This is a genomic window from Labilibaculum sp. K2S (assembly GCF_030372765.1).
Lineage (GTDB): Bacteria > Bacteroidota > Bacteroidia > Bacteroidales > Marinifilaceae > Labilibaculum.
In genome coordinates this window covers 57,672-102,251 of the sequence record NZ_JAUCMW010000016.1, presented here as the reverse complement: position 1 = coordinate 102,251, position 44,580 = coordinate 57,672, and the positions used below count along the sequence as shown (strand labels likewise).

Below are 44,580 nucleotides of genomic sequence, written 5' to 3'. Positions count from 1 at the left end.
ATCGCGCCTGCTTTGGGAGCAGGAGGTCGCAGGTTCGAATCCTGCCACCCCGACAATATTTTAGAAAAGTTTTAAAGCTTTTCTTTATCAAATAGAATACCGGAATTAAGTTTCGGGGTGTAGCGTAGCCCGGTTATCGCGCCTGCTTTGGGAGCAGGAGGTCGCAGGTTCGAATCCTGCCACCCCGACAAAAGAGAGAAATCATTTGGTTTCTCTTTTTTTGTGCAATATATTTTCAAATCGCATATTGAAAATATATTGACTTTCTTACATTTGCACCAAACTTACACAACAACAACAACAAAACGTTATAATGGAATCAATAAAAGAACTTTATCGCATTGGGTATGGGCCTTCGAGTAGTCATACAATGGGACCTCGGAAAGCTGCAGAACAGTTTTTGCTGCGCCATCCTAAAGCAGATAAATATGAGGTAACTCTGTTTGGAAGCTTGGCCGCGACGGGTAAAGGACATTTGACGGGTGTTGCAATAGAAAAGGTATTTGAGGAGAAAGATTTAAATTTGATTTGGAAGCCTGAAGAGTTTTTAAAAAGGCATCCCAATGCATTACGTTTCAAAGCTTTTTTTGCATCAGGTGAGTTGATTGAAGAATGGACTGCCTACAGTATTGGCGGTGGAGCAATAATAGATGACAATACCGAGTTGTCTGCCCAAAAAATATATGGGTTGACTACTATGGATGAAATATTAGAGTGGTGCAAAAGCAATAAAAAGCAACTTTGGGAGTACGTGGAATTGATGGAGGGAGAATGTATTTGGGATTATCTGGATGAGGTTTGGACTGCAATGAAAAAGGCCATTAAAAGAGGGATGAATAAAGAGGGAGAACTTCCGGGAGGTTTAGAGCTGGAGCGTAAGTCTCATTCGTATCAATTAAAAGCGAAAACGTTAAGCGGACCGATGAGGAAACGGTCCATGTTGTATTCATTTGCCTTAGCTGTTTCTGAAGAAAATTCGAGTGGAGGTGTAATTGTAACTGCTCCAACATGTGGAGCCTGTGGTGTTTTGCCTGCTGTTCTATATTATCATAAGAAATTCTATAAATTTGAAAAAAAGGACGTCTTGAAAGCTTTAGCGACTGCTGGCTTAATTGGAAATTTGGTTAAGACCAATGCTTCAATTTCCGGAGCAGAAGTTGGTTGTCAGGGAGAAGTGGGTACTGCTTGTGCCATGGCTTCCGGAGCAGCCACTCAGTTGCATGGAGGGACTGTATACCAGGTTGAATATTCTGCCGAAATGGGTTTGGAACATCATCTGGGGCTTACTTGTGATCCTGTTCTTGGTTTGGTTCAAATACCATGCATTGAACGCAATGTTTTTGCAGCCGCACGTGCTTTAAACCACAATACTTATGCTTTGCTTTCAGATGGCCGTCACAGAATTAGTTTTGATCAGGTGACTGAAACAATGATGAAGACCGGACTTGATTTACCTTACACTTATAAAGAAACATCCCTGGGAGGATTGGCTTCATTAAAAGTCTTTAATTATAAATAATACATAAAAGAAATGAGCTTGATTCATAATCGAATCAAGCTCATTTCTTTTAAATATGCCTAAATTTATTCGAGATCTTTTTCTCTTCTCGCTTTAAATTCTGATCCGTCTTTCCATTTTGGAAATTCATCTTGATTGGCTAATTCCCAACCAATACGGAAAAGTAATCGGGCATCTTCTGCAACACCATCTAAATTCCACCACTCTTCGTATTCATCAAAAGGTTTGTGATAATAATTAGCCAGCCAGTCTTTCTCTTTGCCAGACATGTAATCAATGCCTTTTTCTCTGCTATCGTTGTTGCCACGAGCAAATAGTGCCGGAACACCTGCACGGGCAAAACTGAAATGATCTGATCGGTAATACATTCCCGATTGAGGGTTCGGATCAGGAAGGATGTATCGATCCTGTATTTTGGCTGCCTTTCTAACATACTCGTCCAGATCTGATTGTCCATATCCCGTAATCATTACGTCTTTCATGCGCCCATAAGGCAACATCAGATCATTGTTAATATTTGCAACTGTTTTGTTTAGCGGAAAAATTGGATTGTCAACATAAAAGCCAGAACCATTTAGTCCTGATTCTTCTGCGGAAGGCGCTAAAAAAATAATAGATCGGCGAGGCTGATGAGGCATGGCTTTAAAAGCTCTGGCAATTTCAAACATCCATGCAAGCGAGGTTCCATTGTCAACAGCACCGTTGTAAATTGAATCGCCATTCATTTTTGGACCAATTCCAAGGTGATCCCAATGTGCAGAATAGAAAATATATTCATCTGCCAGATCTGTTCCTTTTATTATTCCGAGTACATTGTGTGTAACATCAAAATGAGCTGAATTTTTAAAGGCAACGCTTAATTTCGTACTTAAATTAAAACCTGTAAATTCTTTTTGTTTGGCTGCTTGAATTTCAGTGTCTAGATCCTTACCTGCATCCGCAAATAATTGTTTGGTGGCAGTTAAAGTCAACCAGCCTTCGACTAAACATCTCGATTGATAATTATCCTTAGCTCTCTGATATAATTTAGGAACTGATGCCGAGTTCAAGACAACTGACCATGGATATCCTGCAGGTTTGTCTTGATGAATAATCAGTATTCCTTCAGCTCCCTGACGGGCTGCTTCCTCGTATTTATAGGTCCATCGACCATAATATGTCATTTCATTGGCCTTAAAAAAACTCTTATCTGTTGAGCCAAAACCAGGGTCGTTCACCAAAACAACTACGGTTTTTCCTTTAACATCCAAGTCTCTGTAGTCGTTCCAGTCGTATTCCGGAGCTACAATCCCGTAGCCTGCAAATACTAAGTCAGATTCTGTTAATACGATTTCATCCTGAATGCGTCGGGAGAAGGTGACAAAATCCTCCCCGTAGGTTAGTTTTTCCACCTTGTCAGATGATTTTAAACTAAGAAATTCGGGAGCTGTAAGTGATATTTCTACTAAGGGAACTTCCTGAAAGTAGGAATTCATGTTGATAGGATCAAGCCCTATTTCTTTATACTGTTGCGCGATGTAATTAATGGTTTTTACTTCACCTTCAGAAAATGGTTTTCGTCCTTGGTATTCATCGGATCCCAATTCTTTGATGTAATTTATCATTTTCTCTGTAGAGATGACCGATTCTGCTTTTTTTAAACTTTTATCGGTGGAACTGCACGCCATTGTTAGTGTGGTGATAGCTAGTGTTAATAGTATTTTTATTTGCATGATGTTTGTTTTGCTTAAAAGTAGAAAACAAAGTTTAAATGCTTGTAGTGCATACATATATTGTTTTTAATTTAAACTCTGTATTAATAAATTTCATTAATGTTTTTTTAATGAAATCCAGCTCACAATTTATGATGAGGGTTCAGGCTATCTTGCATTTTAATAGGAAACTTAGAATACGTCCTGCTATTTTTGTAGATTTAAAAAAAGAAAAATTATTATGAAGTCGAAACGAAAATATCGAACTATTGAAATGTTGCTAAGAATAGTAACGGCTATTATATTGATTCAAACATTACATTTTAAATTTACAGGTCATCCTGAGGCCGTTCATATCTTTTCTGCAATTGGGATGGAACCTTGGGGACGGTTTGGTATTGGTGCAATTGAATTGATAGCGGGTGTTTTGCTTTTTCTGCCTAATTTATGGAAAATAGCAGCTGTAATTACTTCTGGATTGATGTTTGGAGCAATTGGTTTTCATTTATTTACCTCGGTTGGCGTTGTTGTTGAATATGATGGCACTTCTGATGGAGGTCAGTTGTTTGCGATGGCGGTTGTTGCATTTCTTTTTAGTTGTACATTAATGTATAGGGCCAATTTACCTGAGATGTATAGGAGCTATTTTCCCAAACGAGATTAGATTTAGTGTTGGAAAAGCTTTCACATAAGGAGAAATGTACTTGTTTTCGTAGTCGTTTTTGTACTTAATGTGGAGCATCAGTAATATTTTACTGTTCACGAAAAAGAATATCTGTTAAAGATTATCGTGAATGATAATTTATCTGGTTATATGTTAGTTCTGTTTTGGTTGTATAAAGTTTTATTGCAGGAATAATTGATGCGGTACTTTTTCCAAGGATTATTGTTTAAGCCATTTTTCATGGAGTTGTCGATTATAAAGTTCTTACTCCACCAATTCCATTTCTGCTTGCTAATTTTTCTGTGAAGCTAATATACATTGCAAGCAATTTAAAAGGCAGAGTAAAGTGCAGTGATATATTTATTTCGGCTTTGCCGTATGCTGATCCTGCCTATCTTCTGAAAAAGTTCCTGATTAATGATAAATTACTGTCGAAAGCTGTAGTTCTATATTTGAAAGAGAAAAAATGCAGGCAAAAGATTATTTTTTAAGTCTGATTATTGAAAGGAACAATTAATCGATTAGATAACTTATTTAATAATACTTACTATAATACTCCCTTCACTCCAATTTTTATAATTTTCTTTATTTATATCTAAAGAATAAGTATTTACGTGCTGTGAATTTATTTTATAGTAAATAAAGAGTGGAATTTATCCCCACATAATTGTGTAGTCTACAATTTTAAGACGAGGTGTTTATTAGTGCTTGTATTCATTTGAGTCTTTTTAGTTGTCACATATAAAGCACTTTATGTAATTTTCTGTTGTAGTGTGTCATTTCTGGCATAGATATTTCATAAGAGATCATGTTATTATATTTTAATATTCATATAAAAATTGATTAGTTATGAAAAGAGTTTTGATTGTATCAGCAGTAGCATTAATGTGTAGTTTAAGTATTCCAACATCAGTTTCAGCTGGGAATTTAGTTTCAGAGACAAGCCTTGTGCAGGAAGACGTGAAATATGAAGAATTAAAATCCGAAGAACTTCCTAAAATGGTTCAGACAGCAATTACGGAATCATATTCGGAATATGCAATTCTTAAATCATTTATCGGAAATGATGGATCGTACAAGATTATCTTGTCAAAACCAGAGGGAAACATTGCTGTTTATTTCAACACGAAGGGAGAATTCGTAAAACAGGAAGAATTAGCGTCTTAAATAATAAACCCATTTAAGCAGTTTACCCAAATTTGTAATGTTTAAACCTCTATCGATATGTAAATACAATATCGATAGAGGTTATTCTGATGGATATTAAATAGCAGAGGAATTAAATTTCACACAACAAAATTGATCAGTAGTATGAATAGTATTCTTATTGTGGATGATGATGCAACATTTTGTTTAATGTTGAAGAATTTTTTTGAACGAAAAGATTTTATTGTCACTACGAGTTTTTCATCAGTTGAGGCAAAAAGAAAGATTCAGTTGAAATTTTATGATATCGTACTTACTGATTTAAGAATGCCCGAGGTTTGTGGGATGGAAATCATAAGCTTTGTGAAGAAAATTGCTCCAAAGACTGCAGTGGTAATGATGACAAGTTATGCAGATATCTCATCTGCAATAAAATCGATTAAATTAGGAGCTTATGATTTTATTTCAAAACCATTCGGTCCCGATGAGGTTTTAAATATTGTTAACAAGGCTCTTTCGTGTCAAAATCCTATTGTAAAATCGAAATCACAGGTATCTTCAGGTATTCAGAATTATTATCAAGGCAAAGGAAAATTATCGCAACAATTACTAAAGCATATTGATTTAATTGCTCCTACTCTGATGTCAGTTTTAATTGTGGGTGAGAGTGGTACTGGAAAGGAAATTATAGCGAAAATGATTCATGAAAAAAGTGATAGGTCTCAAAAACCATTTGTTGCCGTCGATTGTGGATCTATTTCAAAGACGCTGGCTTTAAGTGAATTTTTCGGACATGAAAAAGGTGCATTTACAGGTGCTGTTACTGATAAAATCGGACATTTTGAGGCTGCGAATGGAGGTGTTCTGTTTTTGGATGAGGTAGGAAACCTTAATCATTCAACGCAAGTTCAATTATTGCGTGCTTTACAAGAAAGAAAAGTGAAGCATGTAGGTAGTAATATAGAGGTTTCGGTTGATGTTAGGATTCTTGCTGCAACAAATGATGATTTAAAGGAGTCGAAGCAGATTGGTGCTTTTCGGGAGGATTTATATCATCGCCTAAATGAATTTCAGATTAATGTTCCTCCTTTAAGAGAAAGAAAGTCTGATATTATGCATTTTGCGAATTTTTTTCTAAACATGGCAAATTGCAGCCTTGGGAAATCGGTAGTTGGTTTTGATAAAAGTGTGGAATATGTCTTTACTAATTATGCTTGGCCAGGTAATTTAAGAGAAATGAAGAATACCGTTCAGCGTGCAACTCTTCTTACAAAAAGTGAGTTAATTACTTTAAATGAACTACCGTGTTCTTTTTATGAAAATACTCAGGAATATTTAAATCCACTATTCGAATCTGAAGGTGAGAGGATTAAAAGAGTTTTAAATATTTCGGATTATAATAAGAGTAAGGCTGCTCGCTTGTTAAATATGGATAGAAAAACCCTTTACAGAAAAATTAAGATCTATAAATTATGAAGTAGATGGCAAAGCTTATTTGAATTTTATCTTTATTTGTTTAGGTTTGGAGGTATAATTTTTAAAAAATCCATAAGGAGAAATGAATAAGGTAATTATAATAATTGGTTTAGTTATGGGATTAGTTTTTTCAGGAATGGCGCAAACTCAAGATTCCAGAGGGTATATCGTGAAGGTAGGAGATATGGCACCCGATTTCGAAATGAATCTAACCGATGGGAGTACATTGAAGCTGTCAGATTTAAAAGGAAAAGTTGTGATGCTGCAGTTTACGGCTAGTTGGTGTGGGGTTTGCCGCAAAGAAATGCCGTTTATCGAGAAGGAAATATGGCAGGACCACAAAGAGAAGGAATTTGCCTTATATGCCTTGGATTTGGATGAGCCACTAGAAAAGGCTGAGAAATTAATAGCAGCAACAGGAATAACTTATCCGGTTGCATTGGATAAAGGGGCAGGAATATTTACTAAGTATGCACACAAGGAAAGTGGCGTAACCCGTAATGTAATTGTTAATAAGGAAGGCAAAATTATTTATCTCACCAGATTGTTTAATCATGAGGAGTTTGATGGAATGAAAATGGTGATTGAAGCGGAATTGAAAAAATAATTTGTTGCCGAAAGAAAATGCAATAGCTAAAAAGAAAAAGGGCGGTGACTAGCCGCCCTAAACTACTACTTAAATTTACTTATGAATTAGTACAATCAATCACCTAAGTGTTTAACAGACTTTCTTCACTGACAAAGGTAATGTATGATGTTAATTTTTATTGTTAAAATGCATCCTTTTTTATGAACTAATGATTTTGATAAATGAATCGCCAATTATTGATGAATAGTCATTTCGCTTTTTTTCGAAAAGACCTCCAAATTTCTTCATTTACATTATTACGATCCATTTCTGATCTTGATAGAATAAAAAATAGATCCGAAAGCCTGTTGATATAAGATGTAATACATTCTTCAATAGGTTCTTCATTAATTACGCTAACAAGTCTTCTTTCAGCTCTTCTTATCTGTGTTCTCGCGATGTGGCACAGCGCAGAAACCTCATTTCCTCCAGGCAATAGAAAAAAATCGGAAGGACTTTTTATTTTCATTTCTAATTCATTCATCCACGCCTCTTGCGAATTGGCTCCAAATTTAACTTCTTCCGAAGGATTTATCTCTATAGAATAATCTGCGCGGGCAATAAACCCCATAATTTCCATCAGGTCTTTCTGTATTTGATGCAGTTGAGCTTGCCACTCATGGCCGCTTCCTAATTTTACACGAAGTAAACCAATTGTAGAGTTGGCTTCGTCAATGCTGCCATTGCATTCAATTTTTACAGAATCTTTAGAGACTCTAATTCCTCCTGACAAACCAGTTTGTCCTCTATCGCCTTTGCGTGTATATATTTTTCTCATTCGTTTAACTTTTTTATCAAAGATATTTAAATCACTAAAATATTCATTTGTTTTACTTTCGCAATTGAAAAATGCCTAATTTTATGCCTATCTTGAGGAGATCAAAAAGATTTCGATTTAGTTTATTTTATTTAGCTGTAATGGTTTATGGACAAGGATTTTATTCATATTATAGAGAAGGTAAGGGCTTATTTGTTCAAAAATGGTTTAAGTGGCTTTTCTTTTGATAAGGTTAAAGATTTTGGAGTGTCGCCATCTGATGTATCCAAATTTGTTGATTCGGTAGAGGAGTTGGTTGAAAAAATTCTTGAATACGAACGAAAATCGTTTGAGTCCATTTTTACTCAATACAATTTTGAAGGTCAGAATGCAATTGATATATTATTTATTGTAAGTCAGGAGATGAATGACCGTTTCGAAAACTTAACTCCATCCGTTACAATGGAATTTGAGAGTCGTTTTCCGAGAGTGTATAAAAAGCATATGGATGAGCGGATGGAATTTATTTTTGATAAAATTAAAATAAATGTAGAAAAAGGAATAGCACAAGGTATGTATCGCGATGATCTTAGCAGCGAGATTGTTGGACGGATGTATCTGGCGAGACTTGAAGATATGCATAATCCTGAACTATATCCTCCGGAGAGATTTAAGTTTGGTACAATCTACGATACAATGATTGATCAATTTGTAAAAAGTATTGGTACCGAGGATGGAATTAATTATTATCGTCAGCGTAAACAATTACTGGGTGTTTTAAGTTTTGGACGATAAAATGATATTTGCAGGAATAAGTTCTCCTGTATTTTGGACTATTTATTCAGGCGATTGCCTTCCAAAAGCATTTGGGAGGGACAAACAAGAAATTATAATCACATGAAAATTTCATTAGCACCTCTTCAGGGATATACTGATTGGGTGTTCCGACAAGCATATGAAAAATGCATTGGGGGCGTAGATGAATTCTATACCCCTTTTCTTGTTCTTCAAAATTCAGGAGAATTAAGAACCTCGCACAAAAGAGAAGTAGAGCCATTTTTGGAAAGAAATAATCGATTGGTGCCTCAGTTTTTAAGCGGATCGGTTAAGGAGTTTCAATTTTTTGAGACGTATCTTTCAGGTTTAGGGTATGAAAAAATGAATTGGAATTTAGGGTGTCCTTTTCCACTGGTTACCCGGAAAAAGAAAGGATCTGGTTTGTTACCATATCCTGAAAAGATACAGGATATTCTGGAAAATGGATATTCCGGAAAAATTGACCTGTCGATTAAAATGCGGTTGGGTTTGGAAGATAAATCGGAAATACTTTCGGTTTTAGATGTGATGAAGAACTTTACTATTGATGAAATTATCATTCATCCACGCATTGGGAAGCAAATGTATAAGGAAAGTGCCGATCGGGATTATTTCCAGGAAATTCAGGAAGGTTTTGATAAAATTATTGGATTCAATGGTGATATTGAGACACTTGATGATTTTGAAAGTTTGAGTGCTCAATTCCCAAACCTAAATCATGTAATGATAGGGAGAGGTGTTTTGAGAGATTATTGGTTGCCGGCAAAAATAAAAGGAATAGAAATTTTATCTGCAGATATTCGTAAAAAAGCATTGCGTAAAATGCACGATGAAATTTTTTCTACTTATACTTCATTTTTAAGTGGAGATACGCAAATCTTGCAAAAAGTGAAGCCTTTTTGGGAGTATTTCTCCAGCCATTTTGAGAATGAGAGAAAAGTTTACAAAGGAATCAAGAAATCGGGTGGCTTAAAAAAATATCACGAGGCCGTTTCGTTTGCATTCCAACAAAATGTAAAGGAGTAGAAGAATGAAATTTTCAATCGAATTAACGGATCAATTCCTTCATGTTGAGTTTCAGAATCCTGTTAGGATGGTAAGTTCTGCGATTTTAAATGGTGGCTGCCAAAATGCCAGTCATTTTTTGAATATAAAAGTTGATGCTAATTTTAATGGCGAAAGAACTGATTTTGAATCCCCGGATATTACCCTTAAAGGAATCGTTGACTCCAAAAATTGGGAAGGGAATTGTGTGGGAATGATGACTGCGGCTTTAATGAGTTCGTTCCGAAGAATTCGAGTTGAAAAGCAAGGGGTTTGGATAGAGGTTTTTGTTACATCAGGAGTGTCAAATGCCCGTAGGGCAGGAGATGAGGCTGATTATCAATTCGTGAATGAGGAGTGTCAAAAAATCGGGACTATTAATATTCTGGTTACCACTAATGCTAATCTTTCTGACGCTGGTATGGTCGAATGCATTATGATGGTGGCGGAAGCAAAAGCTGCTTGTCTGCAGGATTTAAAAGTTCAGAGCCCGGTTAGTGGATTGATGGCTACAGGAACAGGAACTGATTCCACAGCAATCGCATGTGGTACGGGGCCTATGGTTCAGTATTGTGGCAAACATGTTTTGTTTGGGGAAATGTTGGCAAAAACAACTTATAAAGCTATTTATGAATCATTATCGCCAGCCAAATAATTGATAATAAATAGGGCTCTTTCTGCTACTGAATTTTTAGGAAGTTCAACAACAGTAAAACCCAATTCCTTATAGGTGTTTTTTATGAAAACTGATATTTCCATCGCATCTTCAAATGATTCCGGTCTTTCTGCATCGTTAATAAAAATCTCTTTCCAAGGTGGAGCAAGAAATACGGTTTTGTTGTATTGGTCTGATTTTTTAAAATATTTTAATGGAACAGCCAAGTCTCCTCGTCTTACGTAGGCGATAATATCAGGCAAACCACGGTCAAAAAAACACTTTCTCTCTGGTGTACATTCAGTAAGCTGAGAATTCATACGCTCAAAACAAATTTCTGCAAATTCGGATAGATTCTGCCAAGGAACTTTATCTCCGCCAATTTGATGTTGCTCCTGAATAACAATTCTTGATATTTCTTCAAAACACTGATAGCCTTGTTCTGATAATTTATTTAAAAGAGTAGATTTTCCTGATCCCGGGCCACCAGTAATTATGTATCGATTATGGTACTTGTTCATGTTCAGTTAATTTTCTTTTAAATGAGCGTAAAACAGATCCATATCTATGTTTTCTCTTATTAAATCGGCCAGTTTGTTGTATTGGTTTTCTTTAAATTCCTGATAATTAAAATCACTTTCTTGTTCCAGATTGAATCCGGATAACAGGTGTTGAATCACAATTTTGTTGTCAAGAATACCATGAATATAACTTCCCCAACAGTTCTGGTTTAGAAAATAGCCATCAGTTTTTCCATTTGATAAAATGCATAGTGGTATGTTATTTTGGACGGCAATAGTTTCTCCCATATGAATTTCATATCCAAAGCACTCTTGATTTGAATCTCTGAATTTGAAAGTGCATTGTTCTGTGAGTTTTTCATTGGTGATCGCTGTTTCTACAGGAAGAATCCCCAGACCGGGTATGCTTTCAATGTTGCCTTCAATTTGAAGAGGATCGCTAATTTTTTCACCCATCATCTGGTAACCACCGCAAATACCTATTACTTTTTTTCCGTTTTTATAGGCTTTTATAATAGACAAGGCAACACCGTTTTGTTTTAGTTCCTGAAGATCAGAAATAGTGTTTTTGCTTCCAGGAAGGATTATGATGTCGGCAGTTTCTATTTCTAAAGGATTGTTTGTGTAAAAAAGATGAACTCTTGGATCATGTTCAAGAACGTCAAAATCAGTAAAGTTGGCCATGCGCGGTAAAATAACAACAGCACAGTTAATCTTTTCTTTACTGGATGTTTTTGATTTTTTCCCGAGACTAACAGAATCTTCCTCTTCAATATGGATATCTTTAAAATAGGGGAGGATTCCGATAACAGGTTTGCCGGTAAGATCTTCAATAATCTTTTTCCCGTCTTCGAACAGTTTTAGATCTCCTCTAAATTTATTGATGATAATTCCCTTGATTTGCTTGCGTTCGTTTTCATCGAGTAACTGAATACTTCCATAAACACTCGCGAAAACACCACCTTTATCTATATCAGCAATTAAATAGGTGACCGCATTGGCTTCAATAGCCATTCGCATGTTGGTGATGTCTCTGGTTTTTAAATTAAGTTCGGATATACTGCCAGCTCCTTCCAATACAACAGGATTGTATTTTTCGTTTAAACGATGAAATGCAGATTTTGCTTCTTCAAATAATGCAAGCTTATTATTCCCCATAAAATATTCGACCGTGGTTTGCGTGCCAATAGGTTTTCCATTCAAAACAACTTGTGAGCTTTTATCATTTGTAGGCTTTAGTAATACAGGATTCATATCGGTATGACAAGCTAATCCGCAGGCTTCTGCTTGAACGGCCTGTGCCCGGCCAATTTCAAATCCTTCTGGTGTTGCGAAAGAGTTTAGCGACATATTTTGAGCTTTGAATGGAGCCGGTTGATAGCCATCCTGCTTAAGAATTCTGCAAAACCCTGTGTTGATAATACTTTTTCCAACATCCGATCCTGTGCCGACAAACATTAATGGTCTTAATTTAATCATAAAGTGTTTATTTTCATTTCAACTAATGGAGATCGTTGATATTTAAAAAGAGCAATTTTAATTGGCTTTCAAAATTAGTCTTTTTTTATCGAGTTGTTTTTGTTGTAAAACAGTATTTTTGGGAAATTTAGTGAGGTTTAACTGAATAAAACGTAAGCTTGAATGCCTGTGTGAATTGGTTCTAAATATTGTGAATCTGTAGTTTCATATTTCATTTACTTATGAATTAGTAATAATTTTGCTAATATTGTAATGAATTGTAACAAGTGGTCTCTTTGTAATAGTAAATTAGCTGCATGATAATGTGGCTCATGTGGTATTTTTACTATATCAATTTGGAATGTTTAAATTTCCGCAACCATCCACTAACTATTTAAATCTAAATCATAAATACTAATGAAAGTTCAAATTGATGCTGTAGATCAGAAGATTCTATCTTACTTGATAAAAAATGCAAGGATTCCATTTTTGGAAATAGCCAGAGAGTGTGGGATTTCTGGTGCTGCAATTCATCAAAGAGTTAAAAAACTGGAAGATGCAGGGATTATTGATGGGTCTAGATTTATTGTTAAGCCAAGAGCTTTAGGATATGAGGTGTGTGCCTTTGTTGGTATTTCTCTTGATCATGCACATCAATATAAAATGGTTGTAGATAAAATTGACGCTATTCCTGAAATTGTAGAATGTCATTTTACTACTGGCAACTTTACATTTTTGGTAAAGATGCTTTGCAGGGATAATCAGCATTTGATGGATATCTTAATTAATACACTGCAGAATATTCCTGGGATATCAAAAACGGAAACATTTATTTCCTTGGATCAAACAGTGGATCGGGAAATTAAACTATAACAATAATTTATTGAATTATGAGGCTTTCATTATCGGAAGCCTTTTTTTTGTATCTATAAATAGTCGTTATAGTTATACCAAATAACTCTCTTTTTTGTATCTTTCGAATTCATTTTACAAAACACTTAAAATACAAAGCAACATGTTTCCAAAAGAAGTATATATTAAAAGACGTAATCAATTACGTGAAATAATGAAAGACGGAATTGCATTGGTATTGGGTAATCCTGAAGCACCAATGAATTACGCAGATAATGTTTATCATTATCGTCAGGATAGTACATTTTTGTATTTTTTTGGTATCGATCATCCGGGTTTTGCCGGTGTTTTTGATATCGATAATAATAAAGATTATATTTTTGGTGATGATGTTGATATTGATGATATAATTTGGATGGGACCACAGCCAAGAGTTGCAGATCAAGCTGCATGTTTTGGCGTTGAAAACACAGCTCCGTTTAATGATTTGAAATCTCTTGTTGCTGAAGCAATAAAAGAAGGTCGAAAAATCCATTTTCTACCAGTTTATCGTGCCGAAAATAAAATTTTGATTCATGAAATTGTGGGCACACCATTAAATGCAATTAAGGAGAATGCATCAGAAGAATTTGTTAAAGCAGTTATTTCGCTTCGTGAAATAAAAGATGAGTACGAAATTAAGGAATTAGAGCGTGCTGCTGCAATTGGGTATGAGATTCATACAACAGCAATGAAAATGGCCAAAGATGGTGTTTACGAAAGAGAAATTGCTGGGGAATGCGAAGCTATAGCATTAAGAGCGGGAGGACTGCTCTCATTCCCGGCTATTGTTTCAAGAAGAGGAGAAACTTTGCACAATCATGAGCATGGTAATCTGCTTAAAGCAGGAGATTTATTGCTTGTGGATAGTGGTGCTGAAACGGATTCTCATTATGCTTCTGATAATACCCGAACAATTCCTGTAGGAGGAAAATTTAGTCAAAAGCAAAAAGAAATATATGAAATTGTGTTGGCTGGAATCAACAAAGGCAATGAGTTGATTCGTCCGGGGGTTACTTATCAGAGTATTCACTTGGAGGTTTGTAAAGTTCTTGCCACCGGCTTAAAGGAAGTTGGTTTAATGAAAGGTGATGTTGATGAGGCTGTGAAGGCTGGTGCTCATGCCTTATTTATGCCGCATGGTCTTGGGCATATGATGGGATTGGATGTGCACGACATGGAAGATTTCGGTGAGAATCTGGTTGGATACGATGAAAAGGTACAGCGAATTGATCAGTTTGGAACTGCTTATTTACGTCTTGGAAAAGAACTAAAACCAGGTTTTGTAATCACTAATGAGCCGGGGATTTATTTTATTCCGGCATTAATGGATAAATGGAAGCTGGAAGGATTGCATTTGGACTATATCAATTATGATAAAGTCTATGAATATCGTACTTTTGGGGGCATTCGTTTGGAAGACGATGTATTGGTAACTGAACACGGAAATCGTTTGATTGGAAAGAGAATTCCGATTGGTATAGAGGAAGTTGAGAATATAATGAGTTAAATATTAACAGTAAGTATACTTAAAAGGCAGCGTTTCTGGGGAATGCTGCCTTTTTTATTATCGTTAATTCGTTTAATTTTACTTAAATTTGCTTTTTTATAGTAAACATGTAACAAAAATCATCTTTTATCAGTTTAAACAGATACTTTGCGGAGTTTTTTTAAACCTACAAGGAAATGATATATTGATTTAATGAATTGTTTTGTTTAAATCTATTTAAACTATCTGTTTAGATGTTTTGTGAATTGCTTTGATTGGTTAATCTCATGTTGTTTTGTCAATATGAAATGTCTTTCATTGCAAATTAATTTCGTTTTAACTTTGAATCTTAATGACATGAGGAATGGTAAAATTTCTACCCAATTAATGAAAGTATTTAAGTTAGTCTTTATTGGCTTATTGTTTATTTTGCCACTCAGCGGAATGGCTCAGTACGACTATGAACATTATGTGCCGCCGTTTTATTGTTCTGCTCAGGTGGGAAAACAAGAACTTTTCTTGTCAACCAATTCTGAAAAAGACCTTAAGGTTTTTATTGAAGATGGACAAGGCAATACAGTAGCAGGCCCGTTTACAATTAATCGTAATCAAAGCAAAACTTATGTTTTTAAAACTCCGGGAGGAGATACGTATAGTTCGCATAATTCGAGTACTTATCCTGATGGGTGCAGTTATTCGTATGGAATTATAGGACCAAAAGAATTAAACAAACCTTTAAATGGGCAGGGGTTAAGAATTTACTCGTATGATGGTCCTTTCTTTGCAAATATAAGGCATGGCTTTAGTAATGGTGGGGAATATGGAGCATTAACGCATGGAGGTTCTCTTTCGGCAAAAGGAGCGTATGCCAAAGGAAAAGATTTTTATTCCGGGCATTTGTATAGCCACACAATTAATTATTCAGATCCTTCGTATAGTGGAGGTTATCCTATTCGAAGCCACTTTATTTCAGTGATGGCTGTTGAAGATGGGCAGACAACCGTTAATTTTTCTGGAATTAAATGTAAGTACATTACAAAATACGATGGTGCAAATGTAGTTTTAGAATCAATAGATCCTTCTGATGTTATAACAGGAACACTAAGCAAAGGGCAGAGTTATGTTATTGGGGTAAATTTGCATGCTAGTCAATTTAGTGGCGAAACTGCCATGGTGCGAAATGGAATGAATGGGACGCATATTACATCAACTCAAAAAATTGTTGTGAATTGTGGTTCATGGACAGCAGGGGCGAAGCCATCTCAGGATATTGGTTTCGACCAGATTGTTCCGGTGGATCAGGTGCGAGACAAATACATCGTAATGAAAGGAGAAGGAAAGGCTGAGCCAGATCCTACTGCTTATTATGCCGGGCAGGAAAGAACTATTGTTGTGGCAACCCAGGCAAATACCGAAGTATGGGTAAATGGAAATAATAAAGGTACACTGGCTAATGCTGGCGATTTTATCATTTTGGATGACATTGTTAATCCTAAAGCACTTCCAACACTTTACATTGATACAAAAGGTAAAGATGTATATGTTTACCAAACCATGTGTGGTACAAATCAGGACTGGACAAATATTGGACTTAATTTTATTCCTCCTCTTACAGGATTGGGAATTAAGGAGGTTGTGATTCCTCAAGCTAATTACATTACTACCGGTGCCGGAGGTCTTATAAATCCAACGGTTACGGTTTTGGCGCAAAAAAATGTAGATGTACAACGTAATGGAACATCTTTAAGCAATCCTCAGAATGTGCCTGGAACAACAGAATGGGTATATTATAAAGTACCTAATATAAGCGGTGATTGTCGTTTTACAGGGAGTAAAGCTATAAATGTTGCCTGGACAGCAAGTTCGAATACTCTTGGTGCTGCAGGATACTATTCTGGCTTTACAAAGGCAGTATCTCCAATTCATCCTGTGTTAAATATAGATAAAGAATTAAGTCTGGTTTGTGAAAGTTATGATGAGAATATAAGTGTTGCTCTTGTAGAACCATTCCCAGACTTTTATGAATGGTATGTAAATGATTTTACAGGGAACCCAATTATTGAGAATGGACCTCTGGTTGTGCCAGCTCCGGATGTAGAAACGATCTATTATGTTTTGGGATATTACAGAGATCCAAGTTTGGATATTTTATTTAACGGTGATTTTTCAGATGGTTTTAATGGGTTTGAGTCTGATTACGATATAGTTACCAGTAATCTTGTTGATCCTGGAAATTTCGCACTGGCATCCACCCCTGTAGCAGAAAATCCTGTTTTAGCTGACTTTGGAGCAATGGACGGAGGAAGAATGTTCTTAGGATATTCTGATAGACAAGGAGAGGTGGTTTATCAGGTGAACGAATTGCCTGTAGAAGAAAATTTCAGTTATATTTTTAAGTTGCACGGGCGTTTGGCAAAAAATAATTCGACTTATAATCAATCTCTTAAGGTGCTTATTAACGATGAGACAATTATTGAAGATTTTAAAATAGATAAGTCTACAGAGTGGCAATCGGTTTCAGCTCTTTGGAAACCGGGAACAGTAAGGAAGGCAACAATTAAAATACTTAATCATAACCTTGATAATCAGGATACTTTTTTTGCTCTGGATAGTATATCATTCGTTCAGGCAGTTCAGGATACTGCAAAATTTACCGCGAAGGTTGTTCCAAATTTTAGTTATGGAAGTGATGGCGATATTGTTCATTTTTGTAAAGGTGTATCGAATTCGTTGGATGTTTCAAATGGAGATATTAGCTGGTACGACTATTCATGGTCTAAAGGTGGTGTCGATTTAATCGATGGAGCAGAATTTAGTGGAGTTAAGTCTCCTGAATTAATTTTTGCTAGTCCTCAGGAATCACAAGAAGGAGAGTATATATGTACTATCGGATTTAAACCGGAATATCAAGACTGTGGAACTTCAGGAGCTACAGTGGATGTTACATTAAATGTATTGGTTGATGAAGAAGCAACAGTAAGTATTGATACAGACAAAACTAGTTTTTGTTCGGGATCAAGTACGACATTAAACGCGTTGGTAACTGGAGATGCTGGAGATGTAAAATGGTATGTTGATGGAGGAACTTCTCCTGTATCACTGGAAAATCCATACACATTTAATTATTCAACCGGAACCTATACAGTTCGTTGCGAGGTTGAGAATGGTTGTGGGGTTGCAGCTGATCAGGTTGTTATTAATGTGTTATCAACACCAGTATTAAATAGTATAACTTCAAATGATGATTTGTGTGTGGGGCAGGATATTATTTTAACTGCTCTGGCAACAGGTGATGGTGTTTTAACTTATGATTGGAAAAGAGGATCTCAAACACTATCAGAGACAGGAAGTGTATTGAATTATACCGCTTCAATGTTAGATAGAGATGCTACTTTTAAAGTTAAAGTGACTAGTGTTTATACCATTGCCGGTGAAACAGTAGAGTGTCCAAATAGTTTGGGGATGGCTGTATTTGATTTGGATATTTATCCATTGGTAGAGTTTGATAAACTACTGCAGGATGCAACGGTTTGTGAAGGGAATAATCATTCATTTAGTGTGGATATGAAATATCCTGGTGATTTTTATACCTATAGTTGGAATAAAGACGGAGTTGATTTATTAAATAATCTATCTTCTCTTAATTTGTCAAGTGTGAAGAATGCAGATGCAGGAAATTATAGGGTAGATGTTACAAATCGATGTAATTCTGGATTTTCGGCCGCAGATTTAATTGTAACTCCAAAAATTAAAGTGAATGGTTTTAGTTTGGATAAAACAGGACCATTTTGTAGTGCTTCAAATGTAACCGCATCTTTCAATGTTGATAATAATGGAGCCGTCTATATCTATCAGGTAAAAGAGCCTGATGGAACAATTAAAAATATAACTAATCCATATACCTTTACGGTTGATGCAAGTCATCAGGGGATCTGGGAATTTTTTGTTAGTAGTTCTTGTGATGCTCCGGTTTCTTTTCAGCGTACATTAAATATGTTTTCTGATTTTGGTACTCTTTCAGTTGCTGATGTCGGAACTTGTATTGGTGAGAATGTAACCTTTGAAGCTAAAGTATCTACAATACCTACCGCTACTGTTCTTCATTATGCATGGACGGATAATGATGGAAATCCAATTGGAACAGATTCTGATAAATTGGAATTGTTGAATGTTCAGGATGCTGCCTTTGGAAATTATTCTGTTCTTGTTACAGATCAGTGTGGGAACACGAAAACTGCAAATGCGAACTTAACGAAAGAAGCTGTTACTTCTCCGGCAACAGCAACATCGACTGTTTGTGTCGGCGATAATTTTTCAACGACAGTAACTTATTTGGGATCTCCAATTTCTTTCGAGTGGAGATTTGGAGATAAGGATTCTGGCCCAATTGTTGGAACTACAGAAACTTTGAGCTTAACAAATGTTACTTTGGCGCAAGCAGGAGTTTATTATTGTAAGGTTGCTTTGAGCTGTGGAACTGCGGTTATTCAAAGAGAATTGATAGTTAATACACATGTTTCCCTTGTTGATTCTACTGATAAAATAATTAATATTTGTGAGGGTGCAAAACCATTGCTTAGTTTACTTACTACTGAGATTAATGGTAATCCTGCTGATTATTCAATTGTTTGGAAAAATTTTACCGGTACAAATATAGGAACAGGAACTTCTATTCAATTGGATGCTCATAATATTGTTGGCTCATTTATATATACCGCAACTGTTGTTGGAAAGTGTGAAACTCCGATAAAGACTTATCGCGTAATTGTACATGCTAAACCACTAATAAGTTCATTAGCCAATACTCTGGCAGAGTGTTCCGGATCAGTCAGTTTAGATGTTTCGGCATCAGGAGAACATAACGGGATTGTTTGGTGGAAAGATGGTTCTGTTATTACTGATGGTAATGCCGATCCAACTAATTTTGTTCTTAATCCAGCAACAAGTCCTTCCGATGATGGAGCTTATGTTGCCAAAGTTGAGTCCGATTATTGTGGTGATGCTCAAGTAACAATTAATCTTGATATTAGAAATACAATTGTAGTAACTGCTCAATCACCTGCCATTACTGTGGTTTGTGAAAATGATGCAACCAATTTATTTGTTACTGCGACTGGTGACAATATCGTGTACAATTGGTATAAATCAGCAGACCTTACTAAGACTACCATATCTGATAAATCTAATTTAGATTTAGGAAATATTACTTTGGCCAAGGCTGGAGAATATACATGTGAATTAACTAATGATCTAAATTGTGGAAATCAAACGCTGACCTTTGATGTTCAGGTTCAGGAAAATGCTACGGTAACAAATCCTACAAATGTAGTGATGTGTGAAGATGATGGGAATCCTGAATTCTCAGTTGTTGGAACAGGAGAAGCTCCAGTGACTTATCAGTGGTATGATAAAAATAATGCTGCAGTAGCTGGAGCAACCAGTAATTCATTAACAGTAACTACACCAGTAAACGGACAAAGTTACTATTGTGTTGTTTCGGGTAGTGCTTGTGGTACAGCGACTTCAAATAAAGCAAGCTTAACCATTATTAAAAATGTAGCTGTTACAAACCCTCTGGATCGAACAATTTCAGATGGAGCAAATGTTAGCTTTAGTGTTGTAGCTTCAGGTGAACCATCTTATACCTACAAGTGGTATGAGAATTCAGGTTCAGGATGGATTCTTCTTTCAAATGGAGGGAAATATTCTGGAGTAAATCTGCCTACATTACAAATAACAGGTGCAGATAAAGCAACTTTTGACGGAAATCAATATCGTTGTGAGGTTATAAGTTCAGGTGCAATATGTGCTTCATCAGCAACAAGTAATCCTGCAACACTAACAGTTACAGAGGTAACAAAAATTGCTGTACAAGCTGTAAGTACAACGGTTTGTTTTAATGATAATGCTACCTTAAGCGTTGAAGGTGCTTCAACAGGATTAACTTACACTTGGTACTACAAAAAAGGAGCAGGCGCATACGAAACAGCATATGGAAAAGATGGAATAACGATATCCGAAGTTGGGCAGGTATCGACATTAACAATTCTTGCGGATGATCTGGATATCAACAATTGGACGTTTAAGTGTTTGGTTAGTGATGGTGTTAGTACCGATCAATATTCAAATGAAGTTGTTGTAACTGTTTTAGAGGATATTGCTGTTACAACAGCTGATGCAAGCTATAATCCTTGCGTTGGTCAGGCATTTTCGATGTCGGTTAGTGCTACAGGTGATGGTATTAAATACAAATGGTATAAAGTAGGAGCCGAGTCAACAATATTATCGACAAGTGCTTCTTATAATATGGGTACCATTTCATTGGCTAAGGCAGGAACTTATAAGTGTGAAGTTTATAATGACCTAGCTTGTAATGATGATGAGAGAAGCTTTGTTGTCAATGTAAAAGCACTTCCAACGACAACAAATCCTGCTGATGTTACCATGTGTGTAACAGATGCAGATCCAGATTTCAAAGTTGTGCCTGGTGGTGATGGACCATTTACTTATCAGTGGTATGATAATTCGGGAGTGATTGGAGGAGCAATAAACGATAGCTATACAGAGACTTCTCCTGTAAATGGAAAATATTACTATTGTGAGGTTACGAATTCATGCAAAACGGTAGCATCAGGTAAAGCAAACCTTATTGTTGTAGAAGAATTGACAGTAACTAATCCTTCTAATTTGACAATTGCAGATGGGGCAAATGCTGAATTTAGCGTAATTGCTTCTGGTGAGCCAACTTATTCATATGCATGGGAAGAGTATAATGGTAGCACTTGGAATAGTTTATCTAATGCTGGTAAATATTCTGGTACAGATACTTATAAGTTAAAAATTACTGGTGCAGATCAAGCAAGTTTTGACGGGAACAAATACAGATGTATTGTTAATACTAGTGGAACTGTATGTATTCCATCAGTAACAAGTGGTGAGGCAATATTAACTGTAAATCTTGTTGATAAAATTTTCATTCAACCGAATAATGACAGAGTCTGTTTAAATGATTTTGCGAATGTAAATATTGAAGGAAAAATAGCAGGATTAACATATGATTGGGAATTTTATAATGGTTCAGTATGGGCAGATGTTGCAACGAATTCGGATTTTGTTGTTGTGACTGATTCTCCAAATAAAGTGTCAACTCTTACAATTCATGCAACTAATTTAGTTATGAGTACGTGGATATTTAGATGTAGTGTAAATACTTCTCCAGCAACTACTGTTCAAGTATCTAGTCCTGCGACTATTGAAGTGCTTGATAATATAGTTGTTACTCCTGGACTACTGAACTTTAGTTTGTGCGAAAAAGAGGCTCTTTCGATGAGTGTTAGTGCAACAGGAGGTGATATCAAATACAAATGGTATAAAGATACTGACGCAACAACAACATTATCTGTAGCTTCTAGTTTTAGCATATCTGAAGTTCTTTCTACTGATGCAGGAGCTTATACTTGTGAGGTTTATAATGATATAAATTGTAACAATCAAGTTGTGAACTTTAATGTAGGAGTAAACTTACATTCTACAATAACCGATCCTGTAGATAAAGAGGTTTGTGCTAGTGAAACTAATATAGAATTTGAAGTGACTGCGACAGGTGATGGACCACTTACTTATCAATGGTATGATAGTTCGAATAATCCTGTGGCCGAAGCGACAGCAACTAGCGATAAATTAGTTGTTGGGACACCAGTTGATGGTCAATCTTACTATTGTGTAGTTACTAATTCGTGTAATACTGCAACATCAGCAGTAGCGACTTTAACAGTTTACGAAGAGGTTTCGATTGTTAATGATCCTTTAGATGTAACAATTCCTGATGGTGGTAATGCAACATTTACTGTAAAAGTTGCAGGGGAACCTGATTACACTTACCAGTGGCAAGTTTGGAACGGAGCTACTTGGGATGATTTATCTGATGGTGTGCATTATGCAGGAACTCAATCCAAAACACTACAGGTTAATAATGCAGATCAGCTTACTTTTAATGGAAAGCAATATCATTGTGTTGCAGGAAATACAAAATGTTCTGCAGATGCAACAAGTAATTTAGCAACATTAACAATAACTTCTGTAGCAAAAATATTCGGTCAACCGGATAATCAGGAAATTTGTTTAAGTGGAGCTGTCGATTTTGAAATTACTGGAAAAACTCTTGGATTGAATTACGATTGGGAGTACAGTACAGATGGTGTTGTTTATACTACTGTAACTGGAGTTTCGGAACTAAATGTTGTGACAGATGCTAGTGGTTCAAAATTGGAAATCGCTACAACAACTCTTGCAATGAACAGTTGGACTTTCCGATGCATTGTTCGTGATGGTGTGAGTGCTGATGAAACATCTGGTGTTGCTTCGTTAAATGTTGTTGAACCGGTTAATTTTGATGCTATTGCTGATGAAAATTTATGCTTTGGTGCTGAGAAACAAATCAGTTTGGCTAATCTTTCGGGAACGGAGCCAATTTCATTTTCATGGATGAAAGGTGCTGCTGAAGTTTCTACAACATCAACAGTAAGTATTGGTGCTTCAGATAATGGAAATTATCAGGTAACTGCTGGTAATGGTGGTGTTTGTCCTGATAAAATAGCTGATTTTGATGTATTGCATTATTCTGCTTTAAGTCTTAATGCATGGGGTAATACTGATGAGATTTGTATTGGACAAACAGAAGTTTTAACAGTTGGTGTTGCTTCAAAAGATGCTTTATTACCTGTTGAAACATATCAGTGGTATAAAGATGGTAGTCCTGTTGTAACAAGCTCAGGTTTAACTTTAGTTGCTACTGACAAAAATCAAACAGGTCAATATAAGGTTGAAGTATCAGATGCATGTTCTACAGAAACTGTTTTTGGTTATGTGAATGTTTATGAACCAATTTCAGCAAGTAATTCATGGAATGCAGAAACAACCTTGTGTATTGGTTCCGAATTAAAATTAGACACTAAGGTTACAGGCGATGTTACATCATATGTATGGACTAAAGATGGGGTTGGTTTTTCAGCAAATTCGACTTACGTAAAACCTTCTGTTGATGCTGCTGATGCCGGTACATATGTTTGTACCGTTTCGGGAAATTGTGGTGTTGATATTACTTATACAATTGATGTAACTGTTTTGGAAGCGCCAGTTATCACAAAAGGTTTAGATGCAATTGCAGAAGTTTGTGAAGGAGAGTCTTTAGTACTCGGACCAATTGTTGTAAGCGGAACTTATAATGATCCTGTTTGGACACTGAATGATAATGTTACTCAAGTAACGACTACTATTGATCAATTGAATTTAGGAACGGCAGAATTATCTGAAGCGGGAAATTATTTAGTTACTGTTAATAATTTATGTGGTTCGGATGCTTCTTTGGGCAATCAGGTGATCAATCCAATTTTAACTCTTGATCCAATTGCACCGCAAACTGTTTGTGCAGGAAACGACGTTGTGTTTAGAGCAAATGCAACTGGAACAAGTCTGAATTACCAGTGGTTGGTTGACGGCGTGGATCAATCAGTGAATTCTTCGGAATTAATAATTGATGCGTCAGATGTTCAGCCTTTTGATTTAAATACATCCAAAACTTATAATGTTGAATGTAAGATTACCAGTACAACAGGTTGTGGTGACGATTCTCAATCAACAACATTAACTGTTAAACCAAACACTCTACTTCATGCAACACTTAAAAATGTTCCTAAATATGTAGGTGAAAGCTATACAATGACAGTAGACGTGACTGGTGTTGATTTAGTTTTTGAGTGGACTCATGAGTTAACAGATGGAACAAAAGTACCTTTGGCTGAAACAGGACCTTCTATAACTCTTACTAATATTACGATGGCTGATGCCGGTTATTATACTTGTAAAATTATTGGAACTTGTGGCCAAAGACTGGCGTCAGGTAAATTGACTGTAAAGGAACCTGTCACTATTGTTTCCGGGTTGAATACTTTAGAGGAAAAGTGTGTTGGCGATCCTTTAAGTTTGTCAATATCTGCAACAGGTCAAATCTCATCTGTTAAGTGGTTTAAAAATGATATTCTGATTCCTTCTGAAACAAGTCTGAATTTATACTTTGCAGCTCTTGGTTTGGCAGATGCTGCAGTTTATAAATGTGAGATTGAAGGAGAAGGAATTTCTGTAATAACTGAGACAACAACAGTACGGGTTTATTCTCAAACAGTTTTAAATACTTCCTTAAGTGATACGACTCTTTGCGAAGGAAGTGTTTTGGATTGGGTTCCTGATATTGATGGAACATCAAGCATGACATTTGAGTGGACAATGGATGGAGTTAACGTATCTGATCAGAAAATACTTCATTCCGATGCACTTGCTTTAAGTGACGAAGGCAATTACGAAATTCAGATAACAAGTATGTGTGGTGATGTTTCTTCCAATGCGAATTTGGAAATCATTCAATTGCCGGTATATGTCTCTTCAACAGTTGGAAAAGATGTTTGTGAAAATGAACCATTGGTTGAATTTACGGTTGAATATACCGGAGAAAGATTAAAATATCAGTGGAGAAAAGGTGGTATTGATCTTCCTGGAAAAATAAGTGAAACTTTAAGTCTTACAAATATTCAGCTTTCGGATGACGGAGACTATAATTGCAGAGTATATTCTACTTGTGGAGAAGAATTTAGTCCGGTGGCTACCTTGAATGTAACACCTCAGTTAAAAGTCTTGTCAGATCAGGTTGATATGGAGGTTTGTGCTGGTGAAGATGTATTGTTTACAGCAGATGCTGTGGGGAATAACGTAAATTACCAGTGGAAAGTTGATGGAGTTGATGTTGTTGATGTTCCAGGAGTTATTAATGGAGCAAATACATCATCATTATCGATTGTTTCGGCTCAGGTTTCCCATAGTGGTTATTATACTTGCATTTTATCTGATGATTGTACAGATTACCGATCAACGAAACCAACAGAATTAGTTGTTCATGCTCTTCCAAATACTGCGATTTATGGTAGAATGGTACTTTGTGCTAAAGAGGATCGTGTAACTTATGTGCTCAATCAGGTAAATGCTGATGTTTACAGTTGGAATGTTGACGGTGGTATATTTGCTGGCCCCGAAGAAGGAGCCAAAACAAGAGTTACATGGGAGGAACTTTCTCCGGGCAGTCTTTCAGTTTCGATTATGGATTTGGCAACAGGTTGTCAATCTAGAGTTGATTCTGCAGTTGTATTAAATTCACTTCCAAATGTGAACTTAACAAGCTTAGGCTCGAAAGGAGTTTGTGAAAAAGAATTCGTGTTAAGCGGAGGTTTCCCTGAAGGTGGAATCTATTGGATTAATGGAATCTCACAAACAGAATTTAATCCTTCTGATCGTGGTGCCGGAACCTATGCGGTACACTATTCTTATACAGATGGAAACGGATGTTCGAATGTGACACCAGTTACTAATTTAACGGTAGATGTTTTACCAGTAGTTGATATTACTGATGATATTACTGTAGGTAGTTGTATTCCAACACCGCTTAGTGCTAAAACAGACGAAGATAATATTCAGTGGTTTAAAATACAGGATAACAATAGGGTTTTACCGGATAATTTAGATAATCCTAATTCAATGAATCCTACATTTACTCCTGGAAAATCACAGGTATTATTGGCAATGGTTAAGGATGAACATGGTTGTGAAGGAATTGATTTATTAAACCTTTCAGTTGCTCCTCTTCCTGTTGTAACAACTATTAATGATACAACAGTTAGTCAATGTAATCAGTTGGTTTTACAAACTGATATCGTTGGAGATCAAGATGTAATTAGTTGGACAAATCCAGATCATTTGGATCATTCGGATGTAAGAAGTCCAAAGATTATTGATGCACCTGCAGGAACTCATACTTATACTATCAATGTAACCGATTTATACGGTTGCGATGCTGCAGGGGAAGTAACTGTTACCATGCTTGCTGATCCAACATTAGGAGAGGATAAATTTGGTTGTGAAGGTGATAAGTACGAGATAGACATTACGGGGATGGAAAATCCTGTTTGGAATGATGATGATAGTTCACCGGTAAGAACGATTGACAAGCCAGGAGAATATAGATTGGAAGTTTCCAATGAGTATGGTTGTGGTGATGAACAATTGTTCGTGATTAATCCAAAACCAAATTTAGGTTTGAAAGATACTTTGATTTTTGAAGGACAAACAGTGACTTTCAGTCCAAATCTACCGTCATACTATGCGCCTTACTTTTTTGAATGGCAGGATGGAAGTATCTTCCAAAGATTTGAAGTATCAGAGACCGGAACCTATAAGCTTAAGGTGGAAGATAATTTAGGTTGTGTGGCTATTGATTCCGCCTATGTTGAAGTGAAACCTGTTGGAATAGAGTCATCAAATGCATTTCTACCTTTAGCCGGTGATGGAACTAATGATAGATTCTTTGTTGGTGATAATGAGAATATGGGAGGAAATGCCGATGAAAGATTCTCAATTATTGAAGAGTTTGAGATGTATGTTTACGATCGTTGGGGAGAATTACTATATAAGACTAACGAGCAAGGGTATAAAGGCGGATGGAATGGACAATACAAAGGGAAACTTTGTCCGGCCGGAGCATATGTCTGGGTCGTATTTATAAATGGGGAACTTACCAATAAAGGAACCTTTATGTTGATAAGATAATTTGAAGAAAATTTTATTTTACGTGTGTTTGAGTTTCTGTTAACAGAAACTCAAACTGCGTGAAATAGCATTCATTACTAATAACGATTTGAGGAATTGGAAATTTGGTTTTGTAATGGAAAATAAAATAATGCCGGATTTTGTTAACAAAATAAATTTTGGCGCGTATAGTTTGAATTAACCACTAAATGAAAATTCTCCTTCGGGGAGAACTTTAATTATAAAATTTATGAAAAAGGCACTATTCGCTTTTTGTATATTGATTGCAGGAATTGTTTCTACGGGTAAAGCTCAGGATATTCGGTTTTCTCAATTTTATGCCAATAAACTCTATTTAAATCCAGCTCTCGCTGGTTCTACTAATTATTCCAATGTAAGTTTAAATTATAGGAATCAATGGCCAAATTTAGATTTACCCTACGTAACCTATAGTGTTTCATTTGATAATTTTTATGAAGCTGTAAACGGGGGAATTGGAATCATGGTTATTCAGGATGATCAGGGAGACGGAGCACTTAAAACAACAAATTTTGCAGGAATGTATTCTTTTTACCTGCGGATTAATGATGATTTAATTGTGAGACCAGCCATTCAAGCGTCTTTTTTGCAAAAAAGAGTAGATTGGACAAATTTAGTGTTCCCGGATCAGGTGTCACCAATTCATGGTAAGATATTTGAGCATAACAATAATAATGATCCTGCGAACAGGAAAAAAGATGGATGGGATTTCTCGTTGGGAGCGATTGCCTATTATAAAGATTTTTATTTTGGTATTGCTGCTCATCACCTGGCAAAACCAGATCTTAGTTTTGACGATGAACATGAAGATAAATTGGAAACCAAATATACCTTTCATGCAGGAGCTGAATTTGTATTAGGTGGAAGAAGTCGCAGTTATGTTGATAAATGGATTCTGGCTCCGGCACTGCTATTTCAAAAACAAGGTGATTTTTCTCAGATGAATTACGGTTTGTATGCCAGTAAAAGTTCAATGGTTTTTGGATTGTGGTTTAATCAGAATTTTGAACTGAATTACGATTCATTTATTGCTATGGTTGGTTTTGTTACCGAAAGGTTTAAAGTCGCTTATAGTTACGACTACGCAATTACAAAATTGATCCATACCAATACAGGGGCACACGAGGTTTCGTTCTCATTTCCCCTGGCATTTGATACCAGTAAAAGGAAAAGAAAGATTAAAGCTGTTCGTTCTCCGGTATTTTAACCGCATTGTAAACAAAAAGAAAATAAATAAAACTCATAAAGAAAGGGCTGTCGTTATCGACAGCCCTTTCCTATTTGATTCAAATTTAATTATTTAATTCGTTCAATAAATTTGGCTCTAATCTTTTTCAGTAATTCAAGGTCAAGATTTTCAGCATAAATACGGATCATGTCTACAGCTTTAAAATTATCGTAAATAAAGCCCAGAGAGGCATCAAAATGGAACATCTCCATATTGTATTTCACTTGCTGCATTAAGTGCTCAAATTGCTTCCAGCTTAGCTTCTGTGGAATGGTAAAATACCCATGGTTTGGCTCAACATGATCGCAGAAATATCCTGCGTCAAGTTCTTCCATAGCAAAGAATTTATCAAGCTGTATCATTGCTTTGGAGTTGTGAGGTATCGATGCATTCGATTTTAAATTGATCCCTTCTTCTATGTAGCACGATTGTAAATCTTTTATTTGATCATACTTGCTTAATCTTCTAATTCTAATTGCATGATAAACATCGTTATAAATTGTAATGGTACCCATTGCGGCATGAAAATCTACTTCAAAATAGGACATAATTTTTTGAGTAGCTCTTGTAAACTCTTCTAAATCACATTTTTTATCAGTCACCAAATAAATGTAATGAGGTTTTACATCTTTTTGAATTCCTTCGTAATATTCGTAGTAGCCGGGAAATGGATTGGTTGCCTCTAAAACAATTGTATCAGGCAATATTTTACTATCAATAACTTCAAGGGTTTCCTCTTTAAGCAGGCTTCCGAATTTAACTAGAATGTTTTTATCAGTCATAAGAGAAAGATTTTCAGGTTACTATTGTGATTGTTTTATTTAAACTTAGTAAAAATTGCGAGTAAAAACAAGGCCTTAAAAGCGTTTAAATAAGGTAATTTTTCTTTAATGATCTCTTGTGAAAACAGGTTCGTTTTCTTTAGAAAGCATTGGATTGTACATGTATCCATCCAAATCAAAAGCTTTTAATTCTTCGGGATCGGTAATTTTATTTTGAATAATGAAGCGGGTCATTAATCCTCTTGCCTTCTTTGCAAAGAAGCTAATCATTTTGTATTTCCCATTTTTAAAATCTTTAAAAACAGGAGTGATTATTTCTGCTTCAATCTTTTTTTTATTGATGGATTTAAAATATTCGTTCGAGGCTAGATTTATTAAATGATCATGATTGTTTTCTTTTAAACTTTGATTAATTGATTTTGTAATTGATTCGCCCCAGAATTGATACAAATTGTCTCCTCTGTCCGTTTTTATTTTTTTGCCCATTTCAAGACGATAGGCCTGAATCAAATCCATTGGTTTAAGAACGCCATACAGACCTGAAAGGATTCGAAGATCGGATTGTGATCTTATAAAATCCTCTTCTGAAAAGGTGGTGGCATTAATACCCGTATAAACATCGCCTTTAAAGGCCAATAAAGCTTGCTTGGAATTCTCCGGAGTAAAGGGAGTATTCCATTCGTAGAATCGTTCAAAATTCAGTTGTGCCAGTTTCGGACTTATTCCCATCAGGTCTGCGATGTCATCGACTTTAAGTTTGCGAAGCTCTTTGATTAAAAGTTTGGATTCTTTTAAGAAAGAAGCATCAGAATATAGGTTTGAGAGTGCCGGACTTTCAAAATCCAGTGTTTTTGCGGGCGATATAACAATTAGCATAGAGTACATTTTTACGATTGAATTTAAAATTACTTATAATTGCCTGAAGCATCAATAGCCTTTATCATTATTGATAATGACTTAGTTTTTGTCTATGAACTGATCCTGAAAAACGAAAGGGTGCTCTGCTTAAGAACACCCTCTGATTTAACCGCTTCAAATAGTTATAAATTCTTATCCGGATATAAATCCTCCCACCATTGTGGCTGGTCTTTTAAGTGTTTTGCGAAATAGGCAAATATGGTGTTGTTCCATAGTATGCGTTGGGTGTAATTCTTAATGTGATGATCCTGATTCTTTACCTGAACAAAATCTACATCTTTTCCCAGTAATTTTAATGCCTGGTACATTTGAATACTTTCACCAAGAGGCACATTTGTGTCAACACTTCCGTGGATGAGTAACATAGGTGTTACAATTTTATTGGCATTGAATAAGGGACTTTGATCGATATACAATTTTCGGTTGTTCCAGGGAAATGATTTACCGGAAGCATTCACACTATAGGAATATCCCCAATAACCTTCGCCCCAGTAACTGGTAATGTCGCTAATGCCGGCATGCGAAATGGCTGCAACAAAAATATCGGTTCTGGTTTGCAGCAACATGGTCATAAATCCACCGTAGGATGCTCCAATACAACCAACACGATCTGCATCAGCAAAAGAATGGGCTTTCAGGAACTTTTTAGTTCCTTCAATAATTTCATCGGCAGTGGTAATTCCCCAGTTGTTTTGGTGCTCAGCTGAAAATTCCTGTCCAAAACCAACAGCTCCGCTTGGCTGAAGCAGATAAACAACATATCCCATGGCTGCATAAAGATTCAAAGGATATCTGCCGCCGTAACTTCTTTCAACGGGTGATGTGCCTGCATAATAGTTTACAATTACAGGATATTTTTTATTGGAATCGAAATTTGGAGGATAGTAAACTCTTCCAATAATGGTTTTGCCATCTTCTTTCGTGAAATTCCAGTCTTCTGTTTTGCCAAATTCCACGTTTTTCAGATTCTTTTTTTGCGGATCAGCGATTAGCCGACTTGTATTCGAAGCCAATTCATATACAAAAGCCTTGTAAGGTGATGATATGCTGCATGCTGTGCAGGCAATGCTTTTTCCATCAGCCGAAAGGCTAAAGCTCCCAACAACATCTGAATTTATTTGTAAAGTGTTGAATTTATTACTTATTAGTTGGTAACGATACAGCCGGATGTAATCCTGATCATTTGCTTTTAAATAGATATTATTGTCCCTTTTGTTCCAAACAGCTTGGCTAACCGATGGGTCGAAATGAATTGTGATTGGCTCTGCTTTTTTACTTTTCAGATCGAAAATGTACAATTGGCCGTCGTAATTATTAGCCAATGGCTGTTTGCCAATGTTTTCGCCAAGTTTGCCAAAACAGGAAGGACCTGCCTGAACTAAAAGTTGAGAGCCGTCGGGAGAATATTGTGCCGAACCACCAAATAGTTTGTCTTTCCAGACGGTATCAATCTCGAAAGTTTCGAGGTTCATCTGATAAAGATTTTGTTTTTCGTATGGATATTCCGTGTAATCGGGACGTGATTGAGAAAAAAGAATGTACTTGCTGTTGGGACTAATATCCTGCAAGCCGGTTGTTATGGTTCCATAGGTTAATCGTTGTCTTACGCCGCTGGCCACATCCAGTTTGTATAAGAAACTTCGGGTTCGAAACCAAGGCAAACGATCTTCCATACCTTGAATTTTTCTGATCTTCCAATCTTCCGAATTATCTTTCGTTACAGAATAGATGATTTGTTTTCCATCGGGAGTCCAGTTGTAATCCGAAAAATCAGCAATGTTACTGGCTATTTCCGTTTCTCTTCCGTTTTCAAAATCAAAAACAAAAAGGCTTGTTTTTTCGTTGTATTTTTTGGTGTAAGAAATCTGATTTGCGGCAGGCAACCACTGAATATTTGCCAGTTGACTTCCCCGGAATGAGTGCAGGATTTTTCCGCTCTCAATTTCCTGAATCTCTTTCCAGTCCTCACTATTGTCGGATGGAGGAAGTGTTCTGCTGTAACTAAGTAAGGCTAATTTGCCATCAGAAGATAATTCGATGTTTTGTACATTTTCACCATCCAATACTTTGTGAATGGTAATGCTTCGCTGTGGCGATAAGGACAACTCAATATTATTCTCAGTCCAATTCTTGTTGGGGGAAATACGAAGTTTAAAGTCGTTCTTTTTCCCGCTTACAACTTTTACAAGAATAGAGTGTTTTCCGGGTTCAATCGTAAGTTCTTCCGAAAGCTCCTTGGCATCATCCGTTTCTGCTTCGTAGTGTGAAATCTTTTTTTCTCCATCAATATATACCTCAAGCAAAGGATATGCTTCTACAATCAATTTTGCTTGTAACCATTCATCTGCAGAGAAATAAGACGCATAAAACAAAAGACTGTTTTCTGCAGACTTTGTGCCAACAAAACCCTTTGCATTAGCCGAAACTTTATTCCATTGTAAGTTTTCACCATTCCACTTTAAATTGTCCTTTTCAGCAGGTTGAAGTTCATTTATTTCGAGCTGATTGTCCTGCAAAAGGTTTTGTAATTCGAAGGTTTTTCCTTCCATGTTTTTTGTAGAATGGAAAGCAGGCAGTTGTAAACTTACAGGATCGGTTTGAAGCCAGTTTTCAATTGCAATACTTTTGTTGTTTTCTTTTTGTGCGAAGCTGCATGTGGTTGCAGTTAGCAGTACCATCATTGTAGGTACAAAATATCTTTTCATGTGTTTATAATTTGATTTTTATTTATCACATGGAACACCCAAATTGCAAGCATCTTCCTGTGTGTAGAAAGCTTTATATATGGACGTTTCATCTGTTTATAATTTTAAGTGTCAGATGGAACTTACCATATAATCATCTCTCTCTCTGTGTAGGAAGCTTTATACATGGACGTTTCATGCTTATGTATTTAAGGATTGATCAATTTAAACACCAATACTATGGATTTTTAGCTTGATAAAAAAGAACATTTGTTAGGAAACTTTTCGTTTTTAGGTAAGAGTAATGTTTTGTACAATAAGCTTTTATTTATATGTTGAATCTTGATTTTTCGATAAGATCAAAAAAATAAAGGTCAAGTTTACAGTGTATTGGTGAAAATAATTTATATTTGTAACACTCAAAAAACGGAGGAAAGCTATGAATACAATTGTCACATTATCACCTTGCACTTATAAGAGCTAAATCAGCGTAAGCTTTCCGTATTCACATTAATTTTTATTTTTTTATTGTAACGGGGGCGAAAGCCACTCGATACGTTATATCCACACACCTAAAATTTTGGAGGGTAAATTATGAGCACATTAATGTATTGCTATGAGCAAGCCACGGTGAAAGATCCGGTTGGCAATAAAACAAATTGTTTTAGAATAAGAGAAAGAGTAAACGAGTTTATTGAACATCAAAAACGAAAACAGAATGCACCATAATATAAAAGTAAGAGAAGGTATTTTAGGTCAATTAAATAAGCTGGGGAGGTTGTGGAATTATTTTCTGGAGGCACTCTCGGGAAGTGAAAAAGTATATACCAACGGGAAGATTAGCAAAGCGCTTTTTATGTTGGCGATTCCTATGGTATTGGAAATGATTTTTGAGTCGGTATTTGCTGTTGCCGATATATTTTTCGTTTCCAAATTAGGTGACGACGCTGTGGCTACAGTAGGAATTACCGAGTCGGTGATCACCATTGTGTATGCAATTGGTTTTGGATTATCGATGGCAACAACTGCTTTGGTTGCCCGGCGCATAGGCGAGAACAAACCTGAAGAAGCATCAAGGGTTTCATTTCAGGCCATTGTAACAGGTGTGTTTGTATCTGTATTTATTGCGTTTGCCGGGATTTTTTATTCGAAGGATTTATTGGCTTTAATGGGAGCTAATTCAACTATTGTGAATGAAATGTCGGGATATGCGACCATTATTTTGGGAAGTAACGTGATTATCATGCTTCTTTTTATCAATAATGCCATATTTCGTTCGGCGGGTGATGCTGCTTTATCGATGAGGGTATTAATTGTTGCGAATTGTTTGAATCTTGTTTTGGATCCATTGTTGATTTTTGGTTGGGGACCAATCCCAGCCATGGGAGTAGAAGGAGCCGCTATTGCTACAAGCTTGGGACGAGGCTTGGCTGTAGTTTACCAATTTGTTATGCTGGGCAAGGGAAAAGGGAAGATTCATTTAAAATGGAAACATATTCAACTAAAATGGGCGACAATTAAACAATTGGTCAGCTTATCGGTTGGAGGAATAGGGCAAAGTATCATTGCAACATCGAGTTGGATTGGTTTGATGAGGATCATGGCAGAATTTGGAAGTGCAGCCATAGCCGGTTACACCATTGCCATTCGGCTGCTGATATTCATCCTTCTGCCATCTTGGGGATTGAGCAACGCTGCAGCGACATTGGTTGGTCAGAACTTGGGAGCAAATCAGCCGGAAAGGGCTGAGAAATCGGTTTGGGCCGCAGGAAAAATTAATGTCGTATTTTTGGGCTTAATGGGAATTGTTTTTTACCTGTTTCCACGTTTTTTTATCGAATTGTTTACGCCCGATCAATTCATTGTTGCTAATGGAATTCAGGCTTTGCAGGTAATCAGCATGGGTTTTGTTTTTTATGGTTTGGGAATGGTGTTGCTAAACGCAATAAACGGAGCCGGTGATACCCGAACACCAACCTATTTCAATCTGATTAGTTTCTGGATTATTGAAATTCCACTTGCTTATTTCCTGGCCATTCAATTGGGTTGGAATCAAAAGGGAGTATTTTATTCGATAATAATAGCAGAAATGACGCTTACATTAATTGCCCTTTTTTGGTTTAAACAAGGGAAGTGGAAGTTGATGAAAGTATAATGAAAATAAAGCCTGAAGAACAACGAATGTTTCTTCAGGCTTTTTTACAATTAATAGCCGGATTTTGCTTAGCAAGCAGGGAAATTTTATTTTATAACGAAGGAGAGAACGCTGCATAAGGAGGCAGCGTTTGAAAGATGCTTACCGCAAAAAGTTGCGATGCTGTTCGCAAAAAGTTGCGGTAACGTTCGCAACTTTTTGCGGTAAGCATAAAATGTGAAGGCTATGGTTTATGATCGTTTTTTTCAAGATAACTGTTCAATTAACGGCCATTGCATATTTAAATGTTGTGTTGGAAATTAATTCTAAATAGAAAGAGGGTGTCCAAAAAGTATTGTTCTATTGTCATTCTGAGCCTGTCGAAGAATCTTTCACTTTGAAAAACAGATGTTTCGACTTCGCTCAACATGACAATTCAATACAAAATATTCCTTTTTGGACACCCTCTTTTCTGTTTGTTTTGAATGATTACCTTCTCTCCAACTGCACAATATTCTCCACATGATGTGTGTGCGGGAACATATCAACAGCCTGTACTCTGGTTACTTTGTAGGCTTCGTCCATCATGGCTAAATCGCGTGCCTGAGTCGCCGAATTGCAGCTTACGTAAACAATGCGTTTTGGAGCCGCGTGCAGAATTGTTTCTACTACATCGACGTGCATCCCCGCTCTTGGCGGATCAACAATAATGGTATCCGGCTGACCGTGAAGTTCTATAAATTCTTTGGTGAGAACATTCTTCATATCGCCGGCGAAAAATTCCGTATTGCTGATTCCGTTAATTTCAGAATTCACTTTCGCATCGGCAATGGCTTCGGGAACATATTCAATACCAATTACTTTTTTTGCTTGCTTGGCAATAAAATTAGCAATGGTTCCGGTTCCGGTATACAAATCGTAAACCACTTCGTCACCTGTTAATTCGGCAAACTCACGTGTTTTGCAATACAGGTTGTAGGCTTGCTCCGAATTGGTTTGGTAGAACGATTTGGGACCAATTTTAAAACGCAGATCTTCCATTTGCTCAAAAATATGGTCTTCTCCTTTGTACAGGATGGCTTCCTGATCGGTAATTGAATCGTTGGCCTTTTCGTTAATCACGTACATTAATGAGGTGATTTCAGGAAATTTATCAGCCAGGTGCTTTAGTAATCCTTCCCGCTTTTCAACATCTTCATGGTAGAATACTACAATAATCATGTTGTCGCCGGTTGAAGAGGTTCTAATCACCAGTGTTCTTAGGAAACCTTCCTGGTTTCTGATATCGAAAAAGGATAAATCGTTGGCAAAAGCATATTCTTTAATGGCCAAACGAACTGCATTCGATGGTTCCGGCTGCAGATGACATTTGTTAATATCAACCACCTTGTCGAATAATTTAGGAACGTGAAAACCAAGCGCAGGAGTTCTTTTTATATCATCGCTAAGGGCAATTTCCTCGTTGGTAAGGTAACGCTTGTTCGAAAACGTATATTCCAGCTTATTGCGGTAAAATTCAGTTTTTTCTGATGCCAGAATATCATTTATACCATTCAGTTCTACTTTGCCAATCCGTTCCAAATTGTCAATAACTTCCTGTTGTTTAAATTTTAGTTGTTCATCGTAGGGTAGATTTTGCCATTTGCAGCCACCACAAACTCCAAAATGCTCACAAAATGCATCTATTTTCATTGGAGAATGTTGGTGAAAAGCAACAGGATAGCCTTCCATAAAACTTTTACGCTTCTTGTTGACCTGCACATCAACAATATCGCCAGGTATTACACCGGTAACAAATACAATTTTGTCATCAACTTTACCAATTGCCTTGCCTTCGGCGGCTAACTTCTCTATTACTACTTTTTCCAGAAGTGGTTTTTGTTTTCTATTTCTTCCCACGATTCAATTGTTTTTAAATATGGGCACAAAGATAGATAAAAGTAGAAAGGTCGAAAGGTTGAAAGATCAAAAAGTCGAATGACATTTTCATTATTATCTGAAATCCGCTAAACTAAAGGCTAACAGTTAAAAGGCAATCGCTGTTTCTACTTAATTTTATATCTTTACTTCGTATTCCAAAGCCACATTTCAATTTTTATAAAAGTACTATGAACAAGTTACTTGCTATTTTTGCATTGTTTGTGTTGATTTCGTGTGGAACGAAACCAACAACAAAAGTTCCATGTTTTGCATGGGTAGGTGGTCCTGGTGAGGCCACAGATATTGAGTTAAAAGCGAATTTTACTGATTTAAAGGAAAAAGGAATTGATGGTTTGATGTACAATGGAGGTCATGATCCTTCGGTTTATCAACGGGTAGGTAAAATTGCAAAAGAGGCAGGTCTCGAATTTCATACCTGGATACCAACTATGGTACAAGGACGCAATGAAAATATCCCTGCAGAATTGTATGCCGTTAATGGAAATGGGGAATCGGCCTACGATAAACCTGCTTATGTAGATCATTACACATTTTTGTGTCCGAACAGGGAAGAGGTTTATCAATATTTGTCTGCATTATATACCAAAATAGCTGCCTTGCCGGAAGTTGATGGAATTCATTTGGACTATATCCGTTTTCCGGATGTAATATTGGCAAAAGGTCTTTGGAAGAAATACGGTTTGGTAATGGATAAGGAGTATCCTGAGTTTGACTATTGTTACTGCGACAAGTGTAAAGCCGATTTCAAAGCTAAAACGGGTATTGAAATTGTCAATCAGACGGAAGCAAGAGATATTCAGGAGTGGAAACAATTCCGTCAGGATTTGATCACGAAATTAGTAAACCGTTTGACTGAGGATGTACATGCGCAAGGAAAAGAAATTACAGCAGCCGTATTTCCGGGTCCGCATTCTCATGCAGTGAAAATGGTTCGTCAGGAGTGGGATAAATGGAATTTAGATGCTTTTTACCCAATGAATTATAACGATTTTTATTTGGAGGGCACAGAATGGGTTGGCAAGATGTGTAAAGAATCTACGGAAAGTGTAAAGGGAGAAAAATCGGTTTACAGCGGTTTATTCATTTGTCCAAAGCCTGATTCTAAATCGAAAGAAGCAGATCCTGAAAATCACGGTTTATTGCCTGAAGAATTAGGGGAAGCAATACGCGAGTCGATGGTTAACGGAGCAAAAGGAATCTGTTTATTTACGCCTGATAGAATGACCGAAGCGCATTGGGTGGAATTCAAAAAAGCGATTTATAAAGATTATTCTAAAAAGTAATCTTAAATCTGGAAACAGAAAGGGAGCTCCAATGGAACTCCCTTTTTTATTTTAACACAATTGTGTTTTTAAAGTCTTCAAGCATCGATTTTATTTTGTCAATACTAACATCTGAATGCAGCCAGTTAACTGATGACTCAATAGAACTAAATACTCTTATTGGTATATCGAATACTTCTTTTAAGCCATCGATAAAAAGTATGGTGTTTACAACCTGACTTGGTGTGTGTGTAACAACAGCAATACGGTCAATTTTTAAAGTTAATTTTGATTTTGAATAGAATTCGATAAAAGCATCATTCATTTTATGAAAAGGCTTATCGGTATTCTCTTGAATATCAACCAAAACGCTAAATTTAGGCACTTGGTCTAAACAAGATTCAATTTCACTTTTTAATTCAAATACATCTTCAATCTTCGTCTCTCCGCAAAAGCATTCTACAAGAAGCTTGTGTTCCTCTACATAGTTGTAATAAGAATTCCCCACTCTATTTTTTATTTTGTTAATTAATTGATTTGCATATTCATAGATTGGTTTTTTTTAGGGTTTGCAAATGTAATTCTTTTTCTAAAACTACCAAATGATTTTTTCCGGATTGAAGATTAAATGGTAGGTTTGCAAAATATTTAAACACAAACATATAAGCTAAGCATGAATCATTTATTTGTTCCCAATATGGGACGGGTCGATTTTGAGGATATTGTTTTTGATAAGGAGTTGTCAGTTCAAGTGGAACAGTTTCTGCGAGAGTACGAACATCTTGAAATATTAAACAAATTTGGCTTGCCGGTTGTAAATAAACTCTTGCTTTTTGGAAAATCAGGATGTGGAAAGACTATGACTGCCAGGGCAATATCACATAAACTGGGCAAGAAGTTGAAAACGATTAATTTGGGTAATATTGTCTCGTCCAAATTAGGAGAAACCTCAAGAAATATAGCTGCAGCATTTAAAATGGCAGAAACTCAGGAAGCTGTTTTGTTTTTCGATGAGTTCGATTCTTTGGGCAAAGAAAGAAACTATGACAATACCGATAGCAGTGAGATGAAACGAGTGGTGAATAGTATGATTCAACAGATTGATTCTTTACCAAAAAACTCGATTCTAATTGCGGCGACCAACCAAATTGACTTAATTGATGAAGCCTTGGTTCGACGCTTTGAGTTGAAGTTGGAATTTCACAATCCTTCGAAAAGTAATTTGGATCAATTGTACGATCAGTTGATTTCAAAATATCCGAAGGAATATCAGAAAGTAAACCGGATTTATGATATCTCTTTTGCCGAGGCTGAAACCATTGTTATGCTCGAAGTGAAAGAAAATATCATACAATCAGAATTAATAAAAAAAGCACAAATTTTACAGGAAGATAAGCTGGCCGTGATTTGTGATAATTAGGATGTTTGTATTTACTGATCAATGATTACGGATAACTGAGAACTGTTGTTATCTTTGTCGCTTTAACAGAAAAACATGAATTAGTATGATCTCTATTAACAATCTTACGGTTGAATTTGGTGGCTTTACCCTTTTTAAGCAAGTTAGTTTTATTGTAAATACTCGTGACCGAATCGGATTGGTTGGGAAGAATGGTGCAGGAAAATCAACTTTGCTGAAAATATTTGCCGGTTATCAGGCGCCTACAACAGGAACTGTATCATTACCAAATGAGATTAAAATAGGATACCTACCTCAGCAGGTAAATCATATCGACGGTAATACCGTGATGGAGGAAGCTTTATCAGCTTTTGAAGAGGTTTTGGGTCTGGAAAAGGAAATTGCTGAAATTAATTTAGAGATTGCTGAGCGAACCGATTACGAATCGGAAGAGTACATGAAGCTGATAGAGCGGCTTACTGATAAAAACGATCGCTATCATATGATGGGTGGCGAAAATATCGAAGCCGAAGCTGAGCGTACTTTACTTGGATTGGGATTTTTAAGAAGTGATTTTATTCGACAGACTACGGAATTTAGCGGAGGATGGAGAATGCGGGTAGAATTGGCCAAAATTCTGTTGCGGCGCCCACATGTTTTCCTTCTCGATGAGCCTACGAATCATTTGGATATTGAATCGATTCAGTGGCTGGAGGATTTTCTGAAAACTTACCCGGGAGCCGTAGTATTGGTATCTCATGACCGGGCATTTTTGGATAATATAACCAATAGAACCGTTGAAATTTCTGTTGGCAAAATATACGATTATAAGGTTCCCTATTCACAATATGTTGTTCTGCACGCTGAACGTCGCGAACAGCAAATGAAAGCCTACATTAATCAGCAAAAACAAATAAAAGATACTGAAGATTTTATTGAGCGTTTTCGTTATAAGGCAACAAAATCGGTTCAGGTTCAGTCTCGTATCAAGCAATTGGATAAAATTGATCGTATTGAGATTGATGAGGAGGATAGTTCGAAACTAAGCCTGAAATTTCCACCGGCACCCCGATCGGGTGATTTGGTTTGTGAAGTTAAAAATTTGAGTAAAGCATATGGTGATCATCTGGTTTTAAATGAGCTTGAATTTGTAATTGAGAGAGGTGAGAAACTTGCTTTTGTGGGTAAGAATGGGGAAGGGAAATCAACACTGGTAAAAGTTTTGATGGGCGAACTCGAACACACGGGCACTTGTAAACTTGGACACAATGTAAAGATTGGCTATTTTGCTCAAAATCAGGCTCAAATGCTGAATGAAAACAAGTCGGTATTTGAAACGATTGATGATGTTGCGGTTGGAGATGTAAGAACTAAGATTCGTGATATTTTAGGCGCATTTATGTTTCGGGGCGAGGATATTGATAAAAAAGTGAAGGTTTTATCCGGAGGAGAGCGTTCGCGTTTGGCTATGATTCGTTTGCTTTTGGAACCAGTGAATCTTCTGGTACTCGATGAGCCTACAAACCATTTGGATATGAGATCGAAAGATGTTTTGAAAGAAGCATTGAATCAATTTGATGGTACGGTTATCGTAGTTTCTCACGATCGTGAATTTTTAAATGGTTTGTCATCAAAAGTGTATGAGTTTACCAACAAAAAGATAAAAGAACATCTGGGTGGAATTTATGATTTTCTTCAAACCAAGAAGATGGATTCACTAAAGGAATTGGAAGTGAAGAAAACGGTTTCTGCTGTTCAGGTTGATGTTGCACCTTCCGATAATAAATTGAATTATTTGGAGCGGAAAGAGATGAATAAGAAAATCTCTAAAATGGAAAGAGCTGTTTCAAATTCAGAAAAGAATATTGCACGCTTCGAAGAGCAAATAATAGCAATGGAGGAAATGCTTGCAAATCCTGAAAAAATGCAGGATCAGTCTCTGTTTGCGAAATATGAGAAAACCAAAAAAGATCTTGAAAAAGAAATGTCGGATTGGGAAAACTTAAATGAGGAGTTAGAGCTGCTAATCGCAGAAAAAGGGGAGTAGTAAGTTTTATCAGTTCAATTATTTTGGCAGTTTGTTTACTTCCTTAGATTATATTGGTTTGATTCTTTTGGTTTATCAAATGAAAATTTTGCATTTTTTCACAAAAGCGTTAGAAGCAGTTGGTCGAATGGCTTTTACGAACTACCTTTGTCAATCCATAATTTGTTCCATTATTTTTTATAGTTATGGCTTTGGAATGTTTGCTCGCTACTCAAGAACAGAATTACTGGTTTGGGTTTTGTTAATTTGGACATTTCAATTGATTTCTTCCTCTATCTGGCTGAAATATTATAAAATGGGACCATTTGAATGGTTGTGGCGATATATAACTTATAAGGAAAAGCCACAATTATTAATGAATGTAAAACACCAATAAGCAAATTAATCGATGGCTAAACAGAAACAGGAGATGTTGTTCGGAATCAGAGCAACAATGGAAGCAATAAAAAGTGAAAAGGAAATCGAAAAAGTATTGATCAAAACAGGATTAGCAGGTCCTTTGTTTCAAGAATTATTCGATTTAATTCGCGAAAAGGGAGTTGAATATCAGTTTGTTCCTGTTGAGAAGTTGAATTCTTTGGATCAGCATAATAATCAGGGAGTTGTTGCTTTAATTGTTCCAATTCCTTATCAGGAAATAGAAGAAATTGTACCTGAACTATTTGCTCAAGGTAAAACACCTCTGCTGTTGCTTTTAGATGAAATTACAGATGTTCGTAACTTTGGTGCTATTGCTCGTTCTGCTGAATGTGCTGGTGTACATGCCATTGTAATTCCTTTTAAGAATTCAGCGAAGATTACTCCTGATTCTATTAAAACATCTGCCGGAGCTTTGTATAACATACCTGTTTGCAGGGTTCAAAATTTAAAGACTCTTGCCCGTTATTTGAAGAAAGAAGGAATTCGAATTATTGCAGCAACTGAAAAGGCTGAAAAAGTTTATACTGAAGGTGATTTTACATTAGCAACAGCTATTGTTATGGGATCGGAAGATGTTGGGATTGAAGATGCTTTGCTGCGCTTGGCTGACGAGCAGGTTAAAATTCCAATTACCGGTTCAATTCAATCATTGAATGTATCTGTTGCAGCATCCTTAATGGTATACGAGGCAGTGAGACAAAGAAGTTAGTCTTCTAAAAAAACATAGATTTGAACGCAGGAATTTAATTTCTGCGTTTTTTTATTGATATTAATCTACCCTAAACTGATTTTTGGATGTCTAAAGGTCTATTGAGGAAAATAAATTCTGACTTCGAAAAATCAGTTTAATATAAAAAAGAATTACCCGAATCAAATGAATTTGATCGGGTAATTATCTATAGTAATCTTAGGGTTAGAATGCAGTTTGATTCTGACTTCTGAATATTGTCTATCTCCTCTATCTTCTAATCTCCCTGTGTATTTCAGATTCAGCTCGGCTAATTTGCTAAAATTAATTTTGGATTACAAACCTTTTTGAAATTTTTTTTGAAAAAGATCTAAAAAAAGAGTTTTTATCGTTTTAGCCATTCATTAAACCTGATAAACAAAAGCATTAATGTTCATTCCAGCACCAACCGATGCAAAAACAACGTAATCACCTTCATTTAATTTATGATCGTCTAATCTATCTTTGGCAATCTGATCGTAAAGAATTGGTATAGTTGCTACTGAATTATTTCCCATCTCTTTAATAATCATAGGCATGATTTTCTCTGGGACGTGTTTTTCTTGATACAAACGAAAGAGTCGCTTGGCAATGGCTTCATCCATTTTTTCGTTTGCCTGATGAATAAGGATTTTTTTAATGTCCTTAATATCCAATCCCGCTTTATCGATACTTTCTTTTACAACACCGGGAACATTTGTGATGGCATATTCGTAAATTTTACGGCCATACATCTTTATGAAAAGACTATTGCTGTTGCCTTCAAAATCGGCATTGTCTGAAATATCAGCGCGTAAAAAGAAAGCTTCATTGATGGTATCGGTTCGCACGGCATGAGCCAATATTCCTGATGCTTCTTCAGCTTCGCATGCTTCCAGTATTGTAGCTCCTGCACCATCAGAGTAAATCATGCTATCTCTGTCGTACGGATCACAAACTCTTGATAAGGTTTCTGATCCAATAACCATTACTCGTTGTGCATCGCCTGATTTGATATAGTAGTTAGCTTGAATCATACCTTGAATCCAACCCGGACATCCAAATAGAACATCATAAGCTATTGTTTTAGGATTTTCAATTTGAAGAAGATTCTTCACTTTTGCAGCCAAACAAGGCAACTGACTTGTCAGCGTAGAGTTTGGTTTAACATCTCCGAAATTGTGAGCGACTATAATATAGTCTAAACTCTCTTTATCTATTTTAGATGATTCCAAAGCATTTTTTGCTGCTAAATAGGCAAGATCAGAGTTTTGTTGATTAGGAGAGGCATATTTTCGTTCTACAATCCCAGTAATGTCTTTAAATTTCTCTATAATTTCAATTGTGGGAGTTTCAATTTTCTGGCCATTTGGTTCGAAAAATTCATGATTCAAAAAATGCTCATTTTTTACTTGAACGGTTGGGATGTAACTACCAGACCCAACAATTTTCGAAAATCTTTTGGTACTCATTGTTATTGTTTTTGTTTCAAATAATAAATGTGCACTTATTTTTATGTGCACAAAATTTTCTTAAGAGACAATTTTTTCCGTGTCCGAAAGATTTATGTTTATTGGTGAGTTGAAAGATCAACTTACTTTTAGGTGTGCGTGGCTAAGGTAAATATTTATTTTAAAA

Annotated in this window: 28 protein-coding genes and 2 tRNA genes (1 of these 30 cut by a window edge); 20 read left to right on the top strand and 10 right to left on the bottom strand. The window is 36.2% G+C overall.

Going from position 1 to position 44,580, the window contains the following annotated elements; translation table 11 throughout:
* The 3 genes from QUH73_RS16010 to QUH73_RS16000 all read left to right on the top strand — a co-directional run.
* Positions 1–53, top strand: a tRNA-Pro gene (locus QUH73_RS16010) (it extends 122 nt beyond the left edge of the window).
* A 60-nt stretch (positions 54–113) separates the two neighbouring features.
* A tRNA-Pro gene (locus QUH73_RS16005) sits at positions 114–188 on the top strand.
* Positions 189–313: 125 nt separating this feature from the next.
* A complete protein-coding gene (locus QUH73_RS16000; protein ID WP_289531450.1) occupies positions 314–1,519 on the top strand; it encodes an L-serine ammonia-lyase in 1,206 nt (401 codons plus the stop codon).
* 65 nt (positions 1,520–1,584) lie between these two features.
* On the opposite strand, the gene QUH73_RS15995 is transcribed toward QUH73_RS16000, so the two are convergent.
* A complete protein-coding gene (locus QUH73_RS15995) occupies positions 1,585–3,231 on the bottom strand; it encodes a M28 family metallopeptidase (RefSeq protein WP_289531449.1) in 1,647 nt (548 codons plus the stop codon).
* A 220-nt stretch (positions 3,232–3,451) separates the two neighbouring features.
* On the opposite strand from QUH73_RS15995, the gene QUH73_RS15990 reads away from it, so the two are divergent.
* From QUH73_RS15990 to QUH73_RS15975, 4 genes are all read left to right on the top strand, one after another.
* Positions 3,452–3,874 (top strand): DoxX family protein, encoded by a 423-nt coding sequence (locus QUH73_RS15990; protein ID WP_289531448.1) that lies wholly within the window; start codon positions 3,452–3,454, stop codon positions 3,872–3,874.
* Between the two features lie 849 nt (positions 3,875–4,723).
* Positions 4,724–5,041, top strand: a complete 318-nt coding sequence (locus tag QUH73_RS15985; RefSeq protein ID WP_289531447.1) for a hypothetical protein — start codon at positions 4,724–4,726, stop codon at positions 5,039–5,041.
* Positions 5,042–5,185: 144 nt separating this feature from the next.
* Positions 5,186–6,496, top strand: coding sequence for a sigma-54-dependent transcriptional regulator (locus QUH73_RS15980; protein ID WP_289531446.1), 1,311 nt, complete (start codon positions 5,186–5,188; stop codon positions 6,494–6,496).
* 82 nt (positions 6,497–6,578) lie between these two features.
* On the top strand, positions 6,579–7,103 hold the full coding sequence (locus QUH73_RS15975; RefSeq protein ID WP_289531445.1) for a TlpA disulfide reductase family protein: 525 nt from the start codon (positions 6,579–6,581) through the stop codon (positions 7,101–7,103).
* Between the two features lie 229 nt (positions 7,104–7,332).
* Here QUH73_RS15975 and QUH73_RS15970 read toward each other — a convergent pair whose 3' ends face one another.
* Positions 7,333–7,902 carry a cob(I)yrinic acid a,c-diamide adenosyltransferase gene (locus QUH73_RS15970; RefSeq protein ID WP_289531444.1) on the bottom strand — a complete coding sequence of 190 codons (570 nt, stop codon included), beginning with the start codon at positions 7,900–7,902 and terminating at the stop codon, positions 7,333–7,335.
* A 147-nt stretch (positions 7,903–8,049) separates the two neighbouring features.
* Here QUH73_RS15970 and QUH73_RS15965 point away from each other — a divergent pair, with 147 nt between their 5' ends.
* The 3 genes from QUH73_RS15965 (at position 8,050) to QUH73_RS15955 (ending at position 10,396) form a co-directional block, all read left to right on the top strand.
* Positions 8,050–8,676 (top strand): hypothetical protein, encoded by a 627-nt coding sequence (locus QUH73_RS15965; protein ID WP_289531443.1) that lies wholly within the window; start codon positions 8,050–8,052, stop codon positions 8,674–8,676.
* A 102-nt stretch (positions 8,677–8,778) separates the two neighbouring features.
* Positions 8,779–9,723, top strand: coding sequence for a tRNA-dihydrouridine synthase family protein (locus tag QUH73_RS15960; RefSeq protein WP_289531442.1), 945 nt, complete (start codon positions 8,779–8,781; stop codon positions 9,721–9,723).
* Between the two features lie 4 nt (positions 9,724–9,727).
* Complete coding sequence (locus QUH73_RS15955) at positions 9,728–10,396, top strand: adenosylcobinamide amidohydrolase (RefSeq protein WP_289531441.1); 669 nt, start codon at positions 9,728–9,730, stop codon at positions 10,394–10,396.
* Here the strand turns inward: QUH73_RS15955 and QUH73_RS15950 are convergent.
* Entirely contained in the window at positions 10,369–10,917 is a 549-nt protein-coding gene (locus QUH73_RS15950; protein WP_289531440.1) for an AAA family ATPase, read from the bottom strand. The genes QUH73_RS15955 and QUH73_RS15950 overlap by 28 nt on opposite strands.
* Positions 10,918–10,923: 6 nt before the next feature.
* On the bottom strand, positions 10,924–12,396 hold the full coding sequence (locus QUH73_RS15945) for a cobyric acid synthase (RefSeq protein ID WP_289531439.1): 1,473 nt from the start codon (positions 12,394–12,396) through the stop codon (positions 10,924–10,926).
* Positions 12,397–12,792: 396 nt separating this feature from the next.
* Between QUH73_RS15945 and QUH73_RS15940 the strand changes: the two genes are divergently transcribed.
* The 4 genes from QUH73_RS15940 (at position 12,793) to QUH73_RS15925 (ending at position 28,628) form a co-directional block, all read left to right on the top strand.
* Positions 12,793–13,248, top strand: coding sequence for an Lrp/AsnC ligand binding domain-containing protein (locus tag QUH73_RS15940; protein WP_289531438.1), 456 nt, complete (start codon positions 12,793–12,795; stop codon positions 13,246–13,248).
* A 142-nt stretch (positions 13,249–13,390) separates the two neighbouring features.
* Positions 13,391–14,776 carry an aminopeptidase P family protein gene (locus QUH73_RS15935; protein WP_289531437.1) on the top strand — a complete coding sequence of 462 codons (1,386 nt, stop codon included), beginning with the start codon at positions 13,391–13,393 and terminating at the stop codon, positions 14,774–14,776.
* 366 nt (positions 14,777–15,142) lie between these two features.
* Positions 15,143–27,403 carry a gliding motility-associated C-terminal domain-containing protein gene (locus tag QUH73_RS15930; protein ID WP_289531436.1) on the top strand — a complete coding sequence of 4,087 codons (12,261 nt, stop codon included), beginning with the start codon at positions 15,143–15,145 and terminating at the stop codon, positions 27,401–27,403.
* Between the two features lie 229 nt (positions 27,404–27,632).
* On the top strand, positions 27,633–28,628 hold the full coding sequence (locus QUH73_RS15925; RefSeq protein WP_101311273.1) for a PorP/SprF family type IX secretion system membrane protein: 996 nt from the start codon (positions 27,633–27,635) through the stop codon (positions 28,626–28,628).
* A gap of 89 nt (positions 28,629–28,717) precedes the next feature.
* Here the strand turns inward: QUH73_RS15925 and QUH73_RS15920 are convergent, their stop codons facing one another.
* From QUH73_RS15920 to QUH73_RS15910, 3 genes are all read right to left on the bottom strand, one after another.
* Positions 28,718–29,431 (bottom strand): hypothetical protein, encoded by a 714-nt coding sequence (locus QUH73_RS15920; protein WP_289531435.1) that lies wholly within the window; start codon positions 29,429–29,431, stop codon positions 28,718–28,720.
* 105 nt (positions 29,432–29,536) lie between these two features.
* A complete protein-coding gene (gene yaaA, locus QUH73_RS15915; RefSeq protein WP_289531434.1) occupies positions 29,537–30,307 on the bottom strand; it encodes a peroxide stress protein YaaA in 771 nt (256 codons plus the stop codon).
* Positions 30,308–30,471: 164 nt separating this feature from the next.
* Positions 30,472–33,054: a S9 family peptidase gene (locus QUH73_RS15910; RefSeq protein ID WP_289531433.1), complete on the bottom strand. Its 2,583-nt coding sequence runs from the start codon at positions 33,052–33,054 to the stop codon at positions 30,472–30,474.
* A 697-nt stretch (positions 33,055–33,751) separates the two neighbouring features.
* On the opposite strand from QUH73_RS15910, the gene QUH73_RS15905 reads away from it, so the two are divergent.
* Positions 33,752–35,188, top strand: coding sequence for an MATE family efflux transporter (locus QUH73_RS15905; protein ID WP_289531432.1), 1,437 nt, complete (start codon positions 33,752–33,754; stop codon positions 35,186–35,188).
* A gap of 468 nt (positions 35,189–35,656) precedes the next feature.
* On the opposite strand, the gene rlmD is transcribed toward QUH73_RS15905, so the two are convergent.
* Complete coding sequence (rlmD, locus tag QUH73_RS15900; protein WP_289531431.1) at positions 35,657–37,066, bottom strand: 23S rRNA (uracil(1939)-C(5))-methyltransferase RlmD; 1,410 nt, start codon at positions 37,064–37,066, stop codon at positions 35,657–35,659.
* Between the two features lie 209 nt (positions 37,067–37,275).
* Here rlmD and QUH73_RS15895 point away from each other — a divergent pair, with 209 nt between their 5' ends.
* The gene (locus QUH73_RS15895; RefSeq protein WP_289531430.1) at positions 37,276–38,391 is read left to right on the top strand and encodes a hypothetical protein; all 1,116 of its coding nucleotides are present in this window, start codon (positions 37,276–37,278) and stop codon (positions 38,389–38,391) included.
* Between the two features lie 46 nt (positions 38,392–38,437).
* On the opposite strand, the gene QUH73_RS15890 is transcribed toward QUH73_RS15895, so the two are convergent.
* Positions 38,438–38,878: an STAS/SEC14 domain-containing protein gene (locus QUH73_RS15890; RefSeq protein ID WP_289531429.1), complete on the bottom strand. Its 441-nt coding sequence runs from the start codon at positions 38,876–38,878 to the stop codon at positions 38,438–38,440.
* 165 nt (positions 38,879–39,043) lie between these two features.
* On the opposite strand from QUH73_RS15890, the gene QUH73_RS15885 reads away from it, so the two are divergent.
* The 4 genes from QUH73_RS15885 to rlmB all read left to right on the top strand — a co-directional run bounded on the left by QUH73_RS15885 (position 39,044) and on the right by rlmB (position 42,945).
* The gene (locus QUH73_RS15885; RefSeq protein ID WP_289531428.1) at positions 39,044–39,790 is read left to right on the top strand and encodes an AAA family ATPase; all 747 of its coding nucleotides are present in this window, start codon (positions 39,044–39,046) and stop codon (positions 39,788–39,790) included.
* Between the two features lie 85 nt (positions 39,791–39,875).
* On the top strand, positions 39,876–41,816 hold the full coding sequence (locus QUH73_RS15880) for an ABC-F family ATP-binding cassette domain-containing protein (RefSeq protein WP_289531427.1): 1,941 nt from the start codon (positions 39,876–39,878) through the stop codon (positions 41,814–41,816).
* Positions 41,817–41,847: 31 nt separating this feature from the next.
* Positions 41,848–42,192, top strand: coding sequence for a DUF418 domain-containing protein (locus tag QUH73_RS20935; RefSeq protein WP_442913422.1), 345 nt, complete (start codon positions 41,848–41,850; stop codon positions 42,190–42,192).
* A gap of 12 nt (positions 42,193–42,204) precedes the next feature.
* Positions 42,205–42,945 (top strand): 23S rRNA (guanosine(2251)-2'-O)-methyltransferase RlmB, encoded by a 741-nt coding sequence (gene rlmB, locus QUH73_RS15875; RefSeq protein ID WP_289531426.1) that lies wholly within the window; start codon positions 42,205–42,207, stop codon positions 42,943–42,945.
* A gap of 383 nt (positions 42,946–43,328) precedes the next feature.
* On the opposite strand, the gene QUH73_RS15870 is transcribed toward rlmB, so the two are convergent.
* Positions 43,329–44,414, bottom strand: coding sequence for a 3-oxoacyl-ACP synthase III family protein (locus tag QUH73_RS15870; RefSeq protein ID WP_289531425.1), 1,086 nt, complete (start codon positions 44,412–44,414; stop codon positions 43,329–43,331).
* Positions 44,415–44,580: the final 166 nt, after the last annotated feature.

Bases quoted from the DNA above. Each gene is read 5' to 3' on its own strand.
- QUH73_RS15955 (WP_289531441.1), top strand. From the start codon at position 9,728: ATGAAATTTTCAATCGAATTAACGGATCAATTCCTTCATGTTGAGTTT.
- QUH73_RS15885 (WP_289531428.1), top strand. From the start codon at position 39,044: ATGAATCATTTATTTGTTCCCAATATGGGACGGGTCGATTTTGAGGAT.
- QUH73_RS16000 (WP_289531450.1), top strand. From the start codon at position 314: ATGGAATCAATAAAAGAACTTTATCGCATTGGGTATGGGCCTTCGAGT.
- QUH73_RS15950 (WP_289531440.1), bottom strand. From the start codon at position 10,917: ATGAACAAGTACCATAATCGATACATAATTACTGGTGGCCCGGGATCA.
- rlmB (WP_289531426.1), top strand. From the start codon at position 42,205: ATGGCTAAACAGAAACAGGAGATGTTGTTCGGAATCAGAGCAACAATG.
- QUH73_RS15895 (WP_289531430.1), top strand. From the start codon at position 37,276: ATGAACAAGTTACTTGCTATTTTTGCATTGTTTGTGTTGATTTCGTGT.
- QUH73_RS15870 (WP_289531425.1), bottom strand. From the start codon at position 44,414: ATGAGTACCAAAAGATTTTCGAAAATTGTTGGGTCTGGTAGTTACATC.
- QUH73_RS15930 (WP_289531436.1), top strand. From the start codon at position 15,143: ATGAAAGTATTTAAGTTAGTCTTTATTGGCTTATTGTTTATTTTGCCA.
- QUH73_RS15935 (WP_289531437.1), top strand. From the start codon at position 13,391: ATGTTTCCAAAAGAAGTATATATTAAAAGACGTAATCAATTACGTGAA.
- QUH73_RS15925 (WP_101311273.1), top strand. From the start codon at position 27,633: ATGAAAAAGGCACTATTCGCTTTTTGTATATTGATTGCAGGAATTGTT.
- QUH73_RS15880 (WP_289531427.1), top strand. From the start codon at position 39,876: ATGATCTCTATTAACAATCTTACGGTTGAATTTGGTGGCTTTACCCTT.
- QUH73_RS15920 (WP_289531435.1), bottom strand. From the start codon at position 29,431: ATGACTGATAAAAACATTCTAGTTAAATTCGGAAGCCTGCTTAAAGAG.
- QUH73_RS15965 (WP_289531443.1), top strand. From the start codon at position 8,050: ATGGACAAGGATTTTATTCATATTATAGAGAAGGTAAGGGCTTATTTG.
- QUH73_RS15940 (WP_289531438.1), top strand. From the start codon at position 12,793: ATGAAAGTTCAAATTGATGCTGTAGATCAGAAGATTCTATCTTACTTG.
- yaaA (WP_289531434.1), bottom strand. From the start codon at position 30,307: ATGCTAATTGTTATATCGCCCGCAAAAACACTGGATTTTGAAAGTCCG.
- QUH73_RS15975 (WP_289531445.1), top strand. From the start codon at position 6,579: ATGAATAAGGTAATTATAATAATTGGTTTAGTTATGGGATTAGTTTTT.
- QUH73_RS15960 (WP_289531442.1), top strand. From the start codon at position 8,779: ATGAAAATTTCATTAGCACCTCTTCAGGGATATACTGATTGGGTGTTC.
- QUH73_RS15945 (WP_289531439.1), bottom strand. From the start codon at position 12,396: ATGATTAAATTAAGACCATTAATGTTTGTCGGCACAGGATCGGATGTT.
- QUH73_RS15905 (WP_289531432.1), top strand. From the start codon at position 33,752: ATGCACCATAATATAAAAGTAAGAGAAGGTATTTTAGGTCAATTAAAT.
- QUH73_RS15995 (WP_289531449.1), bottom strand. From the start codon at position 3,231: ATGCAAATAAAAATACTATTAACACTAGCTATCACCACACTAACAATG.
- QUH73_RS15910 (WP_289531433.1), bottom strand. From the start codon at position 33,054: ATGAAAAGATATTTTGTACCTACAATGATGGTACTGCTAACTGCAACC.
- QUH73_RS15980 (WP_289531446.1), top strand. From the start codon at position 5,186: ATGAATAGTATTCTTATTGTGGATGATGATGCAACATTTTGTTTAATG.
- QUH73_RS15985 (WP_289531447.1), top strand. From the start codon at position 4,724: ATGAAAAGAGTTTTGATTGTATCAGCAGTAGCATTAATGTGTAGTTTA.
- QUH73_RS15990 (WP_289531448.1), top strand. From the start codon at position 3,452: ATGAAGTCGAAACGAAAATATCGAACTATTGAAATGTTGCTAAGAATA.
- QUH73_RS15970 (WP_289531444.1), bottom strand. From the start codon at position 7,902: ATGAGAAAAATATATACACGCAAAGGCGATAGAGGACAAACTGGTTTG.